Annotated in this window: 52 protein-coding genes and 1 riboswitch (1 of these 53 only partly in view); of the genes, 29 read left to right on the top strand and 23 right to left on the bottom strand. The window is 63.6% G+C overall.

Annotated elements, in window-relative coordinates; translation table 11 throughout:
• Together NJ75_RS04970 and NJ75_RS04965 are read right to left on the bottom strand one after the other, a co-directional pair.
• Positions 1-119 carry the beginning of a YybH family protein gene (locus NJ75_RS04970; protein WP_039332066.1) on the bottom strand. The gene continues 277 nt to the left of window position 1, outside the view, so only the first 119 of its 396 coding nucleotides appear in the window; the start codon lies at positions 117-119; its stop codon lies beyond the left edge, outside the window.
• A gap of 70 nt (positions 120-189) precedes the next feature.
• The gene (locus NJ75_RS04965) at positions 190-396 is read right to left on the bottom strand and encodes a cold-shock protein (RefSeq protein ID WP_039332064.1); all 207 of its coding nucleotides are present in this window, start codon (positions 394-396) and stop codon (positions 190-192) included.
• Positions 397-641: 245 nt separating this feature from the next.
• Here NJ75_RS04965 and NJ75_RS04960 point away from each other — a divergent pair, with 245 nt between their 5' ends.
• Together NJ75_RS04960 and NJ75_RS25280 are read left to right on the top strand one after the other, a co-directional pair.
• Complete coding sequence (locus NJ75_RS04960; protein ID WP_039332376.1) at positions 642-1,109, top strand: YaiI/YqxD family protein; 468 nt, start codon at positions 642-644, stop codon at positions 1,107-1,109.
• A 66-nt stretch (positions 1,110-1,175) separates the two neighbouring features.
• Positions 1,176-1,310, top strand: a complete 135-nt coding sequence (locus NJ75_RS25280; RefSeq protein WP_269078567.1) for a hypothetical protein — start codon at positions 1,176-1,178, stop codon at positions 1,308-1,310.
• Positions 1,311-1,353: 43 nt separating this feature from the next.
• Here the strand turns inward: NJ75_RS25280 and NJ75_RS04955 are convergent, their stop codons facing one another.
• The gene (locus NJ75_RS04955; RefSeq protein ID WP_039332062.1) at positions 1,354-1,830 is read right to left on the bottom strand and encodes a surface antigen; all 477 of its coding nucleotides are present in this window, start codon (positions 1,828-1,830) and stop codon (positions 1,354-1,356) included.
• Here NJ75_RS04955 and NJ75_RS04950 point away from each other — a divergent pair.
• Complete coding sequence (locus NJ75_RS04950; RefSeq protein ID WP_082013271.1) at positions 1,829-2,593, top strand: DUF2726 domain-containing protein; 765 nt, start codon at positions 1,829-1,831, stop codon at positions 2,591-2,593. The two genes, NJ75_RS04955 and NJ75_RS04950, sit on opposite strands and share 2 nt — an antisense overlap.
• Positions 2,594-2,664: 71 nt before the next feature.
• Here NJ75_RS04950 and thiC read toward each other — a convergent pair whose 3' ends face one another.
• Positions 2,665-4,548 (bottom strand): phosphomethylpyrimidine synthase ThiC, encoded by a 1,884-nt coding sequence (gene thiC, locus NJ75_RS04945; RefSeq protein ID WP_039332058.1) that lies wholly within the window; start codon positions 4,546-4,548, stop codon positions 2,665-2,667.
• 48 nt (positions 4,549-4,596) lie between these two features.
• A riboswitch (TPP riboswitch) is annotated at positions 4,597-4,704 on the bottom strand.
• 142 nt (positions 4,705-4,846) lie between these two features.
• Between thiC and NJ75_RS04940 the strand changes: the two genes are divergently transcribed.
• The 3 genes from NJ75_RS04940 (at position 4,847) to NJ75_RS04930 (ending at position 9,730) form a co-directional block, all read left to right on the top strand.
• Positions 4,847-6,937, top strand: a complete 2,091-nt coding sequence (locus NJ75_RS04940) for a TonB-dependent siderophore receptor (protein WP_052242019.1) — start codon at positions 4,847-4,849, stop codon at positions 6,935-6,937.
• Positions 6,937-8,220, top strand: coding sequence for a PepSY-associated TM helix domain-containing protein (locus NJ75_RS04935; protein ID WP_052242018.1), 1,284 nt, complete (start codon positions 6,937-6,939; stop codon positions 8,218-8,220). Before NJ75_RS04940 ends, NJ75_RS04935 begins: the two co-directional genes overlap by 1 nt.
• 91 nt (positions 8,221-8,311) lie before the next feature.
• The gene (locus tag NJ75_RS04930) at positions 8,312-9,730 is read left to right on the top strand and encodes a flavin-containing monooxygenase (protein WP_052242082.1); all 1,419 of its coding nucleotides are present in this window, start codon (positions 8,312-8,314) and stop codon (positions 9,728-9,730) included.
• 34 nt (positions 9,731-9,764) lie between these two features.
• Here the strand turns inward: NJ75_RS04930 and NJ75_RS04925 are convergent, their stop codons facing one another.
• Both NJ75_RS04925 and NJ75_RS04920 read right to left on the bottom strand, forming a co-directional pair.
• Positions 9,765-11,285 carry a flavin-containing monooxygenase gene (locus NJ75_RS04925; protein WP_156135709.1) on the bottom strand — a complete coding sequence of 507 codons (1,521 nt, stop codon included), beginning with the start codon at positions 11,283-11,285 and terminating at the stop codon, positions 9,765-9,767.
• Positions 11,286-11,426: 141 nt separating this feature from the next.
• Positions 11,427-12,020: a DUF2585 domain-containing protein gene (locus NJ75_RS04920; protein WP_039332055.1), complete on the bottom strand. Its 594-nt coding sequence runs from the start codon at positions 12,018-12,020 to the stop codon at positions 11,427-11,429.
• Between the two features lie 102 nt (positions 12,021-12,122).
• Between NJ75_RS04920 and crtY the strand changes: the two genes are divergently transcribed.
• From crtY to NJ75_RS04890, 6 genes are all read left to right on the top strand, one after another.
• A complete protein-coding gene (crtY, locus tag NJ75_RS04915; protein ID WP_039332371.1) occupies positions 12,123-13,319 on the top strand; it encodes a lycopene beta-cyclase CrtY in 1,197 nt (398 codons plus the stop codon).
• The gene (locus NJ75_RS04910) at positions 13,316-14,794 is read left to right on the top strand and encodes a phytoene desaturase (protein ID WP_039332053.1); all 1,479 of its coding nucleotides are present in this window, start codon (positions 13,316-13,318) and stop codon (positions 14,792-14,794) included. Before crtY ends, NJ75_RS04910 begins: the two co-directional genes overlap by 4 nt.
• Positions 14,795-14,808: 14 nt before the next feature.
• Positions 14,809-15,390, top strand: coding sequence for an LOG family protein (locus tag NJ75_RS04905; RefSeq protein ID WP_039332369.1), 582 nt, complete (start codon positions 14,809-14,811; stop codon positions 15,388-15,390).
• A 3-nt stretch (positions 15,391-15,393) separates the two neighbouring features.
• Entirely contained in the window at positions 15,394-16,359 is a 966-nt protein-coding gene (locus tag NJ75_RS04900) for a phytoene/squalene synthase family protein (RefSeq protein WP_039332050.1), read from the top strand.
• Between the two features lie 91 nt (positions 16,360-16,450).
• Positions 16,451-17,299, top strand: coding sequence for a cytochrome b/b6 domain-containing protein (locus tag NJ75_RS04895; protein WP_370584299.1), 849 nt, complete (start codon positions 16,451-16,453; stop codon positions 17,297-17,299).
• Entirely contained in the window at positions 17,296-18,045 is a 750-nt protein-coding gene (locus tag NJ75_RS04890; RefSeq protein WP_039332049.1) for a molybdopterin-binding protein, read from the top strand. The genes NJ75_RS04895 and NJ75_RS04890 overlap by 4 nt, the downstream gene beginning before the upstream one ends.
• Here NJ75_RS04890 and NJ75_RS04885 read toward each other — a convergent pair.
• The 3 genes from NJ75_RS04885 to pgi form a co-directional block, all read right to left on the bottom strand.
• Entirely contained in the window at positions 18,042-19,058 is a 1,017-nt protein-coding gene (locus NJ75_RS04885) for an NAD-dependent epimerase/dehydratase family protein (protein WP_039332047.1), read from the bottom strand. The genes NJ75_RS04890 and NJ75_RS04885 overlap by 4 nt on opposite strands.
• A gap of 174 nt (positions 19,059-19,232) precedes the next feature.
• Positions 19,233-20,603: a glutathione-disulfide reductase gene (gene gorA / locus NJ75_RS04880; protein WP_039332045.1), complete on the bottom strand. Its 1,371-nt coding sequence runs from the start codon at positions 20,601-20,603 to the stop codon at positions 19,233-19,235.
• A gap of 87 nt (positions 20,604-20,690) precedes the next feature.
• Positions 20,691-22,214 carry a glucose-6-phosphate isomerase gene (pgi, locus tag NJ75_RS04875; protein WP_052242016.1) on the bottom strand — a complete coding sequence of 508 codons (1,524 nt, stop codon included), beginning with the start codon at positions 22,212-22,214 and terminating at the stop codon, positions 20,691-20,693.
• 155 nt (positions 22,215-22,369) lie between these two features.
• On the opposite strand from pgi, the gene lepB reads away from it, so the two are divergent.
• From lepB to NJ75_RS04850, 5 genes are all read left to right on the top strand, one after another.
• Entirely contained in the window at positions 22,370-23,242 is an 873-nt protein-coding gene (gene lepB, locus NJ75_RS04870; RefSeq protein WP_236727058.1) for a signal peptidase I, read from the top strand.
• Positions 23,215-23,913 (top strand): ribonuclease III, encoded by a 699-nt coding sequence (gene rnc, locus NJ75_RS04865; protein WP_039332361.1) that lies wholly within the window; start codon positions 23,215-23,217, stop codon positions 23,911-23,913. The genes lepB and rnc overlap by 28 nt, the downstream gene beginning before the upstream one ends.
• Before the next feature lie 61 nt (positions 23,914-23,974).
• On the top strand, positions 23,975-24,880 hold the full coding sequence (gene era / locus NJ75_RS04860) for a GTPase Era (protein WP_039332043.1): 906 nt from the start codon (positions 23,975-23,977) through the stop codon (positions 24,878-24,880).
• Complete coding sequence (locus NJ75_RS04855) at positions 24,868-25,692, top strand: SGNH/GDSL hydrolase family protein (protein WP_039332042.1); 825 nt, start codon at positions 24,868-24,870, stop codon at positions 25,690-25,692. The genes era and NJ75_RS04855 overlap by 13 nt, the downstream gene beginning before the upstream one ends.
• 185 nt (positions 25,693-25,877) lie before the next feature.
• Positions 25,878-27,428, top strand: coding sequence for a hypothetical protein (locus tag NJ75_RS04850; RefSeq protein ID WP_156135708.1), 1,551 nt, complete (start codon positions 25,878-25,880; stop codon positions 27,426-27,428).
• Positions 27,429-27,446: 18 nt separating this feature from the next.
• Here the strand turns inward: NJ75_RS04850 and topA are convergent, their stop codons facing one another.
• From topA to plsY, 3 genes are all read right to left on the bottom strand, one after another.
• Complete coding sequence (gene topA, locus NJ75_RS04845; RefSeq protein ID WP_039332040.1) at positions 27,447-30,047, bottom strand: type I DNA topoisomerase; 2,601 nt, start codon at positions 30,045-30,047, stop codon at positions 27,447-27,449.
• 86 nt (positions 30,048-30,133) lie between these two features.
• Positions 30,134-31,249 carry a DNA-processing protein DprA gene (gene dprA / locus NJ75_RS04840; protein ID WP_039332038.1) on the bottom strand — a complete coding sequence of 372 codons (1,116 nt, stop codon included), beginning with the start codon at positions 31,247-31,249 and terminating at the stop codon, positions 30,134-30,136.
• Positions 31,246-31,815 (bottom strand): glycerol-3-phosphate 1-O-acyltransferase PlsY, encoded by a 570-nt coding sequence (gene plsY, locus NJ75_RS04835; RefSeq protein ID WP_082013283.1) that lies wholly within the window; start codon positions 31,813-31,815, stop codon positions 31,246-31,248. The genes dprA and plsY overlap by 4 nt, the downstream gene beginning before the upstream one ends.
• A gap of 94 nt (positions 31,816-31,909) precedes the next feature.
• Here plsY and murI point away from each other — a divergent pair, with 94 nt between their 5' ends.
• The 5 genes from murI to NJ75_RS04810 all read left to right on the top strand — a co-directional run bounded on the left by murI (position 31,910) and on the right by NJ75_RS04810 (position 36,249).
• Positions 31,910-32,722: a glutamate racemase gene (gene murI / locus NJ75_RS04830; RefSeq protein WP_052242012.1), complete on the top strand. Its 813-nt coding sequence runs from the start codon at positions 31,910-31,912 to the stop codon at positions 32,720-32,722.
• Between the two features lie 26 nt (positions 32,723-32,748).
• Positions 32,749-33,666, top strand: a complete 918-nt coding sequence (locus tag NJ75_RS04825; protein ID WP_039332035.1) for an MBL fold metallo-hydrolase — start codon at positions 32,749-32,751, stop codon at positions 33,664-33,666.
• A 140-nt stretch (positions 33,667-33,806) separates the two neighbouring features.
• Positions 33,807-35,027 (top strand): 5-aminolevulinate synthase, encoded by a 1,221-nt coding sequence (gene hemA / locus NJ75_RS04820; RefSeq protein ID WP_039332033.1) that lies wholly within the window; start codon positions 33,807-33,809, stop codon positions 35,025-35,027.
• A gap of 117 nt (positions 35,028-35,144) precedes the next feature.
• Entirely contained in the window at positions 35,145-35,828 is a 684-nt protein-coding gene (locus NJ75_RS04815; protein WP_039332031.1) for a nitroreductase, read from the top strand.
• Between the two features lie 37 nt (positions 35,829-35,865).
• A complete protein-coding gene (locus NJ75_RS04810; protein ID WP_039332029.1) occupies positions 35,866-36,249 on the top strand; it encodes a YkvA family protein in 384 nt (127 codons plus the stop codon).
• Between the two features lie 57 nt (positions 36,250-36,306).
• Here NJ75_RS04810 and NJ75_RS04805 read toward each other — a convergent pair whose 3' ends face one another.
• From NJ75_RS04805 to NJ75_RS04790, 4 genes are all read right to left on the bottom strand, one after another.
• Positions 36,307-37,530, bottom strand: a complete 1,224-nt coding sequence (locus NJ75_RS04805; RefSeq protein WP_039332027.1) for a type III PLP-dependent enzyme — start codon at positions 37,528-37,530, stop codon at positions 36,307-36,309.
• Positions 37,531-37,702: 172 nt separating this feature from the next.
• Positions 37,703-38,929 (bottom strand): serine hydrolase domain-containing protein, encoded by a 1,227-nt coding sequence (locus tag NJ75_RS04800; protein ID WP_039332025.1) that lies wholly within the window; start codon positions 38,927-38,929, stop codon positions 37,703-37,705.
• Positions 38,930-38,970: 41 nt separating this feature from the next.
• Positions 38,971-40,170, bottom strand: a complete 1,200-nt coding sequence (locus NJ75_RS04795; RefSeq protein WP_039332024.1) for a carboxynorspermidine decarboxylase — start codon at positions 40,168-40,170, stop codon at positions 38,971-38,973.
• Positions 40,171-40,278: 108 nt separating this feature from the next.
• A complete protein-coding gene (locus tag NJ75_RS04790; RefSeq protein WP_039332353.1) occupies positions 40,279-41,484 on the bottom strand; it encodes a saccharopine dehydrogenase family protein in 1,206 nt (401 codons plus the stop codon).
• Between the two features lie 91 nt (positions 41,485-41,575).
• On the opposite strand from NJ75_RS04790, the gene NJ75_RS04785 reads away from it, so the two are divergent.
• The 3 genes from NJ75_RS04785 (at position 41,576) to NJ75_RS04775 (ending at position 43,542) form a co-directional block, all read left to right on the top strand.
• A complete protein-coding gene (locus NJ75_RS04785; protein ID WP_039332023.1) occupies positions 41,576-42,586 on the top strand; it encodes a threonine ammonia-lyase in 1,011 nt (336 codons plus the stop codon).
• Between the two features lie 64 nt (positions 42,587-42,650).
• Positions 42,651-43,082, top strand: coding sequence for an MAPEG family protein (locus tag NJ75_RS04780; protein WP_039332022.1), 432 nt, complete (start codon positions 42,651-42,653; stop codon positions 43,080-43,082).
• Between the two features lie 25 nt (positions 43,083-43,107).
• Positions 43,108-43,542, top strand: coding sequence for an MAPEG family protein (locus NJ75_RS04775; RefSeq protein ID WP_039332019.1), 435 nt, complete (start codon positions 43,108-43,110; stop codon positions 43,540-43,542).
• A 1-nt stretch (position 43,543) separates the two neighbouring features.
• Here the strand turns inward: NJ75_RS04775 and NJ75_RS04770 are convergent, their stop codons facing one another.
• The 7 genes from NJ75_RS04770 to NJ75_RS04740 form a co-directional block, all read right to left on the bottom strand.
• Positions 43,544-44,749, bottom strand: coding sequence for a class I SAM-dependent RNA methyltransferase (locus NJ75_RS04770; protein ID WP_039332016.1), 1,206 nt, complete (start codon positions 44,747-44,749; stop codon positions 43,544-43,546).
• Positions 44,750-46,192 carry a bifunctional ADP-dependent NAD(P)H-hydrate dehydratase/NAD(P)H-hydrate epimerase gene (locus NJ75_RS04765; protein WP_039332013.1) on the bottom strand — a complete coding sequence of 481 codons (1,443 nt, stop codon included), beginning with the start codon at positions 46,190-46,192 and terminating at the stop codon, positions 44,750-44,752.
• Positions 46,176-46,532, bottom strand: coding sequence for a hypothetical protein (locus NJ75_RS04760; protein ID WP_052242010.1), 357 nt, complete (start codon positions 46,530-46,532; stop codon positions 46,176-46,178). The genes NJ75_RS04765 and NJ75_RS04760 overlap by 17 nt, the downstream gene beginning before the upstream one ends.
• A complete protein-coding gene (gene ilvD / locus NJ75_RS04755; RefSeq protein ID WP_039332011.1) occupies positions 46,532-48,379 on the bottom strand; it encodes a dihydroxy-acid dehydratase in 1,848 nt (615 codons plus the stop codon). The genes NJ75_RS04760 and ilvD overlap by 1 nt, the downstream gene beginning before the upstream one ends.
• Positions 48,380-48,501: 122 nt before the next feature.
• Complete coding sequence (locus NJ75_RS04750; RefSeq protein WP_039332349.1) at positions 48,502-49,224, bottom strand: N-formylglutamate amidohydrolase; 723 nt, start codon at positions 49,222-49,224, stop codon at positions 48,502-48,504.
• Positions 49,221-50,018, bottom strand: coding sequence for a 4-(cytidine 5'-diphospho)-2-C-methyl-D-erythritol kinase (locus tag NJ75_RS04745; RefSeq protein ID WP_039332009.1), 798 nt, complete (start codon positions 50,016-50,018; stop codon positions 49,221-49,223). The genes NJ75_RS04750 and NJ75_RS04745 overlap by 4 nt, the downstream gene beginning before the upstream one ends.
• Positions 50,019-50,474: 456 nt before the next feature.
• Positions 50,475-52,124, bottom strand: a complete 1,650-nt coding sequence (locus NJ75_RS04740) for an electron transfer flavoprotein-ubiquinone oxidoreductase (protein WP_039332007.1) — start codon at positions 52,122-52,124, stop codon at positions 50,475-50,477.
• A 110-nt stretch (positions 52,125-52,234) separates the two neighbouring features.
• On the opposite strand from NJ75_RS04740, the gene NJ75_RS04735 reads away from it, so the two are divergent.
• Genes NJ75_RS04735 through NJ75_RS04720 form a run of 4 tightly spaced genes read left to right on the top strand, consistent with a single transcriptional unit; the run spans position 52,235 to position 56,422 of the window.
• The gene (locus NJ75_RS04735) at positions 52,235-53,014 is read left to right on the top strand and encodes a uracil-DNA glycosylase family protein (protein WP_052242008.1); all 780 of its coding nucleotides are present in this window, start codon (positions 52,235-52,237) and stop codon (positions 53,012-53,014) included.
• On the top strand, positions 52,990-54,786 hold the full coding sequence (locus tag NJ75_RS04730) for a lytic transglycosylase domain-containing protein (RefSeq protein WP_039332005.1): 1,797 nt from the start codon (positions 52,990-52,992) through the stop codon (positions 54,784-54,786). Before NJ75_RS04735 ends, NJ75_RS04730 begins: the two co-directional genes overlap by 25 nt.
• Positions 54,776-55,303, top strand: coding sequence for a molybdenum cofactor biosynthesis protein B (gene moaB, locus NJ75_RS04725; protein ID WP_039332003.1), 528 nt, complete (start codon positions 54,776-54,778; stop codon positions 55,301-55,303). Before NJ75_RS04730 ends, moaB begins: the two co-directional genes overlap by 11 nt.
• 51 nt (positions 55,304-55,354) lie before the next feature.
• Positions 55,355-56,422: a PA0069 family radical SAM protein gene (locus NJ75_RS04720; RefSeq protein ID WP_039332002.1), complete on the top strand. Its 1,068-nt coding sequence runs from the start codon at positions 55,355-55,357 to the stop codon at positions 56,420-56,422.
• Positions 56,423-56,646 lie beyond the last annotated feature (224 nt).

The following is a 56,646-nucleotide window of genomic DNA, read 5'->3' as shown; positions in this document are numbered from 1 at the left end:
AGAACCACATCGGGCGAGAGAAGCGGCGCAATCGCGGCAAGATCCCCCTCCGCCAGCGCGCGGTTGAACGCGGCGCGGCGGAGGCGGACTTGCAGTTCGGCATCGGCAGGGTTGCTCATCGCGTTGCGATGACAGGGCTCAGCCAATTTGCAAAGCCCCGTTGCCTGTCGATGCCGAGGTTGGTTCCGATCAGGCCGAAACGAGGTTCACGGCCGAAGCCTTGCCGTTGCGGCCGGTCTCGACTTCGTAGCTTACGCGCTGGTCCTTATCGAGGCTGGCCATGCCGGCAGCCTGGACGGCCGAGATGTGCACGAAGCTGTCAGCGCCGCCGTTGTCGGGCTGAATGAAGCCGTAGCCCTTTTCGGTGTTGAAGAATTTTACGGTGCCTACTGGCATGGGATGTTCCTTCCAAGAACGAGTGTTGCCCGGAAGCGAAAGTGCCGCCGGGCCGTGCGTGGTTCGTCAATTGAAAGGAAATCGTCGTCGAAGGCCCCGCGAGAACCGAAGCGCCAGCGTGGTAGTCAATGCCGAAGTCCGTCGCAAAATTCGACGTCAGCGATGCTCTTGTAGCACCCCGCCCGCGCTTTGGCGAACTTAATCGGACAGTGGCCATCCCGCTCCGGCAAAGCTACTGGACGATCATGCCTGAAACGCCCACCGACGCCGTGCGCATCCTGGTCGATGGCGATGCATGCCCGGTCAAGGAAGAGATCTACAAGGTCGCCTTCCGCCGGAACGTGCCAGTAACCGTCGTCAGCAACTCACCCTTCCGCGTGCCAGTACATCCTCTTGTCCGCCGCGTGGTGGTCAGCGATGGCTTCGACGCCGCCGACGACTGGATTGCCGAAGCGGCAGGTTCCAAAGCCGTGGTCGTCACCGCCGATATACTCCTGGCAGACCGGTGCCTGAAAGCGGGCGCGGCAGTGATTTCTCCGGCTGGCAAACCCTTTACCACAAGCTCCATCGGCAGTCAGATCGCCACGCGCGCGATCATGGCCGATCTGCGCGCCGGTGGCGACGTGATCGGAGGCCCGGCGCCATTCTCCAAGGCGGATCGCTCGCGCTTTCTGTCTGCGCTGGACGAGACCTTGGCAAGACTGACGCGTTAAAGGTCGCTATTACAGGCCGATGCGTCTAGCGAGGCCTTCGGGCACGCGCCCGCATGGAGAACGATAATGGCGAAGAGCCAGAAAAAGTCGAACCGCGAGGTTCGCAAGCCCAAAGCCGAAAAGCCCAAGAAGCCCAACGCATGGAACCCGTCGATGAAACCCGGTGTGATCGCAGGGCTGGATAATATCAAGAATACCTGACGAACTGGTGGGCTCCCCATGGAGCCCACCGTTCATCCATCGCTTACCTGCAGCGCACGTTGCTGCGATTGCGGCTGTCGATTGCCGCACCGATCGCCGCGCCACCGATCGCGCCGATGATCGCGCCGAGCGGCTTGCTGTCACCTTCGGCGATGATCGCTCCTGCCGCCGCGCCCCCAAGGCCGCCGACGATCAGTCCAGTCGAACCGTCGGACCTGCGGCAGTAATAGCGCCCGTCACGCCCGCGATAGACCCGGTCATCGTAGGAAAGCTGGCGCTCGCGATAGCGGGCATTATCGCGATAATAACGGTCGGCATAATAGCCGCCATAGCGCGGATCAGGATTATTGTAATCATACCGGCCATACTGCTGGTAATACCCTCGATCGTAATAACCCCAATCGCCATAGCCATCCGCATAGCCGGGGCGGTCATAATACCCATTGTTCGTGCATGCTGCAGTCAAAGTCGTCGCAGCAGCCGCTGCCAGCACAATTGCCGCCTTGCGAGCTTTCGTCATGGCCTTCTCCAATGCTTCCCGAAGAGCGAACGTAATCGTCGCCCAGTTGCTCAGCCAATGGATGGTGAAGACGGCAGTTCCCCGGCCAGCATTAAGATTCCGATTACTGCCCCTGCCCTATCCCTCTGCCATGCCATCCGAAATCGTCAGTCTGATAGACAAGCCGCACCTACTTGCCCTCCTCCTCGCCATTGGCGCTGCTATCGGCATCGCGGTCGAACGCTTTGCCGAGGGTTTGAAGCGCGCCGAACGCCGGGCCTTCTGGCGGGGTCGAAAATCGGCTGAACGAAAATACCGTCCACACCAGGCCCCCACGCTCTCCCACAAGAGCCAGACAGAAGTTGCAGCAGAGCAACTCCGCCGAGTCATGGAGGCCGATTTCAAGAGCAGGCCGCTGTTGAACCAGTCGGAAAGGCGCTTACTCGCCGTGCTCGACAAGACCTTGAGCGAAGAAAAGCCCACCTGGCGCGCAATGGGTCAGGTATCGCTTGGCGAAATCCTGTTGAGCGATGACAAGGATGCCTATTGGGCCATCAATTCCAAGCGCGTCGATCTGCTCATCGTCGACGACAGCTGCCGTCCTGTCCATGCAGTGGAATTTCAAGGCAGCGGTCATCACCTCGGGGCAGAAACCGCAGCAAGAGACGCCGTGAAGAAGGAAGCTCTGCGGCGGGCAGGCATTGGCTATGTCGAGGTCATGAGCAACCAGACGCCAGCACAGGTCAGACTGCTGCTGCAAGGTCTGCTGCGCCAGCCCGCCTGAGCGTTCACGCATCTCGCGCCGATCCGGCTTGCCGCATTGGTGACGCAGCAAGCCGGATCGGCATTTGACGATCAATCGTGTTCGCGACCACCCGCGCCGATATAAAGTTCGCGCCCCATTTCGTCGTACTTGGCGCTCATCGCCTTCATGCCGGCTTCCGCCTCGGCTTCGTCAGCCGCGACAAACGTCTCGATCGGCTGGTTCTGCTTGGCGGCAAAATCGCGAACTTCCTGGCTGATCTTCATCGAGCAGAACTTCGGCCCGCACATCGAGCAGAAGTGCGCCGACTTGGCGCCTTCGGCTGGCAGCGTCTGGTCATGATACTGCTCGGCAGTATCGGGATCGAGCGACAGGTTGAACTGGTCGCGCCAGCGGAATTCGAAGCGCGCCTTGCTCAGTGCATCGTCGCGCACCTGCGCTGCCGGGTGGCCCTTGGCAAGGTCGGCCGCGTGGGCCGCCAGCTTGTAGGTGACCACGCCGACCTTGACGTCATCGCGATCCGGCAGGCCGAGGTGTTCCTTGGGCGTCACGTAGCAAAGCATCGCCGTGCCGTACCAGCCGATCTGCGCCGCGCCGATGCCGCTGGTGATGTGGTCGTAACCCGGCGCGATGTCGGTGACGAGCGGCCCGAGCGTGTAGAACGGCGCTTCGCCGCACGCTTCGAGCTGCTTGGTCATGTTCTCCTTGATCTTGTGCATCGGCACGTGGCCAGGGCCCTCGATCATCACCTGCACGTCCTGCGCCCAGGCGCGCTTGGTCAGCTCGCCCAAGGTGTAAAGCTCGGCGAACTGCGCCTCGTCGTTGGCGTCGTAGATCGATCCGGGGCGCAGGCCATCGCCAAGCGAATAGGCCACGTCATAGGCCTTCATGATCTCGGTGATTTCGTCGAAACGCTCGTAGAGGAACGATTCCTTGTGATGCGCCAGGCACCACTTGGCCATGATCGAACCACCACGGCTGACGATCCCGGTCATGCGCTTGGCGGCCAGCGGGATGTAGGGCAGGCGGACGCCGGCGTGGATCGTGAAATAGTCGACGCCCTGCTCGGCCTGCTCGATCAGCGTATCGCGGAAGATCTCCCACGTCAGGTCCTCGGCCACGCCGCCGACCTTCTCCAGCGCCTGGTAGATCGGCACCGTGCCGATCGGCACCGGCGAGTTGCGCAGGATCCATTCGCGCGTGTCGTGGATGTTGCGCCCCGTCGAAAGGTCCATCACGGTGTCGGCGCCCCAGCGGATCGACCAGACCATCTTGTCGACTTCGCTGGCAACGTCCGATGCCACCGCCGAATTGCCGATGTTCGCATTGATCTTGACGAGGAAGTTGCGCCCGATCGCCATCGGCTCGCTCTCGGGGTGGTTGATGTTGGAAGGAATGATGGCCCGCCCGCGCGCCACTTCATCACGCACGAACTCCGGTGTCACGTAGTCAGGGATCGAAGCGCCCCAGTCCTGCCCATCACGGATCAGCGCTTCCTTGGCCTGCTTGCGACCAAGGTTCTCGCGGATCGCCACATATTCCATTTCCGGGGTGATGATGCCCTGGCGCGCATAGTGCATCTGGCTGACGTTCTGCCCCGCCTTGGCACGCAGCGGTCGCTTCACCACATTCGGGAAAGGCGGCACGCCCGCCGACCGATCCGGCCCCTTCAGGCCGTTGTCCTCAGGCTTCACTGCCCGGCCATCGTACTCCTCGACGTCGCCGCGGCCGACGATCCAGTCGCGCCGCAGCTTGGGCAGGCCCGCCGCAATGTCGATCATGACGTTGGTGTCAGTATAAGGGCCGGACGTGTCGTAGACGCGCACCGGCGGCTCGCCGCTCGAAGGCTCCAGCGAAATCTCGCGCATCGCCACGGTCAGCCCCGGAAAGCGCGCGCTTTCCACGTGGATCTTGCGGCTGCCGCGGATCGGCCCGGTGGTAACGCCGATTTCCAGCTTGGAGTTGATGTCGGCCATGCAAGCGCTCCTCTCGTCAGGCATCGGGAGCGCGGGTGCCATGGCTCTGACCTCTGGCACTGCCCTTCCCTCCGCCCGTGCTAACGGGTTCAGGTTCGACGGGTCGGGCTGCGTGACCAGCCCCTCTCAGCCACACTGGCTCCCCGGGGTATGGCCGCACTTCTAATGCGGTCTGCCGACACTGGCAACCAGCCAATCCATGAGGGTTCACACATCTTTAATGCGAATGATTCTTACTTGCATTGACTCTTGCGAATGAATCGCACTAAGGCCCGCCCATCACAGACGGGAGCCTAACGTGTCGCATCGCTTGCATTTCCTTTCAGCTACGTCCCTTGCCGCCCTCGTCCTTGGCGGACATCCGGCATATGCCGATGAAGCTGAGGACACCGAAAACCGCATCACCGTGATCGGAGACCGGGCTGAGGGCGTTGCCAGCGGCGCAACCGGCCTCCCTCTGGCCATCATCGACACGCCGCAATCGGTAACCGTCGTCGATCGCACCCTGCTCGATGACTTTGCCTTCGACGAGGTCAACGACGTCCTGCGCTACGTCACCGGCGTGAACGTCGAGGAGGCCGAGACGGACCGCACCTACTACAACGCCCGCGGCTTCGACATCACCGAAGCCATGGTGGACGGGATCCAGTTGCCGAACATCTGGGGGCCTGCGATTGGGTCGCTCGATACCGTGATGTGGGATTCAATCGAGGTCGTGCGAGGCGCCAATGGCCTGCTGTCGGGCGTCGGCAATCCTTCTGGCACGATCAATTACCGCCGTCGCCATTACACCGGCCAGCGCCGCGTCACCGGCGAACTGACTGCCGCCTCGTGGAACCGGGTACGCGGCGAAGTCGATATCGAAATGCCGCTGACGTCGGATGGCAACTGGGGCGTCCGCCTTGTCGGTGCAGCGCAGAATGCGGACTCCTACTTGCGGGACTACCGCTCGAACCGCACGGCATTGCAGGCGGTGGTCGATGGCCGCATTGCCGATAACCTGGCGCTGTCCTTCGGCTACGCCCGCCAGCAGGGCACCTCGCGCGGCGTGCTGTGGGGCGCGCTGCCGTTGCTTGACAGCGAGGGCAACCAGCTCGACTGGGACTTCTCCACGTCGACCACGCAGGACTGGACCTACTGGAAAAGCAAGGACCAGACCGCGTTCGGAGAAGCCACATGGGCTTTCGCTCCTGGCTGGAGCGTCAAAACCCATCTCTCGCGCCGCATCAACGACGAACCCTCGCGGCTGTTCTACGTCTATGGCACGCCCGATGCCGAAACGGGCCTCGGCCTGTTCGGCTACCCCGGCGGCTACCTTTCCACCGCACGCGGCTGGATCTGGGACAATCGCCTCGATGGCACCTTCAAGCTCTTCGGCCGCGACCACAAGCTGACCCTCGGTGTCCAGCGCACCGCAGCGAAGTTCGGCTACCTCACCTACCCCGTCCCCGGCACCGACCCGGCCTGGGGTGCCCTCCCCGCCCTGCAATCAGGCTGGGACGGTACGGAAGTCCCATTCCCGGCCTTTGGCGATGCCGTAGAAAGCGCGCGCATCTCGGACAAGCAGTGGCGGGTCCGTGCCGCCACCGATCTCGAGCTGACCGACCGCCTCAGCCTGATCCTTGGCGCCAACTACATTGACGTGCAGACCACCGGCTTCACTTTCGGCGTCAGCGCCGCCCGCAGCGAGAGCGCGGTCAGCCCGTTCGTCGGCGCGACTTTCAGGATCCTGCCGGGCATCAACCTCTACGGCAGCTACAGCGACATCTTCAATCCGCAGAAGGAACTCGGCACAAACCTCAAGCCCGTAGGCTCGGCCAAGGGCAAGAGCTGGGAAGCCGGCCTCAAGGGCGAGACCGCCGACAAGGCCCTGTTCGGCTCGCTCGCCCTGTTCCGCTCCGAACAGTCGAACCTTGCCGAAGCCGCAGGATATGACGTCACTCTCGGCCAGACGCTCTACAACGGCATCTTCGTGCGCAGCCAGGGCGTCGAGGCGGAAGTCGGCGGCCGCATTGCTCCCGGCCTGACCGTGCAGGGCGGCGTCACCCACCTGTCGCTCGAAGGGCGCAACGGCGATCCCGTCCGCACCTATGTTCCGCGCACCACTGCCAACCTGCTGCTTCGCTGGGAGCCGGTCGAGAAGGTCCAACTTGGCGCGGCGATGCGCTGGCAGGATTCGGTGTTCATCACGAACAGCGTAGGCACGATCCGCCAGGACGATTACGCCACCCTGCAGCTCCAGGCCGGCTACAAGCTCAATGACAACGTGAGCTTCAACCTCAACGTCGCCAATGTCACCAATCACAAGCATCTCGCCAGCCTGTATTGGGATCAATCCTTCCTTTCGCCGCCGCGCAGCGTCACCGGTTCAGTCAGGATGACCTTCTGATGGCCACCACCGCCCAACAGTCTGTCCCATCGCCCCGGCGCCTCGCGCTGCCGGGGCGCGCATTCTGGGTCATGGTCCATCGCTGGGCAGGCCTCACCCTTGCACTGTTCCTTGCCGTGGCGGGCCTTACCGGTTCTCTCTTGCCATGGATCGAGGAACTCGAAGCCGCCACCGCGCCCGAACTGCACAATTCAAGCTGGACCGGCACGCCCGATCCCCTGCGCGTGCGCGAAGAGGTACTGGCGCGCTACCCCGGTGCCGCGCTCGATTTCCTGCCGCTCTCGGTGGAACCGGGCAAGGCGCTGCGCCTCCACCTCCACTGGCTCGATCCGAAGACCGGGCTCGAGCGTGAACACGGGCCGGGCGTGCCCGAATGGGACGACCTGTTCCTCAATCCCGTCACCGGCGAGGAGCAAGGCCGCCGCGAATGGGGCAACATTGCCCAAGGGCAGAAGAACCTGATGCCCTTCCTCTATCGCCTGCACTACAGCCTTGCCCTCGATACATTCGGGACCCTGATCTTCGGGATTGCCGCGCTTGTCTGGACGGTAGATTGTTTCGTCGGCTTCTACCTCACGCTGCCGCCCAAGACTCCGAAGCCTGCGCGCACATCCTTCCTCGATCGCTGGCGCCCGAGCTGGCGCATCCGCTGGAAGTCCACACCCTACAAGCTCAACTTCGACCTCCACCGCGCCGGCGGCCTGTGGCTATGGCCGCTTCTGCTGGTTTTTGCTTGGTCGAGCGTGTCCTTCAACCTGCCGCAGGTCCATGTACCCGTGATGCAGGCGCTCGGCGCGCAGGATCCGCGGCTGATCTTGGAGGAAAGCGCCTTGGCTGTTCCTCGGAACAACCCCGTCCTCGATTTCCGCGCCGCAACCGAGCGCGCCAGGCAACTCGCTGAACAGGAGTCCATGAAGCAAGGACTTGTGCCGCTCGAAGAGGGCGAAAGCTGGCTATGGCACGTGCCAACCAGCGGCATGTACGTCTACGGCTTTACCACCGCGGCAGATATCGGCCATCACGGCGGCGGCACAGGTATCGCTTTCGACAGCAACACCGGCAAGATGAAGGCTGTCTACTGGCCCAGCGGCGTCAACGGCACCAATACGTTCAGCAACTGGCTCACGGCGCTGCACATGGCGCAGGTCTTTGGCCTGCCCTACCGGATCTTCGTCAGCATGCTGGGTCTGCTCGTCACCATGCTGTCCGTCACCGGAGTGGTCATCTGGCTGAAAAAGCGCTCGGCGCGTGCGGGTCGTTCACTTCGCGTCCGCAATACTTGACCGATCACCCGGCCGGCTGGACTTAATCACGCGATTAAGGATACTCCTGCTCCGGGCCCGCAAGCCCGGACGATGGAGCAGGATCATGGCCATGACCGAATTGGTGTCATCACCGCAAATCGCGCCTGTCGCCGCGCCCGAAGCGCTTGGTCCGCTCCCGCGCGTATGCATCATCGGCGCAGGCTGCTCGGGTTTCACTACCGCCAAACGCCTGCAGGATCGTGGCATCCCCTTCGTCGTTTACGAAGCGTCCGACGACATTGGCGGGAACTGGTACTTCAACAATCCCAACGGCATGTCGGCCTGCTACCAGAGCCTGCACATCGACACGTCGAAATGGCGGCTGGCGTTCGAAGATTATCCCGTCCCGACAGAATGGCCGGACTACCCCCATCACGCCCAGCTTCTGCAGTATTTCCACGATTACGTTGATCACTTCGGCCTGCGCCCGCACATCCAGTTCAACACGCGGGTAGAGAGTGCGACGCGACGAGCCGAAGGCGGTTGGAATATCTCCCTTTCCACGGGTGAGACCGAGCGCTTCGATGCACTTGTCGTGGCCAACGGCCATCACTGGGCTGCGCGCATCCCCGATTATCCAGGCCACTTCTCCGGTCCCCAGATCCACAGCCATGCCTATCGCAGTCCGTTCGATCCGGTCGATTGCGTCGGCAGGCGCGTACTCGTTGTCGGAATGGGCAACAGCGCCATGGATATTGCTTCAGAGCTGTCGCAGCGCCCGATCGCCTCGCGGCTGTTCGTTTCCACCCGGCGCGGGGTCTGGGTCCTGCCAAAATACTACCGCGGCCAGCCGCTCGACAAGAATCCCGCCCCATCATGGATGCCCAAGCGGCTGCGCAACTGGCTGGCCACGCGCATGATAAAGAAGCTGGTCGGCCGGATGAGCCAGTACGGCCTGCCCGAACCCGATATCGGTCCGTTCGAGAGCCACGGCACCGTCTCGGGCGAATTCCTGCTCCGCGCCGGCTCGGGCGACATCATCATGAAGCCTGGCATCGAGCGGCTCGACGGCGATGGCGTCGCCTTCAGCGACGGAACCCGCGAGCAGGTGGACGTGATCATCTGGGCCACCGGCTATGACATTCGCTTTCCGTTCTTCGACGATCCCGCATTCACCGCCGATGCAGACAATCGCCCGCCCCCCTTGTTCAAGCGCATCATGAAGCCCGAAGTACCAGATCTGTTCTATGTCGGCCTCGCCCAGCCCCTGCCGACCCTGGTCAATTTCGCCGAACAGCAGTCGAAGCTCGTCGCCGCCTACCTTGCAGGCGACTATGCCCCGCCATCACCAGCCGAAATGCATCGCATCATCGCCGCCGACGAAGCCTACCATACCGGCCAGTACTATGCCGCACGGCGCCATACGATCCAGTTGGACTTCGACGCCTATGTTCGCGCCTTGAACAAAGAACTCGCGGCAGGCGCAAGGCGAGCCCGGGCCGAGGGCAACCGTCGGCCGATCCCGGCCCGATCCTCGCCACCTGTCTGATCAAGGCGCGATCGTCTTGTCCAACCGTGCGCGGCTACTCGGCCGCCTCCGCAAGGGGCACATCCCGCCGTACCCCGTCGTAGATGAACTCCTGCCCATCCAGGTCGATGGACGGAAAGGCCTCACGCTCCAGCCAGTAGTTCTGGTTGTGCCGCCAGACATCGTTTGACCCGCGCCTTGGCAGCTTGTCCATGTCGCGCATCAGATAGCCGGGATTGAAATTGTCTTCCTCGATCCACGGCAAGATTTCCATGCCCGCATCCTCGTCGCGAAAGACGACTTCCACCTTCTTCGCACCGCGCTCTGTCATATGGTTCAGCAGGTGGCAGACAAAGTCGGCCATCATGTCGACGCGCAAGGTCCAGCTTGCCCGGAAATAGCCGAAGACCCACGCCATGTTGGGCACGCCGGTGAACATCATCCCACGGTAGGTCACCGTCTTGCCCCAGTCCACGGCCTGGCCATCCACCTCGAAAGGAATATCGCCCAGCACTTTCAGCCGGAAGCCGGTGCAGGCCATGATGATGTCTGCTTCCAGCAATTCGCCACTGCTGGTCAGGACCCCTGTCTCGGTGAACCGGTCGATCGTGTCGGTCACTACCGTCGCGTTGCCCGCCACGACCTGCTGGAACAGATCGCCGTCAGGCAACTGGGCCAGCCGCTGCTGCCAAACGCGATAGCGCGGGGCGAAGTGCGGCTCGAACTGGAAATCCTCACCCACGTACCCGCGGATCAGGGCACGCAGGTCCTCGGCCATGGCTTCGGGCTCTTCGCGACTGCGACGGTCCATTTCATGGAAGTTGTAGATGTAGTCCTGCCGCACAACGCGATGGATCGTCGGTTCATCGATCCCGATCGTGCGCAACCGCTCGGCCAGTTCGCTCACGTTTGGCGCAGCATAGAACCAGGTTGGCGAGCGCTGGAGCATCGTGACCTTGGCTCCCAGATCGCACAGCGCCGGGACCACCGTGGCCGCCGTGGCGCCCGATCCGATCACGAGAACCCGCTTGCCCGAAACGTCAGTCGCCGGGTCCCACAGCTGGGCGTGGACGAACAGACCCTTGAAGTCGGAAACGCCCTGCCACTCCTTCGGGATGTAGGGCACCTGGTGGTCATAGTAGCCCTGGCACATCCACAAGAAATTGGCCGTGAACGCGGCCGTGTTTCCGTCCTTGGTCCGTGCTTCCAGCGTCCACCGGTTGCTGGCACTATCCCACTTTGCACTGGTAATCGTGTGGCCATAGCGGATGTGCCGGTCGATCCCGCCTTCCTCGATCACCTCGCCCATGTAGTCGAGAATTGCCTGCGCGCTGGCAATTGGCGCGCCGACCCAGGGCTTGAAGCGATAGCCGAAGGTGTACAGGTCGGAATCCGATCGCACGCCGGGATACTTGTGCGTCTCCCACGTGCCGCCGAACGTGTCCTTGGCTTCGATAATCGCATAAGTCCTGCCCGGGCACTGCTCCTGCAGATGCCAGGCAGAGCCTATGCCGGAAATGCCCGCGCCGACGATCAATACGTCGAAGTCGCCGCCCGATGCTGCGTGCTCGCTCATCATGCCTCTCCATGGTCTGACGCCATTGCGGCCGTTTTCGGCTCACTGCAGAAAGTGACATTGATCGTCGTCAACATGCAACCGGCTGCGCATGAGGATGAAGCGTTCGGTCAAGAAAATGAAACGCTCGAGGACTTTCCGTCAGCCGCCTGCCTGCCACTGCCGCACCACTTCGACCGGCCAAACGAGCATCAGCACGTTGAGCGTCAGGTTGTCGCGGATCATGGCCAGCGTGAACAGCTCGAATGCCACACCCACCAGTATCGTCACGGTCGCCGGCGCGCGACTGGCAAAGACGAAGCCCAGCGCCATGAACGCCATGTCGCAGAAGGAGTTGAGCACGCTGTCGCCCGAGTAGCCCCACGAAATCGTTACGGCACGATAGCGATCGATGATAATCGGGGAATTCTCGAGGATCTCCCACGATCCCTCCACCAGCACCGCCAGCGCCAACGCCCACTGCGGCGAAATCGCCTTGAAACCGGCCCTCCGCCACAGCAAATGCGCCGCGCCGTAGAACAGGAAGCCATGGATGACGTGGCTGAAACTGTACCAGTCGGAGATCTGCTGGCTGTTCTCGGCCGATTCCACCACGCCCTGCCACAGCCGGATAGTGCCGCACGGGCAGATCGGCGGCCTCGCCATGCCAAGCAGGATTATCACGATCCCCAGCGCGACGCCTGCGGCCGCAATCCACCCCGCCCTGCCGGGCCGCAATGAAACCCTGCTTGCCATTTGCCGCCACTCCCCCCGTTCCATGCCCTTTCTGACGGGTGAAGCTGACAGCGACAAGCCCATGGTTGCACCGGCAACCGCATCCCCCTAAGCGCTATGGTCATGAGCGTGCGACACTGCGACATCGCGATCCTCGGCGGAGGGCTGGCTGGCGGCCTCGTCGCCCTGGCCCTGCGCCAGGCCCGCCCCGAACTCGACCTCGTCCTTGTCGAACAGGGCGAAACGATCGGCGGCAACCACGTCTGGTCGTTTTTCGGCACTGACGTGAACAAGGCCGGGCGCGAACTGCTCGATGGCATGGTCGTTGCGGCCTGGCCCGAATACACCGTCCGCTTCCCGCGCTACGAACGTCGCCTGAAGACCAGCTACTACTCGATCAGCTCCCACCGCTTCGACAAGGTCGTCCGCCAGCGCCTCGGTGAGGCATCGATCATGACCGGCGTCCGCGCCCTCGCCTGCAGCTCCACCAACGCAACCCTGTCCGATGGCACCCGGCTCGAGGCAAAGGGCGTGATCGACGCGCGTGGCCTGCGTAACGTAACAGACCTCACCGGCGGCTGGCAGAAGTTCGTCGGCCGTCGCTTTCGCCTCTCGACCCCCCACGGCCTCGAAGCGCCGATCGTCAAGGACGCCACGGTCGAGCAAATCGACGGCTACCGCTTCGTCTATTCGCTCCCCTTCACCGCAGACGAAATCTTCGTCGAGGACACCTACTACTCCGACGGCCCCGCCCTCGATGCCGACGCCATTCGCGCCCGCATCGACGCTTACGTTGCCGCCAAGGGCTGGCATGTCGCCGAAGTGCTGGAAGAGGAGCAGGGCGTGCTGCCTGTTGTCGCCGGTGGCAATTTCGACGCCTTCTGGCGCGCCAGCGGCGGCCCTGTCGCCCGCGCCGGAGTCCGCGCCGGGCTGTTCCAGGCCGTCACCAGCTATTCGCTGCCCGATGCCGTGAAGTACGCCTTGGCCCTCGCCCGCCAGCAGGACCTGTCCGGCGAAGCTCTCGCCCAGTTCAGCGAATACTGGGCGCGCGAACACTGGGCCCAGTCCGCCTACCTGCGCCAGCTCTCCGCGCTGCTCTTTGCAGGCGCCGAGCCTGACAAGCGCTACCGCGTACTCGAACGCTTCTACAGCCTGCGCCACGGGCTGATCGAGCGCTTCTACGCCGGCAAGACCACCGTCTTCGACAAGGCCCGCATCCTCGCGGGCAAGCCGCCGCTGCCGATCACCCGCGCCTTGGGCGTGCTCACCGGCCTCGGCGCGCGGCCCAAGCCTCTTACCCTTGCAGGAACCCCACGATGAAGCGCGCTTGCGTAATCGGCTCCGGCTTCGGGGGCCTCGCCCTCGCCATTCGCCTCCAGTCCGGCGGCATCCAGACGACCGTGATCGAAGCGCGCGACAAGCCCGGCGGCCGCGCCTACCACTGGGAGAAGGACGGCTTCACCTTCGACGCCGGCCCCACCGTCGTCACCGATCCTGCCTGCCTGCAAGAACTCTGGGCCCTGAAGGGCCACCGCATGGCCGATGACGTCGAGCTCATGCCGGTGATGCCGTTCTATCGCCTCAACTGGCCCGACGGCACCAACTTCGATTACTCGAACGACGAGACCCACCTCCGCGCCGAGATCGCCAAGCTCAATCCGGCCGACGTCGCCGGATACGACGAGTTCCTGCAATACTCCGCAGGCGTGTTCGAGGAAGGTTACGTGAAACTGGGCTCGGTCCCGTTCCTTGATTTTGCGTCCATGCTCAAGGCCGCGCCCGCGCTTGCCCGCTATCAGGCCTGGCGCTCGGTCTATTCGATGGTGTCGTCCTACGTAAAGGACGAACGCCTGCGCGAGGCGTTCAGCTTCCACACCCTGCTCGTCGGCGGCAACCCGATGAACACGAGTTCGATCTATGCCCTGATCCACAAGCTGGAGAAGGACGGCGGCGTGTGGTGGGCCAAGGGCGGCACCAACAAGCTGATCCAAGGCATGCTCACCCACTTCCAGCGCCTTGGCGGCGAAGTGCGCATGAGCGATCCGGTCACCCACATCGAGACGCTGGGCACGCGAGTCACTGGCGTCACCACGAAGAGCGGCTGGTCGGCAAAGTTCGATGCCGTCGCCTCCAACGGCGACATCGTCCATTCCTACCGCGATCTGATGCCTGACAATCCACATGCACAACGTCGCGCAAAGGCTTTGACCAAAAAGAAATTCTCGCCAAGCTTGTTCGTAGTTCACTTCGGTGTCGAAGGGACCTGGCCCGGCATTCCTCACCACATGATCCTGTTCGGCCCGCGCTACAAGGGCCTGCTTGACGACATCTACAAGCACGGCGTCCTGCCTGAGGATTTCTCGATCTACCTCCACCACCCGACCGTGACCGACCCCTCTGTCGCGCCTGAAGGGATGAGCACCTTCTACGCGCTCGTTCCCGTGGCCAACATGGGCAAGCTTCCGGTCGATTGGGACGAGATCGGCCCGATCCTCGAAAAGCGCATCCTCGATGAAGTTGGCCGCCGCCTCATCCCGGACATCCATTCGCGTATCGTAACGAAGTTTCACTACGCGCCGTCGGACTTCAAGACCGACCTGTCCGCCCATCTTGGCAGCGCGTTCAGTCTCGAACCGCTGCTCACGCAAAGCGCATGGTTCCGCGCTCACAACCGTGACGATGCCATTTCCAACATGTATCTGGTTGGCGCGGGAACCCATCCGGGCGCCGGGATTCCCGGAGTGGTGGGCTCGGCCAAGGCCACCGCGAAACTGATGCTGGAGGATCTTGCTTGACCGGCCGCACTTCGATCAAACGTCTCGCCGTCTATTGCGGCTCTGCCTCACCTGCCGACACTCGTTACGTAACACTCGCCCGCCAGATCGGCGCCGAACTCGCCCGGCGCGGCATCGGCGTCGTCTATGGGGGCGGCAAGCTCGGCCTGATGGGCGCAGTGGCTTACGGCGCGCTTGATGCCGGCGGCGAAGTGATCGGCGTGATCCCGGAAGCTCTCGTCGGCGGCGAAGTCGCCAATCACGACTGTACAGAACTGCACGTCGTCCCCGGCATGCATGAACGCAAGAAGGCCTTCACCGACCTGTCGGACGGCTTTCTCACCATTCCCGGCGGCGTCGGCACGATGGATGAGCTGTGGGAAGCGGTCAGCTGGGCGCAGCTGGGCTACCACGCAAAGCCGGTCGGCCTGCTCAACGCCTATGGCTTCTACGACCACCTGCTCGCCTTCAACCGCCACATGATCGAAGTCGGCTTCATCCGCGAAGCCCACGCCGGAATCATCATCGCAGAGCCTGACCTCGATATCCTGCTGGCCCGCATGGAAGCCCACGTTCCGCACAGGCCGATCTTCGCGATGAAGGCCGAAGACCTCTGAGTGATGCAGGATCGCAAGTCTCTCGTTAGTAACGCCCGCAAGTCGATCCTGAAGGGCTCGAAAAGCTTCGCTGCCGCCAGTCACCTGTTCGATCGCGAGACGCGCGAGCGCGTCTGGCTGCTCTACGCCTGGTGTCGTCGCTGCGACGATATCGTCGATACGCAGGACCATGGCGGCGCACTCGGCCTTCAGGAAGGCGCAGCCGAGCGTCTTGCGCTGGTTCGCGAGAAGACCGCGCTCGCCTTCGCCGGCCGCGAAACCGGCGATCCTGCTTTCGACGCCCTCGGCCTGGTCGCCCGGGAAACCGGCCTGACGATCGAGATGGCTCGCGCCGTGATCGATGGCTTTGCACTCGATGCCGCCGAATGGCAGCCTCACAGCGAGGCCGACCTGATGCGCTACTGCTGGCATGTTGCCGGGGCAGTCGGCGTGATGATGGCCGTGGTCATGGGCGTCTCGCCGGATGACGAAGACACGCTCGACCGCGCCTGCGATCTCGGCCTTGCCTTCCAGCTAGCCAACATCGCCCGCGACATCGAGGAGGATGACGCCGCCGACCGCTGCTACATCCCGCTAGACTGGCTTTCCGAGCTCGATATCCCGCCCGGCGAACAGATGAAGCCGCACTACCGCCCCGCGCTCACCCGGCTCGTCGCGCGGATGTGCGAGACGGCGGAAATTCACGAATGCTCGGCGCGTATTGGCGCCGCCCGCCTCAAGGGCCGCCAGCGCTGGGCCATCCTCGCCGCCGCCGGCATCTACGGCGAGATTGCCCGGGAAGTCGCCAAACGCGGCGACCATGCCTGGGACCATCGCACTGTCGTTACTAACGCTCGCAAGCTCGGCTTCATCGGCAAGGCCGCTTGGTCCGCGCTCCGCCCCGTCCCGCGCTCCTGCATCGCCCGCGCCAGCCAGCGCCGCTTCAGCCGCGCTGATCTGATCGCGCTGGCGGCGCGCCATCCGGCCTAGCCGCACCGTTTCCACGCGCGTCGTTCCAGAGGCTTTTTCCGCGCTGCTGAATGTGGCACTCTGACCACAGGACAGGAGCAGGAACCCCGCCGTGGATGCCGCGCCAGCAATCGTTACGTCACAGGACCCAAGCCCCGCGGCGCAGTCGCAGCCTCTGGTTTATCGCACGCGGTTGCCGGTCAGGATCTGGCACTGGACCAACGCGGTCACGATCTTCGCCATGCTGATGAGCGGGGCGACGATCTTCAACGCTCACCCCCGCCTCTACTGGGGCAAGTACGGCGCCACCTTCGAAACGCCATGGCTGGAGATCGGGCGACAAGGCCAGCAAGGCTTCCTGCGCCTCGGAAACCTCCAGTTCGATACGACCGGCTTCCTGGGATGGACGGAACACTCGACCCGGGCTTTTCCGCCTCTCGTCACGATCCCCAATTACTACAGCTTGGCCGAAGGTCGCCAATGGCACTTCTTCTTCGCATGGGTGCTGGTAATATCTCTTACCCTCTTCGTCATTTATGCATTGTTTTCAAAACACTTGTCACGCGATCTTGCCCTAAAACCTGAAGAGCGCAAGCTCGCGCATCTGTGGCACGACATCAAGGAGCATGCCCGCCTGCGCTTTCCCACCGGCGAAGCGGCCAAAGCCTACAACCCCTTGCAGAAGATCGCTTACCTTGGCGTCATCTTCGTGCTGATCCCGCTGGTCGTGCTCACTGGAATGACCATGTCGCCCACGCTGAATGCTGCCTTCCCGTGGTTGCTCGATATCTTCGGCGGCAGGCAGTCGGCGCGATCGATACATTTCCTTTGTGCGACAGGCTTTTTGGCGTTCATACTCATCCATCTTCTCATGGTTTTGCTGGCCGGTCCATTCAACGAACTTCGCTCGATCGTCACCGGATGGTATCGGCTCCCCACACCGCGAAAGGAACGTCCATGACCCTTGTCACGCGACGCAACGCCATCGTCGGTGCCAGCGGTCTGCTTCTGGCCGGGTGCGAGAAGATCACCGCGTCCCCGACTGTCCGCAAGGTCCTGACATTAGGTGAGAAAGCCACGCTGTCCGGCCAGCGCCTGGTGACGGATCGCAATGCCCTCGCGCCGGAATTCACCCGCGCCGATCTCTCGCCCAGGTTCCGCATGAACGGCAATCGCTTGCCCGCTTCAGCGGAATATCAGGCCCACATGGCCAGCAACTTCGCCGACTGGAAGCTGGAAATCGGCGGCAAGGTCGCCCGCCCGTTCAGCCTCACTCTCGCCCAATTGAAAGCCGCACCGCAGCGTACCCAGATCACCCGGCACGATTGCGTCGAGGGATGGAGCGCGATCGGCGAATGGACTGGCGTGCCGCTCAGCCTGCTGCTGCGTCACGCGCAGATTTCCTCAACTGCTCAATACATTGTCTTCCATTGTGCAGATGATTTCTCAGGAATTCCCTACTATGAGAGCATCGACCTGAGCGACGCCATGCACCCGCAGACGATCCTCGCCCACACGATGAACCGCCAGCCCCTTCCGGTCGGCCACGGCGCCCCGATCCGCCTGCGCGTCGAACGTGCGCTCGGCTACAAGCACGCCAAGTACGTCATGCGGATCGAAGCGGTCGAAACTCTTGCCGGCATCCACGGTGGCGGAGGCGGCTACTGGGAGGACCATTCCGGCTACCAGTGGTTCGCCGGGATCTAGACCTTCACCACACCCCGCTCGATCAAGCTGCGAGCGCAATCGAGAATGGAGTCCTCCACCGGCCGGATGGTCCAGCCCAGCCGCGACCGGGCATGGTCCGAACTTGCGCCACGCACATTGCCAAGCTCGCCCGTTACTTGACGGATCACCGGGTTGAACAGCGCAACCGTCCGCACCAGCCAGTCGGGCAGCTTGCGCGTCGGCACCTTGCGCGCCTGCGGCCCCAGGTTTGCCTTGAGCACCTTGGCCACGTCGGCGATCTTAAGGAACGGACCCGAGGCAATGAAACGCTCGCCCGCGATTCCCGGCGCGGTCAATGCCCGCACATGAAGGTCCGCAACGTCACGCACATCGACGATCCCGAAACCCAAGTCCGGGCACCCCGGCAGGGCGCCCGACAGCAGTTGCCGCACGACCTCGATCGATGGCGAGAAGTCGCCGGACCACACCGGCCCCAGCACGGCCGCCGGATTGACCGAGACGAACTCCATTCCCCCGCCTTCCGAGGCCACCCAGTCCCGCGCCGCGCGTTCAGCAATGGTCTTGGACTTCACGTACGCGTAGACATCCGCCCCATCCAGGTTGGTCCAGTCCCGCTCGGTGAACTCGAACACCCCCTTGCCATGGCCATAGGCAATCGCGGCTACCGACGAGGTCTGCACGAACCGCGTCACCCCGGCGTCCCGTGCGTAACGTAACGCACGCAACACCCCCTCGCGCGCCGGGATGATCAGCTCGTCCTCATGTCGTGGCGCATCGGCCCGGAACGGTGAGGCGACATGCGCCACGTGGCTGCACCCGGCCATCGCCTCGGCCCACCCGGCATCGGCCGTGAGGTCCGCGGCGAAGAACCGCAACGTCTCAGCGGTCCCGCCAAGGAGCGGCCGCAATTGCGCCTCGCGTGACAGGGAACGGACCGTGGCGTGGACTGTCCACCCCTCGGCCAGAAGCTGGCGGATGAGGAACCCGGCGATGTAGCCGCTGCCACCCGATACGAGGACCGTGCCCGCCATTTTTCCGCTCTCCCCATCGATCGATTTGAGGAGAGGATAGCGCGGGGGCGTCCGGTTGCAAATCGCTACGGTTCAGCCTGCGGCAGAAGGCCCTGCGTTCGGCAGCGTTGCGGGAGAGTCAGGGGGGAGTTGCCCGTTTGCCTGCGAGAGTTGGAAAACGGGCAATTCTCCGGATTATCGCATCAGAACAAGCTCTTCCGCCATTGACGGGTGCAAAGCCACCGTCGCATCAAAGTCAGCCTTGGTCAGCCCCGCCTTCACCGCAATCGCCGCCGCCTGAAGGATCTCCGGGCTGTCCGGCCCGATCATGTGAATGCCCAGCACCTTCTCGGTCGAGGCATCGACGATCATCTTGTAAAGCCCGCGCTCAGGCCGATGCCCGAAGATGTTCTTCATCGGGCGGAAGTCGGACGAGTAGACCTTGATATTGCTGCCAAATGCTTGACGCGCCTGGCTTTCTGTCAGGCCCACGCCCGCCAGCGGCGGCTGCGAAAACACCGCGCTGGGGATGGCATCATAGCTCACCGCAGTGTCCTTCCCGCCGAACACGTGGTCGGCAAAGGCCTGGCCCTCGCGGATCGCGATAGGCGTAAGCTGCACGCGGTTCGTTACGTCACCCACGGCATAGATGCTGTCGCACGCAGTCCTGCCATGATCGTCGACCGGAATCTCGCCCGTCGAACCCAATGTAATTCCGGCGTTTTCCAGGCCAAGGCCATCGGTCTTGGGCCGACGGCCGGTCGCCACCAGCACCACGTCGGCGTGGATCGGATTGGGTTGCTTGCCGACATAGACGTCGAACGATCCATCGTCCCGCTTCTCCACACGATCGAACGGACAATTGAACTTGTATTCGATCCCGCGGGCCATGGTGATCTGGAGCAGGCGGTCCCGGAGGGATTCATCGTACCCGCGCAGGATCGTCTCGCTGCGATTGACCACCGTTACGTGACAGCCCAGCGCATTGAAAATCCCGGCGAATTCCATCGCGATATAGCCAGCGCCAGAGATTACGACGCGCTTGGGTAACTTCTCGAGATGGAAAACCTCGTTCGAGGTAATGCAGTGCTCGCTACCCGGAAATTCGGGCATCACCGGCCAGGCGCCGGTTGCGATCAGGATGTACTTCGCGCTGATTTCCCTGCCCGACGCCAGCCGCACGCTGTGCGGCCCCGCCACCTCTGCGCGCTCAAGGAAACGTTCGACCTTGTTGGTCTCCAGCGTGTTGGTGTAGGCCGTGTTGAGCCGGTCGACATCCCGGAGCACAGCGTCACGTAACGTCGGCCAGTCGAACGTCATCTTCTCGACTGTCCAGCCGTAGTTGGCCGCGTCCTGCAGTTCCTCGGCGAAATGCGATCCATAGACCAGCAGCTTCTTGGGCACGCAGCCGCGGATCACGCAGGTGCCGCCGACGCGGTATTCCTCAGCCACCGCCACCCGCGCGCCATGGCTCGCGGCAATGCGGCTGGCGCGCACACCGCCCGATCCTGCACCAATCACGAAGAGATCGTAGTCGAAGTCCTGCCCGGAAACCTGCTCAGCCATATGCACTCCTGTTGGTGAAGCGCATATGGCCTCTGGTCTCGGCCAAGACCAGAGGCATTTAGGCGATATTGTTAGGCTTGCAAACTATCAGCCGCCAATTCCTGCAGCGGAGAGAAGTGCTTCCGTCGACGGATCGAAGCCAGCGCCGCCGCCAGCCTCGATCTGCTTTGCAATCGCCTTGCCCAGCTCGACGCCGAACTGGTCGAACGGGTTGATTCCCAGCATTGCGGCCGAAACGAACGTGCGGTGCTCGTGGAACGCGATCAGCGCGCCCAGCGTGGCAGGGTTCAGGTCATCGCACAGGATCGTCGCCGAAGGCCGGTCGCCGGGATAGGCACGGGCACCGTCGTCAGACGCCTTGCCCGCCATCAGCGCTGCCCCTTGCGCAAAGCAGTTCGACAGGAGAATCTCATGGTGGGCCGGGTCAAGATCGTGACCAGGCGTTTTCACGGCAAGGAAGTCCACCGGGATCAAGTGCGTGCCCTGATGGAGCAGCTGAAACACCGCATGCTGCGCATCGGTGCCGACGCCGCCCCACGTTACCGGCGCGCTGGCGCGGGTCAGAGGAGAGCCATCGGCGAGCACGCTCTTGCCGTTCGATTCCATTTCGAGTTGCTGGAGATAGTCGGGCAGCAGCTTCAGCCGCTCGTCATAGGCGAATACCGCGCGCGTCTGGCAGCCTCGAACCTGCGTGTAATAAAGGTCGGCGAAGGCCGCGCGCACCACGATGTTCTCGGCAAGGTCGGCGTCGATGAAGTGCCGGTCGATCGCTGCAGCGCCATCGAGGAACTCGGCAAAGCCTTCCCAGCCGAGTGCCATGGCCACCGGGAAGCCGATCGATGACCACAGCGAATACCGTCCGCCCACCGTTTCCGAAAACGGCAGTACGCGGGTTTCATCCACGCCCCATTCGACTGCCTTTTCGGGAGATGCAGTGAGCGCAATCACGCGTCCGTAGGGATCGGCGACACCGCCCTCACGCAACCACTCCAGCGCCGAATGCGCATTGGTCATGGTCTCGGTCGTCGTGAAAGTCTTGGAGGCCACGGCAATCAGCGTCGTCTCGGGATCGCAGGCCTTGATCGCAGCCTCAAGCGCACAGCCGTCGATGTTGGAAACGACATGAACGGCAACTTTCGCCCCTTCGCGGGTCAGAGCATCGATTGCCAGCGCCGGCCCAAGCGCCGATCCCCCGATGCCGATGTGGATCAGGCTCTTCACTTCGCCCAGCGCGCCTTCGTGGATGGCTTCGACGAGCATCCGCATCCGGGCATGCAACGCCTCGGCCTCCTCGACACTGGTGTCCTTGCCGACCCCGCGTTGCGCGGTGTGCTCGGCAGCGCGGCCTTCGGTGTTGTTGATCTTTTCGCCCGCAATCAGAGCATCGCGCTGCCCCTCAAGGTCCATCGCGGCTGCAACCGAGCCGAACAAGGCTTCGACTTCCGGCGAAATGTGCGTCTTGGACCAGTCGAAGATCACCGGGCCGCCGGGCAGATCCAGCGTGGTCGAATAGCGTGTTAGCCGCGCGGCGTCGGAAAACAGAGTCTTCAGGGTTGGCCGCGGCAACTTCTCCAGTGCCGTCCAAAATTGCTGTGCGTCGCCTGCCGACATGTCCAACCTCATCCTTTCGCAACTGCGTAATGGCCCTAATGCCCTCTCGGGGACGCCGCGCCAAGCGCGCTGTTCATCGCCGCGCAAGCTGCGCAGACGTATTTCGCCGCTGTATTATACAAACAACACACTTGACGAAGGGCCTTGCTGGCAACATGACCGCGACGATGAACGACACGCCCGAAGCCAGCAGCCCCACTCCGGTAGAGCCGGCCGCGCCCGCACCTGCACCGGCGAAACCGAAGAAGGAAAAGAAGGAGGACAGCTTCCCTGTCTTCCTGATCAAGCTGGTGATCGTCGTCGCGATCTTCCGCAGCTTTATCTTCTCGCCGTTCAACATCCCGTCGGAATCGATGTTGCCGCGGCTCGAGAATGGTGACTATCTCCTCGCCGCCAAATGGCCCTACGGCTACAGCAGCTACTCGCTGCCGTTCAGCGTGCCCCTGCTGCCCAAGCGCATTTTCGCCAGCCAGCCAGAACGTGGCGATGTTGCCATCTTCAAGGCGCCTCCCGGCAATGATGTCGACTACATCAAGCGCGTGATCGGCCTGCCCGGCGATACCGTACAGATGATCAACGGCGTGCTGCACCTGAACGGACAGGCCGTGCCCAAGGTGAAGGTCGAGGATTTCGTCATCCCCGTCAGCCCCAACACCGATTGCCTCTCGGCCGAATTTGTCGTGACCGAAGCTGATGGCAGCCAGACCTGCCATTACCCGCAATTCCGCGAGACGCTGCCGAACGGCAAGAGCTACAACGTGCTCGACCTTGGCCAGCGTGATGCCGACAACACCGTGCCGGTCGTGGTGCCAGAGGGCCAGTTGTTCATGATGGGCGACAACCGCGACAACTCAATGGACAGCCGCTTCCCGGCAATGGAAGGCGGCGGCATCGGCCTTGTCCCTCAGGAGAACCTCGTTGGCCGCGCGACGGTGATGATGTGGTCCACCGATGGCAGCGCCAACTGGTTCCTGCCCTGGACCTGGTTCACCGCGGCGCGCTGGAACCGCATCGGGGGCACGTTCTGAGCGCGCTGCCGCCTGAAACGCTGGGCTACCTTACGGACCTTACCGGGGGGGCACCGACACGCGTCGATCTGTGGACCGAAGCCCTCACCCATGGCTCGATGGGCGAGGCACGCGATTACCAGCGCCTGGAGTTTCTTGGCGACAGGGTGCTGGGCCTTGCCATTGCCGAGTGGCTGCATGAAAAGAGCGATGCCGCCGAAGGCAAGCTCTCGCAGCGGCTCAACGCCCTGGTCAGCCGCGAAACCTGCGCCGATGTTGCACGCCATATTGCCCTCCCCAGCCACATCCGGCTCGGCAAGCAGGCGCGCGATGATGGCGGGACGCAGAGCGACAACATCCTGGGCGACGTGATGGAAGCGCTGATCGGCGCTCTCTTCGTCGAACGCGGGTTCGATGCCGCACGCGCTTTCGTGCGCAGGGTGTGGGACAAGCCGATGGCCACAGGGACCGGCCAGCGCAAGCATCCCAAGGCTGCTCTGCAGGAATGGGCAGCAGGCAACCGCCGCAAGCCCCCGGTCTACACTCTGGTCGCGCGCGAAGGACCCGATCATGCGGCCCGGTTCACGGTCTCGGTCGAAGTGAAGGGCGTCGGCACGGCCAGCGCCACCGGCAGCAGCAAGCAGGAGGCCGAAACCTCCGCCGCCCGCGCCTTCATGCAGGATTTCGGCTAAATCTAGCGGCGCGCGCCCATTTGGCCTAAGATGGCCGCAACTCTTCTGAAGAACTGGAATAATGACCGAAAAATGTGGCCTCGTGGCCGTCCTCGGCGCACCCAACGCCGGCAAGTCGACCCTCGTCAACGCGCTCGTCGGCCAGAAAGTGGCGATCGTATCACCCAAGGCGCAGACCACGCGCGCGCGCCTCATGGGCATTGCGCTGGAGGATATCGGCGAGGACAAGGCGCAGATCATCCTGGCCGATACGCCCGGCCTGTTCGAACCACGTCGCCGCCTCGACCGCGCAATGGTCAGCGCGGCATGGGACGGCGCACAGGAAGCCGACGCGATCCTGCTGCTGGTCGACGCGCGCAAGAAGAAGCGCGACTATCTCGAACCCATTCTCGAAACACTCAAAGGGCGACCGGAACGCAAGCTCCTGGTGCTGAACAAGGTGGACTCCACGCCAAAGGAACCGCTGCTGGTCATGGCCGAGGCGCTGACCCAAGAAGCCGAGTTCGACGAGGTGTTCTTCGTCTCCGCGCTCACCGGCGATGGCGTGCCCGAACTCAAGCAGCGCCTTGCCGCACTCATGCCCGAAGGCGCGTGGCATTATCCCGAAGACCAGGTGTCGGATGCCAGCGAACGCCTGATGGCTGCAGAGATCACCCGCGAGCAGCTCTATCGCCAGCTTCACGACGAGCTGCCCTATGACAGCACCGTGCGGCCGGAGAAGTATATCCAGCGAAAGGATGGCTCGGTAGAGATCCACCAGCAGATCGTGATCGCCCGCGAAACCCAGCGCGCGATCGTGCTGGGCAAAGGCGGAGCGAAGATCAAGGCAATCGGTGAAGCGGCGCGCAAGGAACTGGCGCAACTGCTGGACACCAAGGTACATCTCTTCCTTCATGTGAAGGTCGACGAGCGTTGGGCCGACGCCAAGGAAATCTACGAGGAAATCGGACTCGAATGGGTAAAGTGATGCGGCTTGCTCTTGCAGCGCTTGCGCTTGTTGCCTCCCCAGCCCTTGCCGGACCCGCCCCGCTTCCGGAAGGCGCGCGGTATGTGGCGCTGGGCAGTTCTTTCGCGGCCGGCCCGGGCGTTGGCCCCAACACGCCCGGCACGCCGGATCGCTGTGGCCGGGGAACCCTGAACTATCCCAACCTGCTGGCGACAAGGCTGAAGCTTTCGCTGGTTGACGCCACTTGCAGCGGCGCAACAACCGAACACGTCCTCGGCCCGTGGAAGGAAATACCGGCGCAGATCGAGAGCGTTACCGCCGATGTCCAGCTTGTCACTGTAACCATCGGCGGCAACGACGTAAACTTCGTCGGCAACATCTTTGCCGCAGCGTGCGAGCTGATGCCGACACCGGATGCGCGCTGCCAGAAGTGGCGCGACATCGGCGAGGACGTGTGGAAGGCCGACGAGGAGCGCATGCGCCGCATCGTCCGCGAAGTGCGCCAGCGGGCTCCGGAAGCACGCGTTGTCTTCGTCGACTACATCACTGTCCTGCCTCCCAGGGGTACATGCGCCTCCCTTCCGATCAGTGTCGAGCGGATGAACCAGAGCCGCCACGCGGCGAAGCGTCTCGCCAAGCTGACTGCCAAGGTCGCGCGTGAGGAAGGCGCCGAACTCTTCCGTTTCTCTGCGATGTCGAAAGATCACGCACCCTGCTCGGCCAATCCCTGGAGCAACGGCCTCAATGCGCCGTCGGGGGACGGCATCCCGATCCATCCCAACCGCGCCGGTCATGAGGCCGCAGCTGAGGGTCTGGCCCGGTTTCTGCGCTGACCGGCGATCGTTACTAACGGTTCGTCGGCCGCACAGGGCAGTTTGTCGCCGTTCTCTGGCTTTGTTGCACTGCAGCACGGAATTGACATCGACAATTGACGTTTGCCCCCTAGCGTCGCCCGCGCGAAGGGAACGGGCAGCTCGCCCGTTAACGTCCCGGGTGCAATGGTGGACGGAGTGCGAGCATGAACGAAACTGGCGGCGTTTTGGCAGCGGCCACAGTAGGCGCGCTGTCCGGCCGGTCTTTCCCATCCGCCATCAGGAACTTGCGCAGGCCCAAGGTATTGCCCGCCTGGCTGCTAGAGGCCGCCGGGTTCGCCCTGATCTTCATGGTCACGCGCAGTTTTCTCTTCGGCAATCCGGTGGTCCATATCGACGAGCAGTTCTACCTGTTCGTCGCGGAACGCATGCGCGATGGGGCGGTGCCCTATGTCGACATCTGGGACCGCAAGCCGATCGGCCTCTTCCTGCTTTACGAAGCGCTGGCTTCGCTACCGTTCGATCCTGTGATTGCCTATCAGGTCGGCGCAGGCATCAGCTTCACGCTGACGGCCATGGTCCTGACCCGGTTGGCGCGCGAAATTGCCTCTCCAAGGGCCGCGTGGCAGGCTGGTGCCGCCTACGTCCTGTTCATGCCGATCTTCAATGCCGGCATGGGACAGGCGCCGGTCTTCTACAACCTGCTCGTCGCCATGGCGGCATGGGGTGTGGTCGACAGCGTCAAGCGCCCTGAGCACCCCCCGCTGATCTGGCGGGGCTGCCTCGTCATGCTGCTGCTGGGGCTTGCCATCCAGATCAAGTACACGGTGATATTCGAAGGTGCCGCGTTCGGCCTGATCCTGCTGGCGCGCGGCTTTGCCGATGTCTGGTCGTTCAAGCGCCTGGCTGCAACCGGCCTGCTCTGGATTGGCGTTGCGCTCTTGCCGACGCTTGCCGCGATGGCCTGGTATGCCGGAATCGGACAGCTCGATGCCTTCATCTATGCAAATTTCGTCTCGATCTTCGATCGCGGCTCGGATGGCTGGGTCTCGTACTGGCGCCTCCTCAAGGAAGTTGTGGTCCTGACGCCGTTCTGGCTGGCGATCTTCAGAGCACCCAGGATGTTCGATACGTTGGCCGGGGCCAACCTGGTCGGCCACCGCGTGCTCGCTCTCTGGGGTATGGCAGCCTGCACCGGGTTTCTCGCTTTCGGCACGTGGTACGACCATTACGTATCGCCCGTGCTCATGCCGCTTGCGGTCCTGGCCGCTCCGGCCTTGGCGCGTGCGACGCCAGGTGAGCGGTGGTATGGCCGCCTGCTGCTCGGATTTGGCGCAATCGCTGGCGTGGTGGTGATGCTCTATCAGCTTAATCAGCACGGAACTTCCAGGCAGTACCAAGCGATGAACGCGGCAATCGCCCAGGAACTGCACGCGGGCTGCCTATATATCTACGAAGGCGAGATGGCGTTCTATCGGACGACCAACACCTGCCTGCCGACACGGTGGATCTTCCCCAACCACCTCAATACTTATGTCGAAGCCCCCGCAATCGGGGTCGATCCTTCCGCCGAACTCGCGCAAATCCTGGCCAGCAAGCCCGGCGTGATCGTGATGCGCGGCCTGAACAAGAAGCTTTACCTGCCAAACATGGACACGCGGCGCATGATACAGACGGAACTCGCCCGCAAGTATGAACGCTATGCCCGTGTACCTCTGGGCAACAAGGAATACTGGCTCTACCGGCCGCGCCGTTAAGCGCGACCGGTAGAAAGCTTACTCGGCGCTTTTCGCAACCTTCTTCGCCGGCGCTTTCTTTGCCGCTGGCTTCTTGGCCGCTTCCTTTTTCGGCGCGTCCTTCTTTGGGGCCGCCTTCTTGGCCGGGGCCTTCTTCGCGCCCTTCTTGCCCTTGGCCGGGCCCTTCGCAGCCCGCTCGTCGATCAGGGTGATCGCCTCTTCCAGCGTCAGTGCTTCGGGCTGCTTGTCCTTCGGCAAAGTCGCATTGGTGGTGCCATCGGTGACATAGGGACCATAGCGCCCCGCCATCAGCTTGATCTCACCGCCAGACGTCGGGTGTGCACCAAAAACCTTGAGCGGTTCGGCTGCCGTCCGGCCCCCACGCGCACCCGCGCCCGCTGCTGCCGCAGCGAGATGCATGACGGCAGCGTTCATTCCGGTCTCGAACACCTCGCTTGTTGACTTCAGCCTCGCGTACTTGCCGTCATGTGCGAGATAGGGCCCGTAGCGGCCAATGCTCGCCGTGATCGGATTGCCGCTTTCAGGATGCTTGCCCACCTCACGCGGCAGAGACAGCAGCTTGAGCGCCCACTCCAGATCGAGTTCGCCGATGTCCTTCGGGATCGAAGCACGCTTGGCCTCCTTGCCCTCGCCCAACTGGATGTAGGGACCGAAGCGGCCAGCCTTGCGCACGACTTCAAGTCCTGTCTCCGGATCCTTGCCCAGAACGCCGTCCTCGCCACCATCACCGTCTGATCCGCCGGGCTGCGCAAACTTGCGGGTGTACTTGCACTCCGGATAGTTCGAGCAGGCGACGAACGCCCCGTAACGTCCACCGCGCAGCGAAAGGCGTCCCGCCTCGCACTTGGGACAAAGCCGCGGATCGCTGCCGTCCTCGCGCGGCGGAAAGAGGTAGTCGGACAGGAATTCATCCAGTTCGGCCGTCACCTCGCTCGGCTTCTTCTCCATCACCTCGTCGGACTTGGGCTTGAAGTCGCGCCAGAACTCGGCAAGCACCTTCTTCCATTCGGCACGCCCGCCCGACACATCGTCAAGCTCCTCTTCCATGCCCGCAGTGAACTCGTAAGCCACGTAGCGGGTGAAGAAGCGCTCAAGAAACGATGTCAAAAGTCGGCCCGATTCCTCTGCAAAGAAACGGTTTCTCTCGGTCCGAACATAGTTCCGGTCCTTGAGCACCTGCAGCGTCGCGGCATATGTCGACGGTCGGCCAATGCCCAGTTCCTCCAGGCGCTTCACCAGGCTCGCTTCCGAATAGCGCGGCGGCGGCTGGGTAAAGTGCTGCGTTGCATCGACACCGCGCTTGGCCGGCGTGTCGCCCTTGTTGAGCGAAGGCAGCAGGCTCCCATCCTCGTCATCGCCATCGGCCTTCTGGTCGCGGCCTTCTTCGTAGACGGCAAGGAAGCCGGGGAACTTCACCACCTGCCCCGTCGCGCGCAGCTCGTGCTTGCCGGTCCCGTCGCGCAGCGTCACGCTGGTTCGTTCGATATTGGCAGAGGCCATCTGGCTCGCCATCGCCCGCTTGTAGATCAGGTCGTAAAGGCGCGCCTCGTCGCCCGAAGCATAGCGATCCTTCGAAAAGTCGGTTGGCCGGATGGCTTCATGTGCTTCCTGAGCATTCTTCGCCTTCGTCTCGTAATGACGGGGTTTTTCGGGAAGGTAATGCCCGTCATACCGGTCCGAGATCGCCTTGCGCGCCGCCGAAATCGCGCTCGGGTCCATCTGCACGCCATCGGTACGCATGTAGGTGATCGCGCCCGCTTCATACAGCGTCTGCGCCACACGCATGGTGTGGCTGGCCGAGAAGCCAAGCTTGCGCGCGGCTTCCTGCTGCAAGGTCGATGTGGTGAACGGCGGATAGGGATTGCGGCGCGTCGGCTTCGTCTCGACGTCCTCGACGCGGAACGTGCCAGCCTCGACCACGGCCTTGGCCTTCATCGCGGCCCCTTCGTCACCCAACGTCAGCTTGTCGAGCTTCTGGCCATCGAACTTGACGAGCCGTGCGGCAAATTCCGTCCCGCCCTGCTCGAGCCGAGCAATGACCGACCAGTATTCCTGCGCCTTGAAAACCTCGATCTCGCGCTCGCGCTCGACGATGAGGCGCAGGGCCACCGACTGCACGCGCCCTGCCGACTTCGCGCCGGGCAGCTTGCGCCACAGCACCGGCGAAAGCGTGAAGCCGAACAGGTAATCGAGCGCGCGGCGGGCGAGGTAGGCATCGATCAGGTCCTGGTCGAGCTCGCGCGGGCGCTTCATCGCATCGGTCACCGTCTGCTTGGTGATTGCATTGAAGGTAACCCGCTCCACTTCCTTCGGAAGTGCCTTACGTTTCTTCAGCAACTCCCTGACATGCCAGGAAATTGCCTCACCTTCACGATCAGGGTCGGTCGCCAGGATGAGGCGATCGGCATCCTTGGCCGCATCGGTGATGGCTTTCACGCGGGATTGCTTGTCCCCGTAGAGTTCCCAGTCCATCGCAAAGTCCTCGTCGGGACGGACAGAACCATCCTTTACCGGAAGATCGCGGATATGACCGTAGGAGGCGAGAACCTTGAAGCCGGGGCCGAGGTACTTCTCGATGGTCTTGGCCTTGGCCGGGGATTCAACAATGACAAGCTGCATGGCGATGAAAAGCAGTCCTTACGTGTACGTACGCGCGAGGGTGGGGATTGGCTTCGCGGTTCGTCAAGCGGATGGTTGGGCAAGGCTCAGGACATTAGGCTTACCCGCCCTGCTGCGTGACGAACCAGCCTGCCCGCCAGTTCCAGTTCGAGCAATGCCATTTGCACCGCGCCTGCACTCGCGCCGCTCTGGCGGATCAGTTCGTCCACCGCTACCGGAGCCAGCGTCAGCAGGCTGGCAATATCCGCAGCCTCGTCTTCGAGTGCAGCCTCGTAGGCCGGAGCCTTCTCACGGAAGCTCGAACGCGGCTGACCGTTGAAGCCGACCAGCAGTTCCACCACATCTTCATGCCTTTGCACCAGAATTGCCCCTTCCCGGATCAGCTGGTTGCAGCCGTGCGAACGGCTGTCCAGCGGCGATCCGGGAATGGCCATGACCTCGCGTCCCGCCTCTGCCGCCAGTCGCGCCGTGATCAACGAACCGGATTTCGGCGCGGCTTCCACCACCAGTGTCCCGGTGGCCAGCCCGGCGATGATGCGATTGCGATGCGGAAAGTGGCGGGCGAGCGGTTCGGTGCCCGGCGGCATTTCCGCGATGAGCAGCCCCTCACAGGCCACCTGTTCCTGCAGCTCGGCGTTCTCGGGCGGATAGCTGATGTCGATCCCGCTGGCGATCACGCCGACCGTACCGCCGCCATGCTCCATGCCTGCCAGCGCGCCGCGATGGGCTGCCGCATCGATCCCGCGCGCCAGCCCGGAGATCACGGCGTACCCTTGGCCGGCCAGAGCAGTGGCAAAGTCGCGCGATAGCTTCACCGCGGCGGCCGAGGCATTGCGCGCCCCGACCACGGCAACCGAAGGCCGCTGCAGCAGCGCCACGTCTCCCCGGACCGTCAGGATTGGCGGAGGGCTTTCGAGCTCGGCCAACAGAACGGGATAATCCGGCCCGTCATGGAACAGGTAGCGGGCTCCGGCCTTGCGCACCAAAGCGATCTCGCGCTCAACACGGTCGATGGCAGCCGGACGGTAGGGCGCCCCGCCCCGCGCTGCCAGATCAGGCAAAGCCTCTAGTGCGGCGCTGGCCGTGCCGAAGCGGCGCAGCAACTGGGTGTAGCTGACCGGTCCGATATTAGGCGAACGCAGCAGGCGGATGCGGGCGAAGGCCTCGTCGCGAGAGAGGGTGGCTTCAGCCGCCGCGCTCACTTCTTGCTGCCGACCCTGGGCTCGGTCCCGGCGCGGAGGCGGGCAATGTTCTCGCGGTGCAGAAACAGGACAAGCAGCGCCAGCAGCGCCAGGACGGGAGCGTACGCGGTGCAGCCCAGAAGCAGCGCTGCAGCCGGAGCAGCAAGAGCGGCGCTCATCCCGCCCAGCGACGAAATGCGGCTGGCGAAGAGCACGCCGAGCCAGACCACTGCATAAGCAAGGCCGATCGGCCAGGCGAGCCCCAGCGACACGCCCATCATCGTCGCCACGCCCTTGCCGCCCTTGAACTTCAACCAGACCGGGAAGCAATGGCCGAGCACGGCGGCAAGCGCTGCCAGCGGCTCGCTTCCCGGCCAGAGGTGGCGAGCCAGCAGCACCGCCGCCAGCCCCTTGCCCATGTCGAGCAGGAGCGTTGCTGCGGCGACGCCCTTCTTGCCGGTGCGCAGCACGTTAGTCGCCCCGATGTTCCCTGAACCGATGGCGCGCAGATCGCCACCCCCGGTCAATCGCGTAAGGACGAGGCCGAAAGGCACGGAGCCAAGCAGATAGCCGACGAGCAGGGGCATGAGCGTTTCCACGCCCCGCTCATATCCTGTCCCTCCACAAAAGCGAAAGAGGCCACTTTCCATTTTATCGCCATTCCCGATACAAGCCCGCCAGATGACCGCTTCTCCCCAACCCGATGCCGCCGCTCCGCTGCTCCTGTTCGATTCGGGCGTGGGCGGGCTTTCCGTGCTGAAGAAGGTGCGGAACGTCCTGCCCGCTGCGCCGGTGATCTACGTCGCAGACAATGCCGGTCTGCCCTATGGCGACAAGACCGAGGCCCAGATCGCAGCGCGGGTCTCCGGGCTGCTCGGCAGGCTGACCGAGCGCCTCCGCCCGAGGCTGGTGTGCATCGCTTGCAACACCGCTTCGACCATTGCGCTGGCCGCCGTGCGCGAGGTGCTGGAAGTGCCCATCGTCGGCACCGTACCGGCGATCAAGCCCGCTGCGGCCATGACCAAAACCGGCGTCATCGGCCTGCTCGGCACGGCTGCCACGATCCGGCAGGCCTATGTCGATCGACTGGAGGCAGAGTTTGCCAGCGAGAAGCTGCTCCTGCGCCATGGCGCGCCCGAACTGGTCGCTGCAGCGGAGGCCAAGCTGCGCGGCGAGACGGTCGATCCGTCCATCTACCGCCGCGCCGCACAAGCGCTGAAAGAGATGCCCGGCGGCGACCGGATCGATACCGTCGTCCTTGCCTGCACGCATTTTCCACTGGTGCAGGATGAACTTGCCGAGGCCTTCGGGCCTGGCGTTCAATTCGTGGACGGTTCGGATGGCATCGCCCGCCGCATTGCCTACCTGACGCAGGGCCAGTCATGGCATCGCGCCGGGCCGGATCTTGCCCTGTTCACCCGCGATGGCGAAGACGTGGCGGCCCTGCGTCGGGCTCTGGCGCGGCACGGGCTTGATCGGATAGAGACGTTTTGACGCAGGCACGACCGGGAGGACAGGCCTTGGGCAAGATTTCCAAGTTCATGATCGTGCTGCTGGCAGTTCTCGGCTTTGCCTATTACTGGCTTCTGGTGAACGCCGGACCGCAAGTGCCGGCACGCAGGATTGACCTTGGTGCACTGCGCAAGGCGGCCGATGGCATGAAGGGCGACAAGCCCACGGCCATCACCTTTGCCACAGTGGCAATGCGCGATGTTCCCGGTGCCGCGCTGGCTGCCGGCACGGGCCTGCGACAGATCACCAGCGCCATCACGGCATGGCGGATCGAGACTCCCGAAGGCGGCATCGTGATCGATCCGGGCATCTCGGAGGTCGACGCCCGCAGCATGGGCTTCGAGGCATACAGCCCGCGGGCTCAGCAGTTGGTGAACGTGTGGATGGATCGTGCCGCGATGATCCTGTTCACGCATGCGCACATCGATCATGTGGGTGGATTCCTCGATCACCCCCGCTTCAAGAGCATCGAAGGAAAAGCCGTCGTTTCTGAAGGCATGATGGGCAATATCAACGCACTCTGGCGCGAGAATGCCCGGCTGCTCCACGCCCCGCGCAAGTTCGCCGCGATCGAGGCAGTTGCCCCGGGCGTGGTGCTGATCCAGACGCCGGGGCACACTCCTGCCTCGGAAATGATCTACGTGCGTCTCGCCTCGGGCCGGGAATACATTTTCGCCGGAGACACCGCGTCGCTCGCCGCCAATGTCGAGATTCCAACGCCGCGTTCGCGCCTCCTGGCGGACTGGCTGGTGCCTGAGGACCGCTCCTCCGTCATGGGCTGGCTGAAGGGGCTGAAGGCTCTGAAGAAAGAACATGAAGGCCTCGTGATCGTCCCTTCCCACGACGCCGAATGGGTGATGCCCAAGGGGCCGGAGTATGGGATCACGCTTGCGCCGGAACTACGTAAGGCCAGGACAACCAAATAGCTCCGACTTTCGGGCAGTTATGCCAAATGAGGCTGGCAATGCGTTTTGAACAGGCGTAGAAGCCGCCCATTCGCCGGTGGCCCAACGGGATCGGGCCTCGGGAGCGCGGATGCGCTTTCGTTGCAGGAAGGAGCGGCGGGGTGAATTACGATCAGGTTTTTGATTCTGCGATCGAGCGTCTGCACTCCGAAGGTCGCTACCGCGTCTTCATCGACATCCTGCGCAACAAGGGCGCCTATCCCAATGCGCGCTGCTTTGCCGGACACAATGGCCCGAAGCCGATCACGGTGTGGTGCTCGAACGATTACCTCGCCATGGGCCAGCACCCCAAGGTGATCGAGGCGATGGAAGAGGCGCTGCACAATGTCGGCGCCGGCTCGGGCGGCACGCGCAACATCGGTGGCAACACGCACTACCACATCCAGCTTGAGGAAGAGCTGGCCGACCTGCACGGCAAGGAAGGCGCGCTGCTGTTCACCTCGGGCTACGTCTCGAACGACGCCACGCTATCCACGTTGGCCAAGATCCTGCCCGGCTGCGTGATCTTCTCGGACGAGCTGAACCACGCTTCGATGATCGCGGGCATCCGCAATTCGGGCGCGGAAAAGAAGGTGTTCCGTCACAACGACGTCGAGCATCTCGAACAGCTTCTGGCAGAGACGGACCCCGCCCTGCCCAAGCTGATCGCTTTCGAATCGGTCTATTCGATGGACGGTGACGTCGCCCCGATCCACGCGATCTGCGACCTTGCCGAGAAGTACAACGCACTGACCTACATCGATGAGGTCCACGCTGTCGGCATGTACGGTCCGCGCGGCGGCGGCATCACCGATCGTGACGAAGCTGCCCACCGCATCGACATCATCGAGGGTACGCTGGGCAAGGCCTTCGGCGTCATGGGCGGCTACATTGCGGCTGATCGCAAGATCATCGATGTGATCCGCTCCTATGCCCCCGGCTTCATCTTCACCACCTCGCTTTCCCCGGTGCTGGTCGCAGGCGTCCTCGCCTCGGTCCGCCACCTCAAGGCGTCGAGCGAGGAACGCGAAGGACAGCAGGCCGCTGCAGCCTATCTGAAGAAGGCTTTTGCCGACGCGGGCCTTCCGGTCATGCCCTCGACCACGCATATCGTGCCGCTGATGGTCGGCGATCCGGTCCGCGCCAAGAAGATCAGCGATATCCTGCTCGCCGAATACGGCGTCTACGTCCAGCCGATCAACTTCCCCACCGTCCCCCGCGGCACGGAGCGCCTGCGCTTCACCCCCGGCCCTTCGCACACCGAGGCGATGATGGACGAGCTGACCGAGGCGCTGGTCGAGATCTGGCAGCGCATGGAAATGGAAATCCAGAAGGCGGCCTGATCTTTGCGCTTCTGCAAGTCAAAAAGCCCTCCCCAACCGGGAGGGCTTTTTCGTTGGGCTTGCCTTTCCTGCCCCCGGCGCTAACCTTAACCGATCAATTAAAGGCCGGGAGAGTGCATGTCGGTTCTGTCCTACGACGAAGTGGTCCTCGGTCGCCGGTCGATCCGCGGCTATCTCGACAAGCCGGTGCCGCGCGCATTGATCGAGGAAATCCTCACGCTGGCGATGCGCGCTCCCAGTTCGATGAACACCCAGCCCTGGCACTTCCATGTCGTCACTGGCGAATCGCTCAACCGAATTCGCCAAGGCAATACCGAGCGCATCCTCGCAGGCGAGCCTGACAGCCGCGAGTTCCGCAAGGGCAACCCCTTCGCCGGCGTTCATCGTGACCGGCAGGTCGAAGTTGCCAAGCAGCTGTTCGGCGCCATGGGCATTGCCCGCGACGATGCGCCCGCGCGCCAGGACTGGGTGCTGCGCGGCTTCCGCCAGTTCGACGCACCGGTCTGCGTTATCGTCACGTATGACCGTGAGCTATCCGGCAGCGACGATACTGCGTTTGACTGCGGCGCCGTAACCACCGCACTCGTCAACGCGGCATGGTCGCGCGGCCTCGGCTGCGTGATCAACTCGCAAGGCATCATGCAATCCCCGGTCGTGCGCGAACATGCCGGCATCCCTGACGATCAGGTCATCATGAAAGCGGTCGCGCTGGGCTGGCCCGATCCTGAATTCCCCGCCAATGCAGTCGTCAGCAAACGCAAGAGCGTGGAGGAAGCCGCCCGGTTCGTCGGCTTCGACTGAAGCTTGTAACCGCGGCCCGCGCTCCTACTTCGAGCTGGTGGCAGTAAAGGCACTCCAGGATCTCAAGGCATGGGCCCGGCGCATCAAGTGTGATGTGGTGGCCCTGTGGCTTGCCGCGCGCGATCCGCGCGTGCCGGTTGCAGCTAAAGTCGCCGCCGCCATCATCGCCGCCTATGCCCTGTCCCCTATTGACCTCATCCCCGATTTCATCCCGATCCTCGGCTATCTTGACGACGTGATCCTCGTGCCGCTTGGCATCGCGCTTGCCGTCAGGATGATCCCCGCACCGCTCATGCAGGACCTGCGCGAACGTGCCAGCGCAGTCGGCAAGCCACGCTCAACCGGCGGGCTCATCGCTGTCATGGTACTGTGGCTGGTTGCCGCGGCAGTCATCTATCGCGCCGTCTTCGCACAGCCGTAACGAGAAAGGCCCCACCTCGCGGCGGGGCCTTCGTTGTTTGCTCAATCGCGCCGGCAATCAGCGCAGGGAGACCACGTTGTCCGAAACGCGCGGATCGCGACGATCGCCCCGATACTGGCTCGACATCGGCTCGTCAGTCACTTCGAACACTTCCGTGGCGCCGAAGCCGTTGAACGCGGTCTTCATTGCCGCGCCATAGGCGCCGAGCATGCCGATCTCGATGTAATCGCCAACCTTCATGTCCACCGGCAGTTCGAACGGACCTTCCATGTGGTCCATGTCGTCGCAGGTCGGGCCATAGAAGCTGAACGGCTCCAGCTCGATCTCGGTGTCGATATCGTTCGCTACCTCGTCGCGCAGCACGCGGACGGGGAAGCGCCAGCCGACATGGGCCGCGTCGAACAGCGCGCCATAAGCGCCATCGTTGATGTACAGCTCGGCGCCGCGGCGACGTTCGACGCGCACGATCATCGAGTTGTATTCCGCGCACAGCGCACGGCCCGGCTCGCACCACAGTTCGGCCGAGTAGGAAACCGGCAGCGATTCATAGGTACGGTCGATCACGCCGAAGTAGTCTTCGAGCGGCGGCGGTTCCATGCCCGGGTAGATCGAGGGGAAGCCACCGCCCACGTCGATGATGTCGACAAGGACCGAAGCATCGACGATCGCGGCACGCACACGCTCCAACGCCTGCACATAGGCATGCGGGCTCATCGACTGGCTGCCGACATGGAAGCACACGCCCAGCGAGTCCGCCACCTGGCGGGTCGCCTGGAGCAGTTCTGCCGCATTGGCCAGATCGCAGCCGAACTTCGAGGCGAGGCTCAGCTCCGAGTATTCCGACGAAACGCGCAGGCGCACGCACAGCGTCAGGTCTTCGGGCACGTTGCCCTCCGAGTCTGCCGTCGCAGCCTTGATCTTCTCCAGCTCCTCGATCGAATCGAGGCTGAACACTCGCACGCCATAGGTGTGATAGGCTTCGCGGATCGCAGCCGGAGCCTTCACCGGATGCATGAAGCACAGCACTGCCTCGGGCAGCGTCTCGCGCACCAGGCGCACTTCCGCGATCGAGGCGACGTCATAGTGCGTTACGCCCGAATCCCACAGGATGCGGATCAGATCGGCCGACGGATTCGCCTTCACCGCATACAGCGACTTGCCCGGAAACTTCTCGACGAAGAAGCGGGCAGCGCGCGCGGCGGCGTGCGGACGGTTCAAAATGGCGGGTTGTTCAGGCGCGGAGGCGCGAACTACAGCCAGTGCGTCAGGATGGATGTGCAACTCAAGGGACCCCCAAACGGAACGTTGAACGAAGCTGCCTTGCGGTTTGGAAGTCCCCATGGGGCAGCGAGAGGGGGGTAAATAAGGCCCTGCGCATGAATCTCAAGTGAAAATAACGCTGCCCAAAAGTCCTGTCAGGAAAATGAAACAAATCCAGACAGATCGCGAAAAATCAGGAACTTAATGCTTCGGCCAGTGCAGCCCATGCCGGGAGTGACAGCGGATCGTTGGCGCCATTGGCAGCTGTGGGGTGCGATGCGAATCGTGCCACCGTCATTTCCGCTGCAGGATCGACCCACAGAGTCTGCCCGTGGATGCCCCGCGCGGAGAAGCAGCCGCGGTTGTTGTTGCTGATCCACCACTGGCTGCCATAGCTCCAACCCGGCAGTTGCGGATAGCGGTTGCGGTCGAAATGCGCCGGCTCTCCGCCATGCGTCGCCCGCTGCACCACGGCTTCGGGAATGACCCCCAGCCCGCCAAGGCGCATCGCCTCGCCAAACCGCGCCAGGTCCTCCAGCCTCAGGTTCAACCCGCCACCGGCAAAGGCCGTTCCCGCCTGGTCCACGATGAGGTCGGCATCGCCCCGCATGCCCAGCGGCCGCCAGATCCGCTCCGACAGCACCTCGGCAAAGTGCTTCCGCTCGATCCGCGCAATCATCCACGCCAGCACTTCGGTATTGGGCGTGCGATAGGTGAAGCCTGTCCCGTGCTGACCCGCCTTGCCGATGCGGGGCAGGTACGACGCAAGATCAATCGGCCCGGCATAGTCCACCGGCCTCGGCGTCAGCCCAAGAGCCGCACTGTAGGCCCCGATGCCAGAGTTGGGATCGGCATAATCCTCGGAGAAATCGAGCGCGGTGGTCATGTCCAGCACCTGGCGCACCGTCGCATCGCCAAACCCGCTCCCGGTCAGTTCCGGCAGGTAATCCGACGCCAGCGCCGCAGGATCAAGCCTGCCCTCCTCGACCAGCATCTCGGCAAGCGTTCCGACGAAGCTCTTGGTTACCGAAAAGGCGATATGCCTCGTCTCCGGCCCGGTCACGCCGAACCAGCGCTCGAACACCACCTTGCCGCGGTGCAGGACCAGAATGCCATCGGTGAAGGCCTGCGTCAGCGACTGTTCCAGCGACATCGGCTCATCCGCATTCAGCGGTACGAAACGGATCTGCCCCAGCCCCTCGTCAATTGCCCGTTCAAGCGCCTTGCTCTCGTCCCCCGCGGCCACACGTCGCGAGGGCACGAACTGGCGCATGTTGGAATAGGACCAGCGGATCATCGGAAACCGCATGTGGTCCGCGCGCGAGGCGAGCAGGATCTTGTCGGCAGGCGGCGGCGAACCTTGCATCCAGCCCATGCGCACCGGATCGCTCGTCACACCATCGAGCAAATCGCCCGCCATTGCCTTCTCCCGCCAACATTGTTGTCAGCAGGCAGCATGCCTCAGGAAAGACGGTCGCGGAAGTCCTCGTAAGTGAAGCCGCGCACCTTCTCGAGCGCATCGCTCTTGCTGTCCCACAGCCAGATCGACGGCAGTGGCACGCCGTTGAAGGTCGTGGTCTTGACCATCGAGTAATGCGCCTGATCGAGAAACGCAAAGCGCGTGCCCGGCTGCGCCAACCCGGGCTTGCGGTAATCGCCGATCACATCACCCGCGAGGCACGAAGGCCCGCCAAGACGCACCGGAGCGCCTCCCTCCCCGCCATCCTCGTACTCGTCGATGGGCAGTTCGCCCAGCATTGCCGGACGATAAGGTGCCTCGATCACGTCGGGCATGTGGCAGGTCGCCGAAATGTCGGTAATCCCAAGCTGCATCCCGTTCCAGTGCGTGTCGAGTACGGTGCCGACCAGAATTCCCGCATCCAGCGCCACGGCCTCGCCCGGCTCCAGATAGATCTCGCAACCCGTGCGCGCCTTCACCTCACGCAGGAATGCGATCAGGTCCTCACGCTGGTAATCGGCGCGGGTGATGTGGTGGCCGCCGCCGAAGTTCAGCCACTTGAGCTGCCCGAAGTACGGCGCAATCCGTGCCTCCAGCGCCTCCCATGTGCGCTTCAATGGCTTGAAATCCTGCTCGCACAGCGTGTGGAAATGCAGGCCCGATACGCCTTCCAGGTGTTTTGGCAACAACTGATCCACCGGGAAGCCCAGACGCGAATGCGGCGCGCAAGGGTCATAACGCGGCACCTCGCCCTCGGCGTGCAGTGGATTGATCCTCAGGCCGATGTCGAACTTGTCTCCGACAGCCTGCGCTGCCGCGATCTCGCCCGCAAAGCGCGCATGCTGGCCGGGCGAATTGAAGATCACATGATCCGATAGCCGTAGGATCTCGGGCAGATCCTCAGCTTTGTAGGCCGCGCAGTACGTCGCGATCTCGCCCGAATAGTGCTCGGCCGCCAGCTTGGCTTCCCACAGGCCGGACGTGCACACGCCGTCGAGATACTCCCCGACGATCGGCGCCACCTTCCACATCGAAAACGCCTTGAGCGCCGCCAGCAGCTTGATCCCGGCGCGGTCCCGCACGTCGGCCAGCACCGCCAGATTGGCCCGCAATTTCGCCGCGTCCACGACGAACGCCGGGCTATCCACCCGGTTCAGGTCAAACTGCGCAAAAGCCCCCGGATCGCCCGCTCTGGTTTCCATGCTAAGCCTCACTTCAAAACAATGGACCCCCGCGCAGGCGGGGGCCCCATTCCGTCCAAAACGGCATCAGACGTGGAACGCCCCCACCTTCGCGGGGACGCAGAAAGATCAGAACGCCAGCGGACCCGCCAATTCCTTCACCTGCCACGGTAGCCCGTGCTTGTTGAGCATGTCCATGTAGGGATCAGGATCGAACTGTTCCATGTTGAACACGCCGGCGCCCGACCAGATGCCCTGCACCATCATCGCCGCGCCGATCATCGCGGGCACGCCGGTGGTGTAGCTCACCGCCTGGTTGCCGGTCTCGCGATAGGCGTCCTCGTGGTCGCAGATGTTGTAGATGTAGAAGGTCTTCTCTTCTCCATCCTTCAGGCCCGTGGCGATATCGCCGATGTTGGTCTTGCCCTTGGTCGTGGGGCCGAGCGAAGCCGGTTCGGGCAGCACCGCCTTGAGGAACTGCAGCGGGATGATTTCCTTGCCCTCGTAGATCACCGGATCGATCCGGGTCATGCCCACGTTCTGCAGCACTGTGAGGTGCGTGATATAGGCATCGCCGAAGGTCATCCAGAAGCGGATGCGCTCGATCTCGGGCAGGTGATGCGCGAGACTTTCGAGTTCCTCGTGGTACATCAGGTACATGTTCTTCGGGCCGACTTCCTCGAAGTCGAACTGCTGGCGGATGGTCAGCGCCGGCGTCTCCACCCACTCACCGTTGAGGTAGTGCCGCGCAGGCGCGGTCACTTCGCGGATGTTGATTTCCGGATTGAAGTTGGTGGCAAAGTGCTGGCCATGATCGCCGCCGTTGCAATCGAGGATGTCGAGCGTGCGGATAGTGTCGAGCTTGTGCTTCTTCAACCAGGTGGCAAAGACGCTGGTCACGCCCGGATCGAAGCCCGATCCCAGCAGCGCCATCAGGCCCGCCTCCTTGAACTTGTCCTGATAGGCCCACTGCCACGAATATTCGAACTTGGCCTCGTCGATCGGTTCGTAGTTCGCGGTGTCCATGTAGTTGACGCCGGCAGCAAGGCAGGCGTCCATGATGTTGAGATCCTGGTACGGCAGCGCGAGGTTGACGACGAGGACGGGCTTGACCTCGTTGATCAGCGCCGTGGTTGCGGTAACGTCATCCGCGTCGATCTGGTAGGTGTCGATCGTGACTCCGGTGCGCTCCTTCACCGAAGCAGCAATGGCATTACACTTGGACTTGGTGCGGCTCGCCAGCGCAATGCCGGTGAAGATGTCAGAATTCATCGCCATCTTGTGGACCGCGACCGAGCCGACGCCGCCTGCGCCGATGACGAGAACTTTTGCCATGATTGCTCCAAATGCCATTTGTCCCGTCGCGTTCCGGACCTCTCGATCGAACGCGCAGGACATTCATGGGCAGGCCCTTTAGAGTAGAGCCATGACAAACCCAAGTCCCGATATTGGCCCAAGTACTTCTGTCGCAACACGCGCTCCCACCCGCGCAGGGGTCCTTCGCGCTGCGGAAAAGATGGCGCAGCTTCTGCCGCAAACGCCGCTGCTTCCGCTTGAACTGCCGAACGGCGGAACCGTGTGGTGCAAGGCCGAATGCCTCCAGCCCGTCGGCGCCTTCAAGATTCGCGGCGCGTGGCACCGGCTGTCTGACCTGACCGATGACGAGCGCAGCCGCGGCGTCATCGCCGTATCGAGCGGCAACCACGCGCAAGGCGTGGCCTGGGCCGCCCGCCGGCTCGGCATTGCGGCCCGGATCGTGATGCCCAATGACGCGCCGCAAGTGAAACTCGCCGCCACGCGCGAGCTTGGCGCAGACGTCGTGCTCTATGATCGGCCCGGCGGCGAGGATCGCGATGCCGTGGCCGCTACACTTGTTGCGCAAAGCGGGGCAACGCTTGTCCATGCCTTTGGCGATCCATGGGTGATTGAAGGTCAGGGCAGCGCCGGAATCGAACTGGCCGCGCAGATGGAATGTTTCGCCGATGGCGGGCCGACCCGCGTCGTCACGCCCTGCGGCGGCGGCGGCCTTGCTGCCGGTCTCGCCCTTGCCCTGCCCGACGCCGAGATCGTGCCCGTCGAACCCGATGGCTGGGACGATGTCGCCCGGAGCCTCGTCAGTGGCGCGATCCAGCGCGTCCCTCGCGACGCCCCTCCCACAGCGTGCGACGCGCTGCAGACGCCCGCCACCTTCCCCATCAACTTCGCCGTCCTCTCCGCGCGGGGCCTCAGGGGCTTGAGCGTAACCGAAGCGGAAGTGCGCGCCGCCCAGCGCTATGCCTTCAGCAAGCTGAGGCTGGTCGTCGAGCCGGGCGGAGCAGCAGGCCTCGCCGCGTTGCTCGCCGGCAAGGTGGCAGCAGATGGCCGTACCGCCGTCCTGCTCTCGGGCGGCAACGTCGACCCGGCCGCCTTTGCCCAAGTGATTGCGCACCACGGATAAGTTGCATTTGACAATCTAACTCGCACCTCGCACTCTCCCGGCAATTCTCGGGGGAGATCTGAAGATGCAGGCGCAAATCCTCACGCCCGCCGCGGTGCTTGTGCTGTGGTCGATTGTCATGCTGTTCTGGATGGCCGGAACGCGGCTGCCAGCCCTCAAGCAAAAGGGTGGCCTCGGCAAAGCCAAGCCCGGCGGGCGCGGACAGGACCTCGAAGGCGTGCTGCCCGACGAGATCAACTGGAAGGCGCACAACTACAGCCACCTCATGGAACAGCCGACGCTGTTCTACGCCACCGTGATGATCCTTGCGATCATGGGGTCGGCCTCGCTCGATGTCATGCTGGCATGGGGCTACGTTGTCCTGCGCATCGTCCACTCGATCTGGCAGGCAACCGTCAACCGCGTGCCTGTGCGCTTCAGCCTGTTCCTTTTGTCAACGCTGTGCCTGATCGGGCTGGCCCTGCGCGCGCTGGGAGCGACCATGGGCCACGGATAAGCCATAAAAAAGGGGGAGAATGCCAATGAAGATTGCCCATATCCTGCAACCTGCCGTTGCACTGATGGCGTGGACCATGGTCATGTGGCTGTGGATGTACGTCACCCGCATTCCGGCCATGAATGCGGCAAAGCTCGATCCAGACAGTCTCGCCAAGGACCCCACCAGGACGCTCGACGATCTGCTTCCCGCCAGCGTCCAATGGAAGGCCCACAACTACAACCACCTGCACGAAGCGCCGACGCTGTTCTACGCGGTCTGCCTCGTCATCGCTGTCGCAGGGGCCGGCAACGGCACCAGCGCGACTGTGGCATGGGCCTATGTAGCCTTGCGCGTTGTCCACTCACTGGTGCAGGCGACCGTGAACAAGGTCATGGTCCGCTTCATCCTGTTCTCGCTGTCGAGCGTCGCGCTCATGGCGCTGATCTACCACGCCGCGAAGATCGTCTTCGCCGCCTGATTCAATCGCGGACGAACAGGCTGGCGAGCTCCACGTGCGTCGACCAGCGGAACTGGCCCACCGGCCGCAGCTCCGCCAGCCTGTAACCGCCCGAGATCAGCTTGACCGCGTCGCGCGCCCAGCTCGCGGGGTTGCAGCTGATATAGACCACGCGCGCAACCTTGCTCAGGGCGATCTGCTCCACCTGCTCCTCCGCGCCCGCCCGTGGTGGATCGAGCACGACGGATGCAAAGCGATCCAGTTCTTCCACCCGCAGCGGATTGCGGAACAGGTCCCGGTGCAGCGGATGGACCGGTCGACCGTTCATTCGCGCCGCCGCCTGGCAGGCAAGATGCGCATCGCGCGCCGCTTCGGCTGCCAGCACCTTTGTCTTCGGACCCGCAAGGGCAAAGGCGAAGGTGCCAAGCCCTGAAAACAGATCCGCCACCGTGGGTGCCCCGGCCAGCCATTCGCGCGCCGCACCCACAAGCGCTGCCTCGCCATCGGCAGTCGCCTGCAGGAAAGCTCCGGGCGGCAGCGAAACCGGCGTCCCGCCAAGGGTGACCGTTACCGGCTCCGGCTCCCACACGCCCTCGGCGCCATAGCCAGAATCCATCGTCAGCCGCGCCAGGCTGTTGGCCCGCGCAAAGTCGAGCAAGGCTTCGGTCTTCGCCAGACCTTCGGCAGTCAGCCCCTTCAAGCCGACGGACACACCCTGATCGGCCAGCGCCAGCTCGATATCGACCGCCAGCTTGCGGTCGCCCCATTCCTCGAGCAGGGCGCGCAGGGGCGCTACCAGTGCAAACAGTTCAGGCGCCAGAACATGGCACTCGCGCATGTCGACGATCTTGTGCGAACCCTGCTCGCGAAACCCGATGACCACGCGCTTGCCGATCGCCTGCGCATGCAAGGTCGCCCTTCTGCGCGAACGTGGCGGGGAGATGTGCGCCGCCGTGGCTACCACGTCCGCGATCCCCTGTCCCTTCGCCGCACCTACGACGCGATCGTGCACGTATTCGGCCAGCGCATTCTCGGACAGGTGCTGCAACTGGCAACCGCCGCAGGCGGGAAAGTGCCGACACGGCGGATCGACGTGGTTGGGACCGTGCACCAGCGAACCATCAGCCTGCAGCACATCGCCGGGAGCCGCCAGCGCCGCGTATCTGCCGTCTGCCGTTGCGCCTTCCCCCTTGGCGGCAACACGCACGATCAGATCTGACTCGCTCATTCAAGAAGTTCCTTCGTAGCCACCTCCGTGGCAGGCCTTCAGCGCTGCCTGCACGGCATGGGCCAGTTCTCCGGCCGTGAACGCAGGCCCGCACAGCCGCGCCGCTTCGCCGTGGAGCCATAGGCCTTCTTCGGCGGCGCGCAAGGCTTGCTCCAAGTCCTGACAATGCGTGGCAAGGCGGCTGGCGATGGCTCCCGCCAGGACGTCGCCCGTCCCTGCCACCGAAAGCCACGATGAAGCGCGCGGTGCCAGAACAGTCTCGCCACCGGGCGCGGCAATCAGCGTATCCGGCCCTTTCAGCACCACGACCGCGCCTGAAACCTCAGCCAGAGCGAGCGCGCGATCTCGCCGCAAGCCAGCCCCTGACAGCCCGAAAGCCCGCTCCAGCGCGCTCATCTCGCCCTCGTGCGGGGTCAGAATGCATTGTGCACCAGACAACATCGCCGGTCGCAACAAGACCAGCGCATCGGCATCCACCACTGTCGGTCGGCCAGCATGGAGCGCAGCAGCGAGCAGGCGCGACGCTTCATCAGACCGGCCCAGACCCGGCCCTACCAGTAGCGCCGAGGTCCGCGCGTCGGCCAGCATTCCCGCAGCGTCGCCGGTCACCACCAACTCCGGCGGGACCACCAAGGGCGCTGCCTGCGCTGCAAGCTTCACGTATCCCGCCCCTGCCCGCAGCGCGGCCGTCGCCGCCAGCAAGGCTGCGCCTGGCATCTCTCCGGCGACGATCCCGAGCATCCCGCGCCGGTACTTGTGCGCATCGGCTGCAGGTGCCTCCAGCTTCGGTTTCGCCAGGACCCGCGCCGCGCCCGGCAGTGCCGCCACGCCGATATCAACCAGCCTGACCGCGCCCATCTTCGAACAGGCAGGCATGGCAAAGTGGGCATGCTTCCACGCCCCCAGCGCCACTGTCAACGACCACTCCGGCAAGCCCTCATTCAGCGCGGCGCCGCTGTCACTTTCGATTCCGCTCGGCAGATCAATCGCAATGCGATGGCGATGCAGCGCCGCCAAATCGCACAGCAGGGCAAGAAGATCATCCGGCAAGGCGCGCGTCAGCCCGCTTCCGAACAGGCAGTCGACGAACACGTCCCCCGCCGTCACACTTCCCGCCGAAACGACCGCCCCGCGATACAGGGCCTTGGCATTGCGCGCCGCATCCGTCACCGGCTCGCGCGCCTGCACGACCTGCACGGCATTGCCATGTTCGCGAAGGTATTCGGCGATGACCCAGCCATCGCCGCCGTTGTTGCCCGGCCCGCACAGCACGGTAACCGAACCGCCGCCCGCGATCCGGCGTACCCACTCGCCCGCCCCGCGCCCGGCCAGTTGCATCAGCGCATCGACAGTCGAGCCCGCCGCAATCAGGTCCTCCTCTGCGGCGCGCATCTGCGCCACTGTGAGTACTTGCGAAAGCACAGGCTCACGGCAGCGGGGCATCGTCCTTCATCCTTGCCGGAAAGCGATAGCGGTCTCCCGCGACCGAAACTTCGAGCACGCCTTGCGACGACCACTGCGCCGTCGCCTCGTCGGCCCCGTCAGCCGATACCACGCCGCGCCCGTCGTTCACCATCTCAAACCGGCGAAAACCCCCGGCCTTGTGCCGCACGGTCAGGAAGCGCTTGCCACCCACGCGCGAGTCCTCGACAAAGCATTCCGGCAGGAACTTCGCCGATCCGCCCACTGCGCAATCGATCACCCGCCCCTTCGGCGCGTCCTCGGCCTTTGAGCAGGCAGCCAGCACCCCGCAGATCAGCAGCGCTGGCAGCCCCTTGCGCATCAGTCGATGCCCAGCTGCTTGAGGTCGCGCACCGCACCGCGCGCCGCGCTGGTGGTCATCGCGGCATAGGCCTTGAGCGCCGTCGAGATCTGGCGCGGCCGCTCCTGCGCCGGCTTCCAGCCCTTGGCGTCCTGGGCCGCACGACGGTGCGACAATTCCTCGTCGCTCACCGCCAGATGGATGGTGCGGTTTGGGATGTCGATCTCGATCATGTCGCCGTTCTGGACCAACCCGATCTCGCCACCCTCGGCCGCTTCCGGCGAGGCATGGCCGATGGAAAGGCCCGAAGTCCCGCCCGAAAAGCGCCCGTCGGTCAGCAGTGCGCACGCCGCGCCCAGCCCCTTCGACTTGAGGTAGCTGGTGGGATAGAGCATTTCCTGCATGCCCGGGCCGCCCTTCGGCCCTTCATAGCGGATCACCACCACGTCCCCTGCCACGACCTGCCCGGTCAGGATCGCCGTCACCGCCGCGTCCTGGCTTTCATAGACCTTGGCCGGCCCCGAGAACTTGTGGATCTTCTCGTCAACGCCCGCCGTCTTCACGATGCAGCCATCGCGCGCGATGTTGCCATAGAGCACGGCAAGCCCGCCGTCCTTGCTGAAGGCGTGTTCGGCCGAACGGATCACGCCGGTCTCGCGGTCAAGGTCCAGTTCCTTCCAGCGACGGTCCTGCGAGAACGCCACCTGCGTCGGCACGCCGCCCGGCGCCGCCTTGAAGAATTCCTGCACGCTTGGCGAATTGGTGCGCTTGATGTCCCAGCGATCCAGCGCTTCGGCCAGCGTGCGGCTGTGCACGGTCGGCAGGTGCGTGTGGATCAGGCCCGCACGATCCAGCTCTCCAAGAATGGCGTAGATGCCACCCGCCCGGTGGACGTCCTCCATATGCACGTCGTTCTTGGCCGGCGCGACCTTCGACAGGCACGGCACCCGACGGCTCAGCCGATCGATGTCCGACATCGTGAAGTTCACGCCCGCTTCGTGCGCCGCCGCCAGCAGGTGCAGCACCGTGTTGGTCGAACCGCCCATCGCGATATCGAGGCAAACCGCATTCTCGAACGCATCGAAACTGGCAATCGAGCGCGGCAGGACGCTGGCATCGTCCTCCTCGTAGTAGCGCTTGCACAGGTCCACGGCGAGGCGCCCCGCTTCGAGGAACAGGCGCTTGCGATCAGCGTGGGTAGCCAGCGTCGAGCCATTGCCCGGCAGCGAAAGACCCAGCGCCTCGGTCAGGCAGTTCATCGAATTGGCCGTGAACATGCCCGAGCACGAACCGCAGGTCGGGCAGGCCGACCGCTCGATCGCAGTCACTTCCTCGTCGGTCATCGTGTCGTCGGCCGCGGCCACCATAGCGTCGACCAGATCGAGCGCGTGCTCCTTCCCCTTGAGGATTACCTTGCCCGCTTCCATCGGCCCGCCCGAGACGAACACGACCGGAATGTTGATCCGCATTGCCGCCATCAGCATGCCAGGCGTGATCTTGTCGCAGTTGGAAATGCAGACCATCGCGTCGGCGCAATGGGCGTTGACCATGTATTCCACGCTGTCGGCGATCAGGTCACGGCTCGGCAATGAATAGAGCATGCCGTCGTGGCCCATGGCGATCCCGTCATCGACCGCGATGGTATTGAATTCCTTGGCAACGCCGCCAGCCGCCTCGATCTCGCGCGCCACCATCTGGCCGAGGTCCTTGAGGTGGACATGGCCCGGCACGAACTGCGTGAACGAATTGACCACCGCGATGATCGGCTTGCCGAAGTCCTCGTCCTTCATGCCTGTTGCGCGCCAAAGTCCGCGCGCGCCCGCCATGTTGCGGCCATGGGTGGTGGTGCGTGAACGATAGGGGGGCATTGTGCGAACTCCGGACAGGGAATCAGTTTTTATGAGCGACTTGGGATCGTTCCCTAGCCGACGGAATCAGCCGCTGTCGAAAGTATTAATTACAACTATGTCAGCCAAAAGTGGCAGAAAACCTAACTGATTGCGACCGCAACCTGATTGGCAATCCGCGCCAGCCGCTCGGCCCATTCAGCTTGGCCCTTAGCATCGCTGATCAGGTCTTGCCGCACCTCTATGCCCAGGTAGGGCCTTCCATCCGCCTCGGCATGGCGGTTCATCGTCGCATTAAGCAGCCTGCCCGAATAGGGCAGCTGATCCCCGACGCAGAGCCCCTCGGCCTCAAGCATTGGAATGGCGATCCGCGCTGCGCGATCATCCTCGTTGTAGAGCACGCCCACGTGCCAGGGCCGAGGCTCATCGCTCGAGGCGAGTTGCGGCGTGAAGCTGTGCAAGGACAGGATCAGCGCTTGCGGCACATCGGCCAGAAGGTCGGCCAGCGCATCGTGATAGGGCCGGAAGAACCGCGCCAGCCGCGCTTCATGGCCTGCATGATCGAGCGCGTTGCCGGGGATCGCATGGCCATCGCTGGCAATCGGCACCACGGTCGGCAGATGCTCTTCACGGTTGAAATCGCAGACCAGACGGCTCACCCCACCCTGAAACGCCGCAATGCCGGGACGTTGCGCCATCAGCGCCCCCACTTCGGCCACGCCGATGTCGACCGCGATGTGCTGGTCCAGCAGTTCGGGAGCGATGCCAAGGTCGATGTCATCGGGCACGCGGTTGGAAGCATGGTCCGACACCACCAGAATGCCCCCGAAGCGCGGCTGACCAAGGATCGCAAAGGCCTCGCTCATCGCAGGGCCCCCGCCAAGGTCCACCACCCCGCCGGCATAGCCACCTTGGCGGCATCGCGCAGCTCAGGCCTATCATAGAGCGCGAAGCACGTCGCGCCTGATCCTGACATACGCGTCAACCACGCGCCCGTCTGCTCCAAGGCTCTCAGCACATCGCCAATTTCTGACACGAGCGTCAGTGCCGGAGCTTCCAGATCATTGCGGCCCGCAAGCGCCATTTCCCTGAGGTTGTCACCTTCCATCTGCCCGCGATCAACGCCATCCCAAGCCTTGAACACCGGCCCGGTCGCCAGCGGAATGCGAGGGTTGACCAGCAGCACAGGCGTCCCCGCCAGATCGTTGGCGATCGGCTCCAGTTCGGTTCCGGTTCCGCGTCCGATGCACGCCACGCTCTCGACGCAAGCCGGCACGTCCGCCCCCAGCTTCGCCGCTCGCGCATGCCAGTCCTCCGGCAAACCATGGCTGTCCCGAACCATCCGGAATATCGCCCCGGCATCGGCTGATCCGCCACCCAGCCCGGCCGCCACCGGCAGATTCTTCTCCAGCGTCACCGCCCAGCCCGGCCCATGCGGCAGCGATTGCAAGGCTTTGGCCACGATATTGCCGAACGGATCGTCCAGCGCCCCGCCAAACTCGCCGACAACGCGCAGCGAATCCGCCTGCGCAGACGAAGCGCTCAGCACATCCCCCGCATCCACGAAGGCAAACAGCGTCTCAAGCTCATGATACCCATCCTCCCTGCGCCGCCGCACATGCAGCGCAAGGTTGATCTTGGCGTAAGCGGTTTCTTTCATCTCTTTGGCCTAAGGGTGCGGCAAGAGATAAGCCACCAATGCGAAAAAACTGCCGCTACAACGGAAACCGCCCCGAGGAGTCCCAAGCTCAACCACCCCCAGAAGTTCATTGTGGATCCAAAAAGCCAAACTGAAATAAAAATTGACCAGAAACCAACGATACCTCCCCATCTCGAGGCGGTTCGATATTTCAATGAAAGCTTGGTCACCGGGCTTGCCGTCGAGACATGCTTCAAGTCAGTCTTCGAAGGGCGGACATTTCCCCAAGCATCCTGCTATACAAATCAAGCATCCAAGCAAGCGCAGCTGAAAACAGCATCACCAACAGCGAGTAGGCCATAAACAGGCGCCTCCAGCCTCGGTTTACCAATGTCGATGCGATGTTCGCAAGCTCATGACTTCATGTATGCTGACCAGAGTGAGTGTGCCCTCCCCGTGCCGGGGAGGAACTCAACCTCACATATTCGGATAGTTCGGCCCGCCGCCGCCCTCAGGCGTGACCCATTCGATGTTCTGGGTCATGTCCTTGATGTCGCAAGTCTTGCAGTGGACGCAGTTCTGGGCGTTGATCTGCAGGCGCGGGTTGCCTTCCTCCACGCCGACGTACTCATAGACGCCCGCCGGGCAGTAGCGCTGCTCGGGGCCCGCATAGAGCGGCAGGTTGATCCGCGTCGGCACCGTCGGGTCTTTCAGCACGAGGTGGCTCGGCTGGTCTTCCTCGTGATTGGTGTACGAGAACGAGACGCTGGTCAGGCGGTCGAAGGTGATGACGCCATCAGGCTTGGGGTACGCGATCGGCTTGTACAGGTCGGCGCGCTGCGTCGCCTCGCTGTCGCGGTGGTGCTTCATCGGCTTCCAGATGCCAAAGCCGCCGATCGTGCGCAGCCACATGTCCGCGCCAGCCAGCACCGTGCCCAGCTCACCGCCGAACTTGGCCACCAGCGGCTGCGCGTTCTGGACCTTCTTCAACTCCTTGGCGATCCAGCTTTCGCGCACGGCCGCATCGTACTCGACCATGTCGTCCTTCTCGCGCCCAGCTGCCATCGCCGCCGCGATGGACTCCGCGGCCAGCATCCCGCTCTTCATCGCGGTGTGGCTGCCCTTGATGCGCGGCACGTTGACGAAGCCGGCCGAGCAGCCGATCAGCGCGCCACCCGGGAACGACAGGCGCGGCACCGATTGCCAGCCGCCTTCATTGATCGCACGCGCGCCGTACGACACGCGGCGTCCGCCTTCCAGGATCGCGCGGATTTCCGGGTGCTGCTTCCAGCGCTGGAATTCCTCGAACGGATAGACATAGGGATTGGCGTAATCGAGCGCGGTAACGAAGCCCAATGCCACCTGGTTGTTGGCCTGGTGGTAGAGGAACCCGCCGCCCCACGAATTCGATTCCGAAAGCGGCCAGCCCTGCGTGTGGATCACCCGGCCCGGAACGTGCTTCTCGGGATCGATGTCCCAGAGCTCCTTGATGCCGATGCCATAGACCTGCGGCTCGCAATCGCGCTCGAGGTCGAAATGCGCCTTGAGCCGCTTGGTCAGGTGCCCGCGCGCGCCTTCGGCAAACAGCGTGTACTTGGCGTGCAGTTCCATGCCCGGCTGATAATCGGGCTTCTTCGAACCGTCCTTGGCAATGCCCATGTCGCCGGTCGCGACGCCCATGACCGCGCCATTCTCGTCGAACAGGATCTCCGCCGCGGGGAAGCCGGGGAAGATCTCGACGCCCAGTTCCATCGCCTGTTCCGAAAGCCAGCGGCACAGGTTGCCAAGGCTGCCGGTATAATTGCCATCGTTCGACATGAACGGCGGCATCGGCCAGTGCGGGATCGAGACCTTGCCCTTCTTCGACAGCACCCAGTGCCAATTGTCGGTCACCGGCACTTCGGCCATCGGGCAGCCCTGTTCGCGCCATTGCGGAAGCAGTTCGTCGAGCGCTTTCGGGTCTACCACCGCGCCCGAAAGGATGTGCGCGCCGATTTCCGAACCCTTTTCCAGGATGCAGACCGAAATTTCCGGGTTCACCTGCTTAAGCCGGATCGAAGCAGCCAGGCCCGCAGGCCCTCCGCCAACGATGACGACGTCATACGGCATCGATTCCCGTTCGCTCATGCCCCGATATCTCCCGACTGCTGCTAAACGCACGATTGAATTTCGAATGTGCCTTGAAAGAGGGCACAGGCAAGGTCAAGACCGCAAATTGGACTGGAAGGAAAGACAGGTTGCCCGATATCGCTAACGCAGAAAATCATCAGTGGCGCGATGCCGTTACGGCCGCGCTCGATTGGTGGCGCGATGCGGGCGTAGACCATGCCTTCGTTGACGATGCTCAAGACTGGCTGTCCGAAGCGCGCAAGCCAAGGGAAGCTGCACCACCGGCCCCGATGAAGCCGCTGCGCGAACTCACGGCAGAGCGCGATGATTCGCCCAAGGTGGCCAAGGTTAGCGCCAAGGCTGATTGGCCGCAGACCTTTGAAGCCTTCGCCCCTTGGTGGTTGGCCGAACCCGCCCTCGCGCCCGCCGGGTTGCATCGCCTGCCTCCGGTCGGCGCGCAAGGTGCGGACCTGATGATCCTGGTGCCGATGCCCTCGGCAGACGATGGCGATACCCTTCTCTCCGGGCGTGCAGGCCGATTGCTCGATGCCATGCTGGCCGCGTTTGGCCTTGACCGGTCCCGAACCTACATCGCCTCTGCCCTTCCAGCCCACGTGCCGATGCCCGATTGGCACCTCCACAAGGAGTCGGGCCTCGGCGAAGTTCTCCTCCACCACATCACTCTTGCCGCTCCGAAACGACTGCTGATCCTGGGCGCATCAGGCATTTCGGCGCTTCTCGGCAACGACCCGCCGAATTTGGCTCAAAGTTTACGGGCAATTAATCAAGAAGGGCCACCACTTCCCGCGCTGCCGGCGTGGGATCTCGAAGCCATGCTGCAGCGCCCTGCCCTCAAGGCAGGTCTGTGGAGCCGCTGGCTCGAATGGACGGGGACCGAAACGATTTGAAGCTGGCTCGCGCCAAGACGTTCACGCTGCTCGCGCTCGCGGCCTCGTCGCTTGGGCTTTCGGCTGTCCCGGCTCACGCCAACAGCGCCGCGGTCGACTATTTCCGTGGCCGCGCCGATCGCACCGCCGTCCCCTCGCTGCTGAGCGCCGACGATCGCTCCTATTACAAGAGCCTGTTCTCCGCGATCGAGCGCGAGGATTGGACGCAGGTGCAGACGCTGTTCGCCCAGCGGACCGATGGGCCTCTCCATACGGTAGCCCGCGCCCAGTACATGCTGGCCGCAACCTCGCCCAAGGCAGAGCTCGCACCGATCACTGAAGTGCTGGCCAAGGCTCCGGACTTGCCGTGGGCGGAGCAGCTCGGTCGCCTCGCCCTGAAGCGCGGCGCCACCGACATGCCCGCCCTGCCGCAGGCACAGCGTCTTGTCAGCCTTCCCACCGTTTCCAAGCGCATCAAGCCGCGCCCGATCGATGACGGTACGATGCCGGCCGGCGTCGCCGCCGCGATTCAGGACCGCATCAAGTTTGACGATCCCGTCGGTGCCCGCGTCCTGCTCGATGGGGTCGATGCCACGCTCTCGCCCGCTGCTCGCGCCGAATGGCGGCAGAAGGTCGGCTGGGCCTTCTATATCGAGAACGACGACGCCACCGCCCGCGCTCTTTCGCTCACCGCCGCCGAAGGCACCGGCCCGTGGGTCGCGGAAGCCTACTGGACCGCAGGCCTTGCCAGCTGGCGCCTGAGCGACTGCCTCGCCGCCGCCGACGCCTTTGAAAAGACCGCAGGATCAGCCCAGAACGACGAACTGGCGTCCGCCGCACACTACTGGGCCAGCCGCGCCTGGCTGCGCTGCCGCAAGCCGGAAAAGGTCTCGGCCTCGCTGCGCAACGCCGCCCGCTTCCGCGAAACGCTCTACGGCATGATGGCGTCCGAAGCGCTGGGCATGCGCGAAAGCACGCCGCCGGTGGCGCCGGACTTCTCGCAGAATGACTGGCAGCAGCTTCGCGACGTTCCGAACATCCGCACCGCCGTGCAGCTTGCCGAAATCGGCGAAGACGGCCTTGCCGACGAAGTCCTGCGCCATCAGGCCCGCATCGGCGCGCCCGGGCAATATGCCCCGCTCTCGCGCCTTGCCCGCGATCTGGGCCTCCCCTCCACCCAGCTGTGGATGGCCTACAATGCCCCGGCAGGGGCCCGTCCCGATGAATCCGCGCGCTTCCCTGCGCCGAAGTGGACGCCGGCCACGGGCTGGAAGGTCGATCCCGCGCTGCTCTTTGCCCATTCGCTGCAGGAATCGAACTTCCGCACGGCCGTCACCAGCCCGGCCGGGGCCAAGGGTCTGATGCAGGTCCGCCCCGGCACGGCCAAGGACATGGCCCGCGTAGAGCCGGCAATGGCCGGGCGCGATCGCCAGCTCGACCTGCCTGACGTCAACCTTGCCTTCGGCCAGCAGTACCTCCAGCAGTTGCGCGATTCCGATGCGACGCAGGGCCTCCTGCCCAAGGTCATGGCCGCCTACAATGCCGGCCCCCTGCCGATCAGCCGCTGGAACACGGAAATCCGCGGCGGCAGCGATCCGCTGCTGTGGATGGAATCGATCCCCTACTGGGAAACGCGCGGCTACGTTTCCATCGTCATGCGCAATTACTGGATGTACGAAAAGCAGGCCGGCGGCCCGTCGGAAAGCCGCATGGGCCTTGTCCAGGGCATGTGGCCCAAGTTCCCCGGCCTTTCAGGCGCAGATAATGTGAGGATCGCATCGCGTGGCAATTGATACTTCGCGCGAATTCAAGCCGATCAACATCGCCCTGCTCACCGTTTCCGACACCCGCGGCCCGGCCGAGGATACATCGGGCGATATCCTCGCCGAACGCATCAAGGCCAAGGGCCACAAGCTCGCTGCCCGCGCCATGGAAAAGGACGATGCCGACCGCATCGCCAGTCGCCTCAACAACTGGATCGACGATCGCACCGTCGATGCCGTCGTCATCACCGGCGGCACCGGTCTCACCGGCCGCGACGTGACGCCCGAAGCCCTCGACCGCGTCAAGACGCGCGACATCCCGGGCTTTGGCGAACTGTTCCGCTGGCTGTCCTACAAGACCATCGGCACCAGCACGATTCAGTCACGCGCCTGCGCCGTCGTCGCGCGCGGCACCTATATCTTCGCCCTGCCCGGCTCGAATGGCGCGGTGAAGGACGGCTGGGACGGCATCCTCGACGAACAGCTCGACAGCCGCAACCGGCCCTGCAACTTTGTCGAACTGATGCCGAGGCTGCTGGAAAAGTAAGTCTTTCCAATCGCTATTGCATTTTCGTTCCACTTATGTTCCAATCCAGCCATGGCAGTCCATGGCAGAGGCGCACAATCCGCAAATGTCCCGACACGCTTCGGCCTCGCCACGCGCGAGGTTGACGGCGACTGGCTCGACGCTCGCGAGGATATCGACGGTCCCGGTCCCAAGCTGCGCACGACGGTCACCGAAGAACATTCCCGCTCGATCCTCACCTTCAACCGCTCGCCCGACATCCCCTTTGATCGTTCGGTAAACGCCTACAGGGGGTGCGAGCATGGCTGCGTGTACTGCTACGCTCGGCCCACCCACGCCTGGCACGATCTCTCGCCCGGCCTCGATTTCGAAACGAAGCTCTTTGCCAAACCCGATGCGGCAAAGCTACTGCGTGAAACCCTGGCCAAGCCCGGCTACATGCCCGCTCCCATTGCCATGGGCACGAATACCGATCCCTATCAGCCGATCGAAAGCCGTTACCGCATCACCCGCCAGGTGCTCGAACTCTGCCTCGAATTGCGCCACCCGGTCACCATCACCACAAAGTCCGCGCGCGTACTGGATGATCTGGACCTGCTGGCCGAACTCGCCCGCAGCAATCTGACCGCGGTCGGCATCTCGGTCACCAGCCTCGCCCCGCGCCTGTCCGGCCTTCTCGAACCGCGTGCAAGCAGTCCTGCCAAGCGATTGGAAGCCCTTGGAAAGCTTGTTGCCGCCGGCATCCCCACCCATGTTTCGGTCGCCCCGGTCATTCCTTCGATCACCGACCAGTTCATGGAAGGCATCCTTGAGGCCGCCGCAGAACGTGGCGTGAGGTCGGCCAGTTGGATCATGCTGCGCCTTCCACACGAAGTCGCCCCGCTGTTCCGCGAATGGCTCGACACGCACTTCCCGGATCGCGCATCGAAAGTCATGGGGATCGTCCAGTCGGTTCGCGGCGGCAAGGACAACGACGCGCAGTTCTTCACCCGCATGAAGCCGAATGGCATCTGGGCCGACCTCATCCGCACCCGCTTCCGCGTCGCCTGTCGCAAGCACGGCATCGGCAAGGCCCGCATCGATCTGGACTGCGCGCAATTCAGGAAGCCCAGCCCCAACGGCCAGCTGGACCTGTTCTGAGCACACACCAGACATTCTCCAAACCTACCGTCGCCCCGGGCTTGACCCGGGCCCCGCTTTTCTTCTGCGCTTCCTGTGAACCAAGGAAGCGGGATCCCGGGTCAAGCCCAGGATGACGGTTTGGGTCAGTACGGACAAGCTTGACAAAAAGAACCATATAGGTTATACACTCCGCCCACAGGTCAGGAGAGGGCACAAGGCCAACCCGCTCCTCTCCCTTCGGA

Origin of the sequence: Novosphingobium subterraneum (assembly GCF_000807925.1) — a bacterium.
Lineage (GTDB): Bacteria > Pseudomonadota > Alphaproteobacteria > Sphingomonadales > Sphingomonadaceae > Novosphingobium > Novosphingobium subterraneum.
The sequence above is the reverse complement of the archived record's forward strand: the minus strand, read 5'-3'. Positions and strand labels throughout refer to the sequence as shown.

What these genes read in the sequence shown, in the direction of transcription:
- NJ75_RS04965 (WP_039332064.1), bottom strand. Translation starts at nt 396, where the DNA reads ATGCCAGTAGGCACCGTAAAATTCTTCAACACCGAAAAGGGCTACGGC.
- NJ75_RS04960 (WP_039332376.1), top strand. Translation starts at nt 642, where the DNA reads ATGCCTGAAACGCCCACCGACGCCGTGCGCATCCTGGTCGATGGCGAT.
- NJ75_RS25280 (WP_269078567.1), top strand. Translation starts at nt 1,176, where the DNA reads ATGGCGAAGAGCCAGAAAAAGTCGAACCGCGAGGTTCGCAAGCCCAAA.
- NJ75_RS04950 (WP_082013271.1), top strand. Translation starts at nt 1,829, where the DNA reads ATGGCCTTCTCCAATGCTTCCCGAAGAGCGAACGTAATCGTCGCCCAG.
- NJ75_RS04955 (WP_039332062.1), bottom strand. Translation starts at nt 1,830, where the DNA reads ATGACGAAAGCTCGCAAGGCGGCAATTGTGCTGGCAGCGGCTGCTGCG.
- thiC (WP_039332058.1), bottom strand. Translation starts at nt 4,548, where the DNA reads ATGGCCGACATCAACTCCAAGCTGGAAATCGGCGTTACCACCGGGCCG.
- NJ75_RS04935 (WP_052242018.1), top strand. Translation starts at nt 6,937, where the DNA reads ATGGCCACCACCGCCCAACAGTCTGTCCCATCGCCCCGGCGCCTCGCG.
- NJ75_RS04930 (WP_052242082.1), top strand. Translation starts at nt 8,312, where the DNA reads ATGACCGAATTGGTGTCATCACCGCAAATCGCGCCTGTCGCCGCGCCC.
- NJ75_RS04925 (WP_156135709.1), bottom strand. Translation starts at nt 11,285, where the DNA reads ATGAGCGAGCACGCAGCATCGGGCGGCGACTTCGACGTATTGATCGTC.
- NJ75_RS04920 (WP_039332055.1), bottom strand. Translation starts at nt 12,020, where the DNA reads ATGGCAAGCAGGGTTTCATTGCGGCCCGGCAGGGCGGGGTGGATTGCG.
- crtY (WP_039332371.1), top strand. Translation starts at nt 12,123, where the DNA reads ATGAGCGTGCGACACTGCGACATCGCGATCCTCGGCGGAGGGCTGGCT.
- NJ75_RS04910 (WP_039332053.1), top strand. Translation starts at nt 13,316, where the DNA reads ATGAAGCGCGCTTGCGTAATCGGCTCCGGCTTCGGGGGCCTCGCCCTC.
- NJ75_RS04900 (WP_039332050.1), top strand. Translation starts at nt 15,394, where the DNA reads ATGCAGGATCGCAAGTCTCTCGTTAGTAACGCCCGCAAGTCGATCCTG.
- NJ75_RS04890 (WP_039332049.1), top strand. Translation starts at nt 17,296, where the DNA reads ATGACCCTTGTCACGCGACGCAACGCCATCGTCGGTGCCAGCGGTCTG.
- NJ75_RS04885 (WP_039332047.1), bottom strand. Translation starts at nt 19,058, where the DNA reads ATGGCGGGCACGGTCCTCGTATCGGGTGGCAGCGGCTACATCGCCGGG.
- gorA (WP_039332045.1), bottom strand. Translation starts at nt 20,603, where the DNA reads ATGGCTGAGCAGGTTTCCGGGCAGGACTTCGACTACGATCTCTTCGTG.
- pgi (WP_052242016.1), bottom strand. Translation starts at nt 22,214, where the DNA reads ATGTCGGCAGGCGACGCACAGCAATTTTGGACGGCACTGGAGAAGTTG.
- lepB (WP_236727058.1), top strand. Translation starts at nt 22,370, where the DNA reads ATGACCGCGACGATGAACGACACGCCCGAAGCCAGCAGCCCCACTCCG.
- era (WP_039332043.1), top strand. Translation starts at nt 23,975, where the DNA reads ATGACCGAAAAATGTGGCCTCGTGGCCGTCCTCGGCGCACCCAACGCC.
- NJ75_RS04855 (WP_039332042.1), top strand. Translation starts at nt 24,868, where the DNA reads ATGGGTAAAGTGATGCGGCTTGCTCTTGCAGCGCTTGCGCTTGTTGCC.
- NJ75_RS04850 (WP_156135708.1), top strand. Translation starts at nt 25,878, where the DNA reads ATGAACGAAACTGGCGGCGTTTTGGCAGCGGCCACAGTAGGCGCGCTG.
- topA (WP_039332040.1), bottom strand. Translation starts at nt 30,047, where the DNA reads ATGCAGCTTGTCATTGTTGAATCCCCGGCCAAGGCCAAGACCATCGAG.
- plsY (WP_082013283.1), bottom strand. Translation starts at nt 31,815, where the DNA reads ATGCCCCTGCTCGTCGGCTATCTGCTTGGCTCCGTGCCTTTCGGCCTC.
- murI (WP_052242012.1), top strand. Translation starts at nt 31,910, where the DNA reads ATGACCGCTTCTCCCCAACCCGATGCCGCCGCTCCGCTGCTCCTGTTC.
- NJ75_RS04815 (WP_039332031.1), top strand. Translation starts at nt 35,145, where the DNA reads ATGTCGGTTCTGTCCTACGACGAAGTGGTCCTCGGTCGCCGGTCGATC.
- NJ75_RS04800 (WP_039332025.1), bottom strand. Translation starts at nt 38,929, where the DNA reads ATGGCGGGCGATTTGCTCGATGGTGTGACGAGCGATCCGGTGCGCATG.
- NJ75_RS04795 (WP_039332024.1), bottom strand. Translation starts at nt 40,170, where the DNA reads ATGGAAACCAGAGCGGGCGATCCGGGGGCTTTTGCGCAGTTTGACCTG.
- NJ75_RS04790 (WP_039332353.1), bottom strand. Translation starts at nt 41,484, where the DNA reads ATGGCAAAAGTTCTCGTCATCGGCGCAGGCGGCGTCGGCTCGGTCGCG.
- NJ75_RS04785 (WP_039332023.1), top strand. Translation starts at nt 41,576, where the DNA reads ATGACAAACCCAAGTCCCGATATTGGCCCAAGTACTTCTGTCGCAACA.
- NJ75_RS04780 (WP_039332022.1), top strand. Translation starts at nt 42,651, where the DNA reads ATGCAGGCGCAAATCCTCACGCCCGCCGCGGTGCTTGTGCTGTGGTCG.
- NJ75_RS04775 (WP_039332019.1), top strand. Translation starts at nt 43,108, where the DNA reads ATGAAGATTGCCCATATCCTGCAACCTGCCGTTGCACTGATGGCGTGG.
- NJ75_RS04770 (WP_039332016.1), bottom strand. Translation starts at nt 44,749, where the DNA reads ATGAGCGAGTCAGATCTGATCGTGCGTGTTGCCGCCAAGGGGGAAGGC.
- NJ75_RS04765 (WP_039332013.1), bottom strand. Translation starts at nt 46,192, where the DNA reads ATGCCCCGCTGCCGTGAGCCTGTGCTTTCGCAAGTACTCACAGTGGCG.
- NJ75_RS04760 (WP_052242010.1), bottom strand. Translation starts at nt 46,532, where the DNA reads ATGCGCAAGGGGCTGCCAGCGCTGCTGATCTGCGGGGTGCTGGCTGCC.
- ilvD (WP_039332011.1), bottom strand. Translation starts at nt 48,379, where the DNA reads ATGCCCCCCTATCGTTCACGCACCACCACCCATGGCCGCAACATGGCG.
- NJ75_RS04750 (WP_039332349.1), bottom strand. Translation starts at nt 49,224, where the DNA reads ATGAGCGAGGCCTTTGCGATCCTTGGTCAGCCGCGCTTCGGGGGCATT.
- NJ75_RS04745 (WP_039332009.1), bottom strand. Translation starts at nt 50,018, where the DNA reads ATGAAAGAAACCGCTTACGCCAAGATCAACCTTGCGCTGCATGTGCGG.
- NJ75_RS04740 (WP_039332007.1), bottom strand. Translation starts at nt 52,124, where the DNA reads ATGAGCGAACGGGAATCGATGCCGTATGACGTCGTCATCGTTGGCGGA.
- NJ75_RS04730 (WP_039332005.1), top strand. Translation starts at nt 52,990, where the DNA reads ATGGACGGGGACCGAAACGATTTGAAGCTGGCTCGCGCCAAGACGTTC.
- NJ75_RS04720 (WP_039332002.1), top strand. Translation starts at nt 55,355, where the DNA reads ATGGCAGTCCATGGCAGAGGCGCACAATCCGCAAATGTCCCGACACGC.